Source organism: Amycolatopsis sp. NPDC000009 (genome assembly GCF_055563465.1).
Genome location: NZ_JBVHDI010000001.1, coordinates 434,607 through 489,017 on the forward strand (window position 1 = coordinate 434,607; position 54,411 = coordinate 489,017).

Annotated in this window: 59 protein-coding genes and 1 pseudogene (2 of these 60 running past the window's edge); 35 read left to right on the forward strand and 25 right to left on the reverse strand. The window is 69.3% G+C overall.

Annotated features, from left to right (window positions below; translation table 11 throughout):
* From ACZ3HL_RS02255 to ACZ3HL_RS02300, 10 genes are all read right to left on the reverse strand, one after another.
* Positions 1–208, reverse strand: the 5' portion of a protein-coding gene (locus ACZ3HL_RS02255; protein ID WP_465528266.1) for an enoyl-CoA hydratase family protein. Its footprint begins 566 nt before the window's first position; 208 of the gene's 774 nt are visible here — the first part of the coding sequence; the start codon lies at positions 206–208; its stop codon lies beyond the left edge, outside the window.
* Between the two features lie 79 nt (positions 209–287).
* On the reverse strand, positions 288–911 hold the full coding sequence (locus ACZ3HL_RS02260; RefSeq protein ID WP_465528268.1) for a cyclase: 624 nt from the start codon (positions 909–911) through the stop codon (positions 288–290).
* 194 nt (positions 912–1,105) lie between these two features.
* A complete protein-coding gene (locus tag ACZ3HL_RS02265; RefSeq protein WP_465416330.1) occupies positions 1,106–1,843 on the reverse strand; it encodes a sirohydrochlorin chelatase in 738 nt (245 codons plus the stop codon).
* A complete protein-coding gene (locus ACZ3HL_RS02270) occupies positions 1,840–3,102 on the reverse strand; it encodes a sulfate adenylyltransferase subunit 1 (protein ID WP_465528270.1) in 1,263 nt (420 codons plus the stop codon). Before ACZ3HL_RS02270 ends, ACZ3HL_RS02265 begins: the two co-directional genes overlap by 4 nt.
* Positions 3,102–4,022 carry a sulfate adenylyltransferase subunit CysD gene (cysD, locus tag ACZ3HL_RS02275; protein WP_465528272.1) on the reverse strand — a complete coding sequence of 307 codons (921 nt, stop codon included), beginning with the start codon at positions 4,020–4,022 and terminating at the stop codon, positions 3,102–3,104. The genes ACZ3HL_RS02270 and cysD overlap by 1 nt, the downstream gene beginning before the upstream one ends.
* Positions 4,023–4,033: 11 nt before the next feature.
* The gene (locus tag ACZ3HL_RS02280; RefSeq protein ID WP_465416326.1) at positions 4,034–4,729 is read right to left on the reverse strand and encodes a phosphoadenylyl-sulfate reductase; all 696 of its coding nucleotides are present in this window, start codon (positions 4,727–4,729) and stop codon (positions 4,034–4,036) included.
* On the reverse strand, positions 4,726–4,878 hold the full coding sequence (locus ACZ3HL_RS02285) for an eL43 family ribosomal protein (protein ID WP_007034818.1): 153 nt from the start codon (positions 4,876–4,878) through the stop codon (positions 4,726–4,728). Before ACZ3HL_RS02285 ends, ACZ3HL_RS02280 begins: the two co-directional genes overlap by 4 nt.
* On the reverse strand, positions 4,875–6,569 hold the full coding sequence (locus ACZ3HL_RS02290) for a nitrite/sulfite reductase (RefSeq protein WP_465416322.1): 1,695 nt from the start codon (positions 6,567–6,569) through the stop codon (positions 4,875–4,877). Before ACZ3HL_RS02290 ends, ACZ3HL_RS02285 begins: the two co-directional genes overlap by 4 nt.
* Positions 6,570–6,605: 36 nt before the next feature.
* The gene (locus ACZ3HL_RS02295; RefSeq protein ID WP_360907593.1) at positions 6,606–6,692 is read right to left on the reverse strand and encodes a putative leader peptide; all 87 of its coding nucleotides are present in this window, start codon (positions 6,690–6,692) and stop codon (positions 6,606–6,608) included.
* 153 nt (positions 6,693–6,845) lie between these two features.
* Positions 6,846–7,418, reverse strand: coding sequence for a TetR/AcrR family transcriptional regulator (locus tag ACZ3HL_RS02300; protein WP_465416320.1), 573 nt, complete (start codon positions 7,416–7,418; stop codon positions 6,846–6,848).
* A gap of 83 nt (positions 7,419–7,501) precedes the next feature.
* On the opposite strand from ACZ3HL_RS02300, the gene ACZ3HL_RS02305 reads away from it, so the two are divergent.
* The 3 genes from ACZ3HL_RS02305 (at position 7,502) to hemW (ending at position 9,636) form a co-directional block, all read left to right on the forward strand.
* Positions 7,502–7,915: a VOC family protein gene (locus tag ACZ3HL_RS02305; RefSeq protein WP_126729537.1), complete on the forward strand. Its 414-nt coding sequence runs from the start codon at positions 7,502–7,504 to the stop codon at positions 7,913–7,915.
* Between the two features lie 85 nt (positions 7,916–8,000).
* The gene (locus tag ACZ3HL_RS02310; RefSeq protein ID WP_465416317.1) at positions 8,001–8,357 is read left to right on the forward strand and encodes a hypothetical protein; all 357 of its coding nucleotides are present in this window, start codon (positions 8,001–8,003) and stop codon (positions 8,355–8,357) included.
* Between the two features lie 64 nt (positions 8,358–8,421).
* Complete coding sequence (gene hemW / locus ACZ3HL_RS02315) at positions 8,422–9,636, forward strand: radical SAM family heme chaperone HemW (RefSeq protein WP_465528274.1); 1,215 nt, start codon at positions 8,422–8,424, stop codon at positions 9,634–9,636.
* Here the strand turns inward: hemW and ACZ3HL_RS02320 are convergent.
* The 5 genes and pseudogenes from ACZ3HL_RS02320 to ACZ3HL_RS02340 form a co-directional block, all read right to left on the reverse strand.
* Positions 9,629–10,321, reverse strand: coding sequence for a hypothetical protein (locus tag ACZ3HL_RS02320; RefSeq protein WP_465528276.1), 693 nt, complete (start codon positions 10,319–10,321; stop codon positions 9,629–9,631). The genes hemW and ACZ3HL_RS02320 overlap by 8 nt on opposite strands.
* The gene (locus ACZ3HL_RS02325) at positions 10,318–12,120 is read right to left on the reverse strand and encodes a carbamoyltransferase family protein (protein ID WP_465416311.1); all 1,803 of its coding nucleotides are present in this window, start codon (positions 12,118–12,120) and stop codon (positions 10,318–10,320) included. Before ACZ3HL_RS02325 ends, ACZ3HL_RS02320 begins: the two co-directional genes overlap by 4 nt.
* A gap of 20 nt (positions 12,121–12,140) precedes the next feature.
* The gene (locus tag ACZ3HL_RS02330; RefSeq protein ID WP_465528278.1) at positions 12,141–13,418 is read right to left on the reverse strand and encodes a hypothetical protein; all 1,278 of its coding nucleotides are present in this window, start codon (positions 13,416–13,418) and stop codon (positions 12,141–12,143) included.
* Positions 13,415–14,695, reverse strand: a complete 1,281-nt coding sequence (locus tag ACZ3HL_RS02335; RefSeq protein ID WP_465529087.1) for an ATP-grasp domain-containing protein — start codon at positions 14,693–14,695, stop codon at positions 13,415–13,417. The genes ACZ3HL_RS02330 and ACZ3HL_RS02335 overlap by 4 nt, the downstream gene beginning before the upstream one ends.
* A gap of 3 nt (positions 14,696–14,698) precedes the next feature.
* Positions 14,699–15,649 (reverse strand): annotated as a pseudogene (locus ACZ3HL_RS02340) (glycosyltransferase family 2 protein); the annotation flags it as partial.
* Between the two features lie 320 nt (positions 15,650–15,969).
* Here ACZ3HL_RS02340 and ACZ3HL_RS02345 point away from each other — a divergent pair.
* Genes ACZ3HL_RS02345 through ACZ3HL_RS02360 form a run of 4 tightly spaced genes read left to right on the forward strand, consistent with a single transcriptional unit; the run spans position 15,970 to position 19,854 of the window.
* On the forward strand, positions 15,970–16,695 hold the full coding sequence (locus ACZ3HL_RS02345) for a hypothetical protein (RefSeq protein WP_465529089.1): 726 nt from the start codon (positions 15,970–15,972) through the stop codon (positions 16,693–16,695).
* Positions 16,695–17,798, forward strand: coding sequence for a hypothetical protein (locus ACZ3HL_RS02350; RefSeq protein WP_465528280.1), 1,104 nt, complete (start codon positions 16,695–16,697; stop codon positions 17,796–17,798). Before ACZ3HL_RS02345 ends, ACZ3HL_RS02350 begins: the two co-directional genes overlap by 1 nt.
* Positions 17,795–18,838, forward strand: a complete 1,044-nt coding sequence (locus tag ACZ3HL_RS02355) for a GNAT family N-acetyltransferase (RefSeq protein ID WP_465528282.1) — start codon at positions 17,795–17,797, stop codon at positions 18,836–18,838. Before ACZ3HL_RS02350 ends, ACZ3HL_RS02355 begins: the two co-directional genes overlap by 4 nt.
* Positions 18,832–19,854 (forward strand): GNAT family N-acetyltransferase, encoded by a 1,023-nt coding sequence (locus ACZ3HL_RS02360; protein ID WP_465528284.1) that lies wholly within the window; start codon positions 18,832–18,834, stop codon positions 19,852–19,854. Before ACZ3HL_RS02355 ends, ACZ3HL_RS02360 begins: the two co-directional genes overlap by 7 nt.
* Positions 19,855–19,867: 13 nt before the next feature.
* Here ACZ3HL_RS02360 and ACZ3HL_RS02365 read toward each other — a convergent pair whose 3' ends face one another.
* Positions 19,868–20,563 (reverse strand): TetR/AcrR family transcriptional regulator, encoded by a 696-nt coding sequence (locus ACZ3HL_RS02365; RefSeq protein ID WP_465528286.1) that lies wholly within the window; start codon positions 20,561–20,563, stop codon positions 19,868–19,870.
* Positions 20,564–20,673: 110 nt separating this feature from the next.
* On the opposite strand from ACZ3HL_RS02365, the gene ACZ3HL_RS02370 reads away from it, so the two are divergent.
* Genes ACZ3HL_RS02370 through ACZ3HL_RS02390 form a run of 5 tightly spaced genes read left to right on the forward strand, consistent with a single transcriptional unit; the run spans position 20,674 to position 23,741 of the window.
* On the forward strand, positions 20,674–21,087 hold the full coding sequence (locus ACZ3HL_RS02370; RefSeq protein ID WP_465416298.1) for an SgcJ/EcaC family oxidoreductase: 414 nt from the start codon (positions 20,674–20,676) through the stop codon (positions 21,085–21,087).
* Positions 21,084–21,440 (forward strand): hypothetical protein, encoded by a 357-nt coding sequence (locus tag ACZ3HL_RS02375; protein WP_465528288.1) that lies wholly within the window; start codon positions 21,084–21,086, stop codon positions 21,438–21,440. Before ACZ3HL_RS02370 ends, ACZ3HL_RS02375 begins: the two co-directional genes overlap by 4 nt.
* A 29-nt stretch (positions 21,441–21,469) precedes the next feature.
* Entirely contained in the window at positions 21,470–22,270 is an 801-nt protein-coding gene (locus tag ACZ3HL_RS02380) for a siderophore-interacting protein (RefSeq protein ID WP_465528290.1), read from the forward strand.
* 10 nt (positions 22,271–22,280) lie between these two features.
* Entirely contained in the window at positions 22,281–23,516 is a 1,236-nt protein-coding gene (locus tag ACZ3HL_RS02385; RefSeq protein WP_465528292.1) for a serine hydrolase domain-containing protein, read from the forward strand.
* Positions 23,517–23,537: 21 nt separating this feature from the next.
* Positions 23,538–23,741 (forward strand): hypothetical protein, encoded by a 204-nt coding sequence (locus ACZ3HL_RS02390; protein ID WP_465528294.1) that lies wholly within the window; start codon positions 23,538–23,540, stop codon positions 23,739–23,741.
* Here ACZ3HL_RS02390 and ACZ3HL_RS02395 read toward each other — a convergent pair.
* The gene (locus tag ACZ3HL_RS02395; RefSeq protein WP_465528296.1) at positions 23,717–25,180 is read right to left on the reverse strand and encodes an alpha/beta hydrolase; all 1,464 of its coding nucleotides are present in this window, start codon (positions 25,178–25,180) and stop codon (positions 23,717–23,719) included. The two genes, ACZ3HL_RS02390 and ACZ3HL_RS02395, sit on opposite strands and share 25 nt — an antisense overlap.
* 174 nt (positions 25,181–25,354) lie before the next feature.
* Here ACZ3HL_RS02395 and ACZ3HL_RS02400 point away from each other — a divergent pair, with 174 nt between their 5' ends.
* Positions 25,355–26,845 (forward strand): FAD-dependent monooxygenase, encoded by a 1,491-nt coding sequence (locus ACZ3HL_RS02400; RefSeq protein WP_465528298.1) that lies wholly within the window; start codon positions 25,355–25,357, stop codon positions 26,843–26,845.
* A 61-nt stretch (positions 26,846–26,906) separates the two neighbouring features.
* On the opposite strand, the gene ACZ3HL_RS02405 is transcribed toward ACZ3HL_RS02400, so the two are convergent.
* The 4 genes from ACZ3HL_RS02405 to ACZ3HL_RS02420 are packed head-to-tail and all read right to left on the reverse strand — an operon-like array spanning position 26,907 to position 31,656.
* Positions 26,907–27,896 carry a TIGR03842 family LLM class F420-dependent oxidoreductase gene (locus ACZ3HL_RS02405; protein ID WP_465416288.1) on the reverse strand — a complete coding sequence of 330 codons (990 nt, stop codon included), beginning with the start codon at positions 27,894–27,896 and terminating at the stop codon, positions 26,907–26,909.
* A 10-nt stretch (positions 27,897–27,906) separates the two neighbouring features.
* Positions 27,907–29,292, reverse strand: coding sequence for a dihydropyrimidinase (gene hydA, locus ACZ3HL_RS02410; RefSeq protein WP_465528300.1), 1,386 nt, complete (start codon positions 29,290–29,292; stop codon positions 27,907–27,909).
* The gene (locus tag ACZ3HL_RS02415; protein ID WP_073846488.1) at positions 29,292–30,134 is read right to left on the reverse strand and encodes a nitrilase-related carbon-nitrogen hydrolase; all 843 of its coding nucleotides are present in this window, start codon (positions 30,132–30,134) and stop codon (positions 29,292–29,294) included. The genes hydA and ACZ3HL_RS02415 overlap by 1 nt, the downstream gene beginning before the upstream one ends.
* Complete coding sequence (locus ACZ3HL_RS02420; protein WP_465528301.1) at positions 30,085–31,656, reverse strand: NCS1 family nucleobase:cation symporter-1; 1,572 nt, start codon at positions 31,654–31,656, stop codon at positions 30,085–30,087. Before ACZ3HL_RS02420 ends, ACZ3HL_RS02415 begins: the two co-directional genes overlap by 50 nt.
* A 295-nt stretch (positions 31,657–31,951) precedes the next feature.
* On the opposite strand from ACZ3HL_RS02420, the gene ACZ3HL_RS02425 reads away from it, so the two are divergent.
* From ACZ3HL_RS02425 to ACZ3HL_RS02435, 3 genes are all read left to right on the forward strand, one after another.
* Positions 31,952–32,635, forward strand: a complete 684-nt coding sequence (locus tag ACZ3HL_RS02425; RefSeq protein ID WP_465529091.1) for a response regulator transcription factor — start codon at positions 31,952–31,954, stop codon at positions 32,633–32,635.
* Entirely contained in the window at positions 32,632–33,657 is a 1,026-nt protein-coding gene (locus ACZ3HL_RS02430) for a HAMP domain-containing sensor histidine kinase (protein ID WP_465416281.1), read from the forward strand. Before ACZ3HL_RS02425 ends, ACZ3HL_RS02430 begins: the two co-directional genes overlap by 4 nt.
* A gap of 70 nt (positions 33,658–33,727) precedes the next feature.
* On the forward strand, positions 33,728–35,287 hold the full coding sequence (locus tag ACZ3HL_RS02435) for a DUF4153 domain-containing protein (protein ID WP_465528303.1): 1,560 nt from the start codon (positions 33,728–33,730) through the stop codon (positions 35,285–35,287).
* Positions 35,288–35,384: 97 nt separating this feature from the next.
* On the opposite strand, the gene ACZ3HL_RS02440 is transcribed toward ACZ3HL_RS02435, so the two are convergent.
* Positions 35,385–35,750 carry an SSI family serine proteinase inhibitor gene (locus tag ACZ3HL_RS02440; protein WP_465416277.1) on the reverse strand — a complete coding sequence of 122 codons (366 nt, stop codon included), beginning with the start codon at positions 35,748–35,750 and terminating at the stop codon, positions 35,385–35,387.
* 59 nt (positions 35,751–35,809) lie between these two features.
* Complete coding sequence (locus ACZ3HL_RS02445) at positions 35,810–37,432, reverse strand: PucR family transcriptional regulator (RefSeq protein ID WP_465416275.1); 1,623 nt, start codon at positions 37,430–37,432, stop codon at positions 35,810–35,812.
* A gap of 145 nt (positions 37,433–37,577) precedes the next feature.
* Here ACZ3HL_RS02445 and ACZ3HL_RS02450 point away from each other — a divergent pair, with 145 nt between their 5' ends.
* Entirely contained in the window at positions 37,578–39,074 is a 1,497-nt protein-coding gene (locus tag ACZ3HL_RS02450; RefSeq protein WP_465416273.1) for a CoA-acylating methylmalonate-semialdehyde dehydrogenase, read from the forward strand.
* A 107-nt stretch (positions 39,075–39,181) separates the two neighbouring features.
* On the opposite strand, the gene ACZ3HL_RS02455 is transcribed toward ACZ3HL_RS02450, so the two are convergent.
* A complete protein-coding gene (locus ACZ3HL_RS02455; protein ID WP_465416271.1) occupies positions 39,182–40,414 on the reverse strand; it encodes a lipase family protein in 1,233 nt (410 codons plus the stop codon).
* A gap of 260 nt (positions 40,415–40,674) precedes the next feature.
* On the opposite strand from ACZ3HL_RS02455, the gene ACZ3HL_RS02460 reads away from it, so the two are divergent.
* The 14 genes from ACZ3HL_RS02460 to ACZ3HL_RS02525 all read left to right on the forward strand — a co-directional run bounded on the left by ACZ3HL_RS02460 (position 40,675) and on the right by ACZ3HL_RS02525 (position 51,826).
* Positions 40,675–41,283, forward strand: coding sequence for a DUF1707 SHOCT-like domain-containing protein (locus tag ACZ3HL_RS02460; protein WP_465416269.1), 609 nt, complete (start codon positions 40,675–40,677; stop codon positions 41,281–41,283).
* Positions 41,284–41,405: 122 nt separating this feature from the next.
* Positions 41,406–41,945 (forward strand): hypothetical protein, encoded by a 540-nt coding sequence (locus tag ACZ3HL_RS02465; RefSeq protein WP_465528305.1) that lies wholly within the window; start codon positions 41,406–41,408, stop codon positions 41,943–41,945.
* Positions 41,946–42,089: 144 nt separating this feature from the next.
* Positions 42,090–43,115 carry a heat-inducible transcriptional repressor HrcA gene (gene hrcA, locus ACZ3HL_RS02470; RefSeq protein WP_465416265.1) on the forward strand — a complete coding sequence of 342 codons (1,026 nt, stop codon included), beginning with the start codon at positions 42,090–42,092 and terminating at the stop codon, positions 43,113–43,115.
* A gap of 42 nt (positions 43,116–43,157) precedes the next feature.
* Entirely contained in the window at positions 43,158–44,321 is a 1,164-nt protein-coding gene (gene dnaJ / locus ACZ3HL_RS02475) for a molecular chaperone DnaJ (RefSeq protein ID WP_465416264.1), read from the forward strand.
* A gap of 3 nt (positions 44,322–44,324) precedes the next feature.
* Entirely contained in the window at positions 44,325–45,077 is a 753-nt protein-coding gene (locus ACZ3HL_RS02480; RefSeq protein ID WP_465528306.1) for a 16S rRNA (uracil(1498)-N(3))-methyltransferase, read from the forward strand.
* A gap of 727 nt (positions 45,078–45,804) precedes the next feature.
* A complete protein-coding gene (locus tag ACZ3HL_RS02485) occupies positions 45,805–46,155 on the forward strand; it encodes a histidine triad nucleotide-binding protein (protein WP_465416260.1) in 351 nt (116 codons plus the stop codon).
* A gap of 114 nt (positions 46,156–46,269) precedes the next feature.
* A complete protein-coding gene (locus tag ACZ3HL_RS02490; RefSeq protein ID WP_465528308.1) occupies positions 46,270–47,370 on the forward strand; it encodes a PhoH family protein in 1,101 nt (366 codons plus the stop codon).
* Entirely contained in the window at positions 47,367–47,921 is a 555-nt protein-coding gene (gene ybeY / locus ACZ3HL_RS02495; protein WP_126729494.1) for an rRNA maturation RNase YbeY, read from the forward strand. Before ACZ3HL_RS02490 ends, ybeY begins: the two co-directional genes overlap by 4 nt.
* 11 nt (positions 47,922–47,932) lie before the next feature.
* Positions 47,933–49,285, forward strand: a complete 1,353-nt coding sequence (locus tag ACZ3HL_RS02500; protein WP_465528309.1) for a hemolysin family protein — start codon at positions 47,933–47,935, stop codon at positions 49,283–49,285.
* Positions 49,278–49,604, forward strand: a complete 327-nt coding sequence (locus tag ACZ3HL_RS02505; protein ID WP_192745782.1) for a cytidine deaminase — start codon at positions 49,278–49,280, stop codon at positions 49,602–49,604. Before ACZ3HL_RS02500 ends, ACZ3HL_RS02505 begins: the two co-directional genes overlap by 8 nt.
* The gene (gene era / locus ACZ3HL_RS02510; protein ID WP_016332464.1) at positions 49,604–50,503 is read left to right on the forward strand and encodes a GTPase Era; all 900 of its coding nucleotides are present in this window, start codon (positions 49,604–49,606) and stop codon (positions 50,501–50,503) included. The genes ACZ3HL_RS02505 and era overlap by 1 nt, the downstream gene beginning before the upstream one ends.
* A gap of 156 nt (positions 50,504–50,659) precedes the next feature.
* Entirely contained in the window at positions 50,660–51,001 is a 342-nt protein-coding gene (locus ACZ3HL_RS02515) for a CD225/dispanin family protein (protein WP_465416251.1), read from the forward strand.
* 25 nt (positions 51,002–51,026) lie between these two features.
* Positions 51,027–51,377 carry a CD225/dispanin family protein gene (locus tag ACZ3HL_RS02520; RefSeq protein WP_465416249.1) on the forward strand — a complete coding sequence of 117 codons (351 nt, stop codon included), beginning with the start codon at positions 51,027–51,029 and terminating at the stop codon, positions 51,375–51,377.
* A complete protein-coding gene (locus ACZ3HL_RS02525; protein WP_465416247.1) occupies positions 51,374–51,826 on the forward strand; it encodes a DUF2752 domain-containing protein in 453 nt (150 codons plus the stop codon). The genes ACZ3HL_RS02520 and ACZ3HL_RS02525 overlap by 4 nt, the downstream gene beginning before the upstream one ends.
* A 192-nt stretch (positions 51,827–52,018) precedes the next feature.
* On the opposite strand, the gene ACZ3HL_RS02530 is transcribed toward ACZ3HL_RS02525, so the two are convergent.
* Positions 52,019–52,396: a hypothetical protein gene (locus ACZ3HL_RS02530; protein WP_465528310.1), complete on the reverse strand. Its 378-nt coding sequence runs from the start codon at positions 52,394–52,396 to the stop codon at positions 52,019–52,021.
* A 6-nt stretch (positions 52,397–52,402) separates the two neighbouring features.
* Between ACZ3HL_RS02530 and ACZ3HL_RS02535 the strand changes: the two genes are divergently transcribed.
* The 4 genes in view from ACZ3HL_RS02535 to recO are tightly spaced (at most 54 nt apart) and all read left to right on the forward strand, a layout consistent with a single transcriptional unit that may run on beyond the window.
* Entirely contained in the window at positions 52,403–53,197 is a 795-nt protein-coding gene (locus ACZ3HL_RS02535) for an RDD family protein (protein ID WP_465528312.1), read from the forward strand.
* A gap of 54 nt (positions 53,198–53,251) precedes the next feature.
* The gene (locus ACZ3HL_RS02540) at positions 53,252–53,722 is read left to right on the forward strand and encodes a CD225/dispanin family protein (protein WP_465416241.1); all 471 of its coding nucleotides are present in this window, start codon (positions 53,252–53,254) and stop codon (positions 53,720–53,722) included.
* 38 nt (positions 53,723–53,760) lie between these two features.
* Positions 53,761–54,192: a CD225/dispanin family protein gene (locus ACZ3HL_RS02545; protein WP_465416239.1), complete on the forward strand. Its 432-nt coding sequence runs from the start codon at positions 53,761–53,763 to the stop codon at positions 54,190–54,192.
* A gap of 49 nt (positions 54,193–54,241) precedes the next feature.
* Positions 54,242–54,411: the 5' portion of a DNA repair protein RecO gene (recO, locus tag ACZ3HL_RS02550; RefSeq protein WP_125676128.1), read on the forward strand. It continues 592 nt past the right edge of the window; only the first 170 of its 762 coding nucleotides appear in the window; it begins with the start codon at positions 54,242–54,244; its stop codon lies beyond the right edge, outside the window.

Sequence of the window (54,411 nt, forward strand, 5' to 3'; positions counted from 1 at the left end):
CCTCCTTGAGATCCATGCCCGCGCAGAACACCGGACCGGTGTGGGTGAGCACGATGACCCGCACCGCGTCATCGGCCTGCGCCTTGTCCAGCGACTCGCTCAGTTCACGCCGCAGCTGGGCGGAGAGCGCGTTGCGGTTGTGCGGGGAGTCCAAGGTGATCGTGGCGGTGCCGCCCACCACGTCGTAGTGCACCAGTTCGTCAGCCATGCCTCACCTTCGCATGAGCGAAGTCGGGCCGGGCAGTGGCCTGCGCCACCATCGCCGCCGATGGTGGCGCAGGCACGGGTCAGCCGATCGTCGTCGTGGTGAAGGTCGGGCTCGGGTTCGGGAAACAGGCGGTCGGGGCGGAGACGTCGAAACCGGCGCTGACCACGGCGGTGAACGTCAGGCCCGGGTCGCTGTAACTGGTGCCGCCCAGTTTCGTCTCGATGGTGCCGGACGATCCCGCGGTCAGGTGCGCGGTGACGGTCGGCAGTTCGAACGTCGAGCCGCCCGCGATCGGGCCGGGGAAGCTCAGCGTCGCGACGCTGCCGGAGACGGTGATCTTCGGCGGGGTCGAGCCGATGCCGGAGCCGCCGGCGAGGTCGGCGCTCACCCAGGTCGAGTTCGCCGGGATCGGGATCTTCAGGGAGAAGTCCTTGATCTGCTTGACCTGGTAGCCGCTGACCTCGGCCGGGACGGTGTTCGGCGCCGGGTCGATGACGACGTCGAGCGCGGCGCCGGGTGCGACCGTGGCCGGTGCGCTGACGTCGGCGTCCTGGTTCAGCTTGAGGTACTTGTTGCCGACGAGCGGCGGCTTCGCCTCGCAGTCGAAGACGACGGTGGTCGCCGCGGAAGCCGGTGCGGCGATACCGACGAGCGGGACGAGCACGGCCGAGGCGCAGACCAGGGCACGGATGGCAGCCTTCATGTTCCACCTACCTGGGGGTTCGATGGGGAGAGAGGGAGCTGCGCAGCGTTTAGATAGTTACCGGCAAGTTAAGTAACTCGTCAAGAAATCTCCGTTCCCATACGCGGGGCGTCACGGAACTGGGAATGAGACCCACCGAAGATCGGTATCAAGGGTCCGAACGGGACGAAACGTGCTACTGAGCCGATGAACGATCAGGCGGCGAGCCGGGCGGCGGCGACGTCGTAGCGGTCCAGGACGAGCCCGGCGATCCGCGGATCCGGCCCCAGCGGCCCGGCGACGATCACCGACGGGTCGGCTTCGCGGGCCAGGCGGGCGATCCGGTCCGGCAGCAGCCCCGGCGCGAGGAACCAGCCCGCGACCGCGAGCCGTTGAGCGCCGTTGAGCCGCAACCGCGCGATGGCGGCGGGCACGTCCGGCTGCGCGGCGCTGGCGAAGGCCGGCGTCGCGAGCAATCCGCGACGCAGCTGCCAGCGGGTGGTGATCCCGGCGACCGCGTCGTTCGCCGCGACGTTCGACGAACCGACACCGGCCAGCAGGACACCCAGCCCGGGATCGTCCAGGTCCGCTCCCGCCTCGCTGAGCCGGTCCAGCGCGACCGTCTCGATGAGCGGGTCGATGCCCAGGACCCCGGAAACCCGCACGTCGAGGCCTGGGCAGTCCGCGGTCGCCTCGGCGACGAGCGCGGGCAGGTCGACCCTGGCGTGGTACGCGACGCCGAGCAGCAGGGGCACCACGACGACCTCGCGGTGGCCCTCGGCGTACAAACCGCGCAGGGCGTCGGTGAGCAACGGCTCCGAAAGATCCAAAAAGGACTCGCGGATGTCGACTTCCGGCGCCAGTCCACGGGAGACGTCGAGCAGGGCGCGGATGGTCGCGGCGGACCGCGGATCGCGGCTGCCGTGGGCGACGGCGAGGAGCGGTGGGGTCATGCGAACCTTTCGCCGACGAGTCCGGCCGCCAGTGTATCGCCGTCCTTCGGGTCGATGACCAGGAAAGCGCCCGTCCGCGGGCTGACGCCGTAGTCGTCGACGCCGATCTCCTCGGCCAGCCGGAGCGTGACCCGGCCGATGTCGTTGAGTTCCAACGTGCCCGGATCGTCCACACTGGACAACGTCTGCTCGTCGAAGCGGGCGTGGAGTTCGCCGGCCAGTGCCTGCACCGTCCGCGTCCCGTGCTTCACCAGCACCCGCGCGCCCGGTTTGAGCGCCTTGGCCGAGAGCCAGCACAGCGTCGCGGTGATCTCGTCGGTCACCGTCGGCTGCCGGTCCGCGGCGGAGATCAGGTCGCCCCGCGAGATGTCGACGTCGTCGGTGAGCAACAGGGTCACCGAGGTGCCGGCGCCGGCTTCGGCGAGTGGCCCGTCGGCGGTGTCGATGGCCTCCACCCGGCTGCGGATTCCTTGCGGTAGCACGACGATCTCGTCACCCGGCCGGACGGTGCCCGCCGCGATCTGCCCCGCGTACCCGCGGTAGTCGGGGTGGTCGGCCGTGCGCGGCCGAATCACGTACTGCACCGGGAAGCGGAACGCCGAATCGTGCGGATCCGGCGCCACGGGCACGGTTTCCAGGTGCTCCAGCAGCGTCGGGCCGGAGTACCAAGGGGTCTTGCCCGACTTCTCCGCCACGTTGTCGCCCACCAGCGCCGAAACCGGCACCGCGAGCACGGAACCCCGTTCGTAGCCCAGCGACGCGGCGTGCTCGGCGAACTCCTCGGCGATCACGGTGAACGTCGCTTCGTCGTAGCCGACGAGGTCGATCTTGTTCACCGCCAGCACCAGGTTCGGGACGCCCAGCAGGGCGAGCACCGCGGCGTGACGACGGGTCTGCTCGATGACGCCCTTGCGCGCGTCGACCAGCAGTACGGCCAGCTGCGCGGTGGACGCCCCGGTCACCGTGTTCCGCGTGTACTGCACGTGGCCCGGCGTGTCCGCGAGCACGAAACTGCGCTTCGGCGTCGCGAAGTACCGGTACGCCACGTCGATCGTGATGCCCTGCTCGCGTTCCGAGCGAAGGCCGTCCACGAGCAGGGAGAGGTCCGGAGTGGACAGTCCTTTGTCGACACTGGCGCGGGTGACCGCGTCCAGCTGGTCGGCGAGGACGGATTTGGTGTCGTACAGGAGCCGCCCGACCAGGGTCGACTTCCCGTCGTCCACACTGCCCGCGGTCGCGAGCCTGAGGAGGCTGGACATCAGAAGTACCCTTCCCGCTTGCGGTCTTCCATCGCCGCCTCCGACATCCGGTCGTCGGCGCGGGTGGCGCCGCGTTCGGTGAGCCGGGAGGCCGAGACCTCGGCGATGACCTCGTCCACCGTGGCGGCGGTCGATTCGATGGCGCCCGTGCACGAACCGTCGCCGACGGTCCGGTAGCGCACGGTCAGTTCCTTGACGACCTCGTCCGGCCTCGGCCCGCCCCATGGGCCTTCGGTGAGCCACATGCCGTCGCGCTGGTAGACCTCGCGCCGGTGCGCGTAGTAGATCGACGGCAGCTCGACCTTCTCCCGCGCGATGTAGTTCCAGACGTCCGCCTCGGTCCAGTTGGACAGTGGGAAGACGCGGACCTGTTCGCCGGGGCGGTGACGGCCGTTGTAGAGGTTCCACAGTTCGGGGCGCTGCCGTCGCGGCTCCCACTGGCCGAAAGCGTTGCGCAGACTGAAGATCCGCTCCTTGGCGCGGGCACGCTCCTCGTCGCGGCGCCCGCCGCCGAAGACGGCGTCGAACTTGTTCTCGGCGATCGTGTCGAGCAGCGGCGTGGTCTGCAGCGGGTTGCGCATCCCGTCGGCGCGCTCTTCGAGCCTGCCGTCGTCGATCCAGTCCTGGACCTTCGCCACGACCAGCCGCAGCCCGTGCTGCTCGACGACGCGGTCGCGGAAGTCGATGACCTCGTCGAAGTTGTGCCCGGTGTCCACGTGCAGCAACGGGAACGGCACCGGCGCGGGCCAGAACGCCTTGATCGCCAGGTGCAGCAGCAGTGTCGAGTCCTTGCCGCCGGAGAACAGGATCACCGGCCGGTCGAACTCGCCCGCCACCTCGCGGAAGATGTGGATGGCCTCGGATTCCAAGGCCGCCAGGTTGTCCTGTGCCGCGGCGGCGACTGGTTCGAGCGTGGTCATGTCGTCCCTTCTCACCCGTGCAAACCGCACTCGGTCTTGCCCTGCCCGGCCCACCGGCCGCTGCGCGGGTCCTGACCCGGAGCGACCTTGGCGGTGCACGGCGCGCAGCCGATCGACAGATAACCGATGGACACCAACGGGTTTTCGAGAATCCCGTGCTCGTCGATGTAGTGCCTGAACTCGTCGTCGGACCACGGCGCGATCGGGTTGATCTTCACCAGCCCGTTGCGGTCGTCCCAGGTGACGATGGGGGTGTTCGCGCGGGTCGGCGCGTCGACGCGGCGGACGCCGGTCACCCACGCCGAGTACTTCGCGAGCGTGTTCCGCAGCGGCACGACCTTGCGCAGGTGGCAGCACTGGTTCGGGTCGCGTTCGTGCAGCTTCGGCCCGTACTCGGCGTCCTGTTCGGCGACGCTCTGTGCGGCCTCGGCGTTGACGATCCGCACGCCGGGGTACACGGCCTGCACCGCGTCGCGGGTGCCGATGGTCTCCGGGAAGTGGTAGCCGGTCTGCAGGAACAGCACGTCGACGTCGGGTTTGACCTGGGTGGCCAGATCGATGAGGACGGCGTCCTGCATGTTCGACGCGACGATGAAGTCGTCGCCGAAGGTCTCCGCGGTCCAGCGCAGGGCTTCGGTCGCGGTCGCCTCCGCGAGCTCCTTCGCGGCCCGTTCGGCGAGGGTCTTGTAGTCGGCAGTGGCGGTCATCCTTGCGACACCTCCGGAAAGGACAGTCCGAGGAACTTCACGGTGAAGACCCGGCGGCAGCCCGAGCACAGCCACGAGCCGCCCTCTTCGGGCCGCAGGTCTTCATCGCCACAGAAAGGGCAGTGGTACGGGGTCGCGCGTTCGGTCATTGCAAGACGCTCTCGTCGGCCCGCAGGACCCATTGGGCGAATCGCTCGCCGGGTTCGCGGCCGGCGATGTACGCCCGCACGACCCGTTCGACGTACGCGGTCAGCTCGGAGGCGGTCACCTTGTGGCCGCGCAGTTTGCGGCCGAACCCGGCGTCCAGGCCGAGCCCGCCGCCGAGGTGCACCTGGAAGCCCTCGACCTGCTTGCCGTCCTCGTCGGTGACGATCTGGCCCTTGAGCCCGATGTCGGCGGTCTGCACGCGGGCGCACGAGTTGGGGCAGCCGTTGAGGTGCACGGTCACCGGGTTCTCGATCTCGGCCTGGATGTCGGCGAGCCGCTTCTCGAGTTCGGTGACCAGTTCGATCGCGCGTGCCTTGGTCTCGACGATCGCGAGCTTGCAGAATTCCAGACCGGTGCAGGCCATGACCCCGCGGCGCCAAGGCGAAGGCTCGGTCTCCAGGCCGAGCTCGGACAGCTCGCTCTTCAGACCGTTCACCTCGGCCTCGGGGACGTCGAGGACCACGAGCTTCTGGTGCGGGGTCAGGCGGACCCGGTTCGACCCGGCCCGCTCGGCGGCCTTGGCGACGGCCAGCAGGATGGCGCCGGAGACACGCCCCGCGACCGGCGCGGCACCGACGTAGAACTTCCCGTCGATCTGCGGGTGCACGCCCACGTGGTCGATCTGGGCGGCGGGCACCTCGGGTGCCGGGCCGTCGATCAGCTTGCGCTCGAGGTACTCGTCTTCCAGTACCTGGCGGAACTTCGCGGCACCCCAGTCCTTCACCAGGAACTTGATCCGGGCGCGGGCGCGGAGCCGCCGGTAGCCGTAGTCGCGGAAGACGCTGATCACGCCTTCCCACACGTCGGGGACCTCGTCGAGCGAGACCCAGGCACCGAGGCGCTGCCCGATCATCGGGTTGGTCGACAGGCCACCGCCGACCCAGACGTCGAAACCGGGGCCGTGCTCGGGGTGGTTCACGCCGACGAAGGCGACGTCGTTGATCTCGTGCGCGACGTCCTGCTGCCCGGAGACCGCGGTCTTGAACTTGCGCGGCAGGTTCGAGTAGCGCGGGTCGCCGATGTAGCGGCGTTTGATCTCGTCGATCGCGGGGGTGCCGTCGATGATCTCGTCGGCGGCGATACCCGCGACGGGTGAGCCGAGGATGACGCGCGGGCTGTCCCCGCACGCCTCCAGCGTGGTCATCCCGGCTTTTTCGAGCTTGTCCCAGATCGTCGGGACGTCCTCGATCTGGATCCAGTGGTACTGGATGTTCTGCCGGTCGGTGATGTCGGCGGTGTCGCGCGCGTGGGTCTGCGAGATCTCGGCGAGCACGGCCAGCTGCTCGGTGGTCAGCGCGCCGCCGTCGAGCCGCACCCGCAGCATGAAGTAGCGGTCGTCGAGCTCTTCGGGTTCCAGCGTCGCGGTGCGGCCACCGTCGATCCCCGGCTTGCGCTGGGTGTAGAGACCGAACCAGCGGAACCGGCCGCGGAGGTCACCGGGGTCGATCGAGTCGAAGCCGCCGCGGGCGTAGATGTTCTCGATCCGCGCACGGACGTTGAGCGGGTTGTCGTCCTTTTTGGACCGCTCGTTGGGGTTCAGGGGTTCGCGATACCCCAGCGCCCACTGACCCTCGCCCCGTTTCTGTTTCACCCGGGGCGTGCGGGCAGGGGTCTCGCGCGTGGGCGACGACATGGGAGTCCTCCGGCAGATCGTGGTGGTGGCGGGGAGTCAGCGGTTCGTCGCACAGAGCGCGCTCGCCACACGACGGAGATCCACGTGGCGGCGTGCCACGAGGGTGATTCCGGCGCGGGTCATTGATTCAGCGTGCCACGCGCCCACTATGTGGTCCAGGCCGGTCCGAATGCTGAGAACGCCGCCCGGATTCGACTGTTTCCGCTGGTCAAGGGCCTTACTTGAGGGTCAAGTCCGGGTTCGCGGCCGGGCATTGTGACGCAGAACGCGCGCTGCTCACGAGGGGAGAACGCGGTCCACGATGATCCGGATGACCTCTTCGTCGGTGACGTCCGCGAGCACCTCCGGCAGGGTCAGCCGTTCGACGGTGAGCCCGGTCAGCGCGAGGTACATCAGCAGGACCTCGGGGCGTCCGCCCGGCATCCCCGCCGCGACGTGCCAGTCGACGCTCATGTCGATGCCCTCGCGGACGGTCTTGGTCAACGCGGCCGAGAGATCCGGGCGGCGGGTGGCTTCGAGGCGGAGTTCGAGCAGGGCGAGATAGGGCTCGCGGTGGGCGGTCAGGCGGCCCATGAGCTCGCCGAGCAGGACGCCGACCCGGTCGTGTGACGGCGATTCCGCCTGCGGGTTCGCCATCACCTCGGCCGGGGCCGACAACCGTTCCTGCACGCGGACGCCCACCTCGCCGAGCAGCTGGTCCCGGTTGCGGAAGTAGTTCGACGTCGTTCCCGGCGGGACGTCCGCTTCGACGTCCACGGCGCGGTACGTGAGCCCGCGGGCGCCCTCGCGGGCGAGGACGGTGATGGCGGCGTCGGTGAGCGCGGTCCGTCGCTCCGGGTTCTGTCGCATCGGAACATTCTCCTTGCCTCGTCCAAACCACTATGTCTATAGTACTACGCATCAAGTGGTTTAGAACTGGGAGGAAACACCAGATGCAACTCAGCGGTTTCGGTGCCTGTGTGCTCGTCGACGACATCGCCGAGACCACCGCCTGGTGGAAGCGGCACATGCAGTTGACGGTGACGATCGAGCTCGACTGGTTCTCCAGCCTCAACGTCGGCGTCCCCGGCTACGAGATGAGCTTCGCCAAGCGTGGGCACAAGGCCACGCCGGAGCCATGGCGGGCGCAGGAGGCGGCCGGCTCCATGGTCGGCTTCATGGTCGACGACGCGGCGGCCGAGTACGAGCGGCTGCGCGAGGAGGGGGTCAAGATCGTCACCGAGCTCGTGGACGAGGAGTTCGGTCAGCGGCACTTCTACATCGAGGATCTGAACGGCTTCCTGATCGACATCATCGAGGTGATCCCGCCGTCGCCGGAATGGCTGGCCGCGAACGGGTTGGCCTAGTACCGCTTCGGGTGAGTGAGGCCGCGCGGGGCCGCCTTCGCCGCTAGCTTCGGTCTCCGATCCACAGAGGACGGAGGAGTTGCGCATGCGCCGATGGGTGGTCGCCGCGATGGTGCTGGCGTCCCTGCTGATCCCCGGTACCGCTTCCGGGGCTCAGCAGGGGTGCAGGCTGATCTCGCCCGACGAAGGGGCGGTGCTCCACAAGGGTGACTCGTACCGGTTCGAGGCGGTCGGCTGCTCGCCGGGCGTCCGCGGGCATGTGGCCCATACGGTGCTGGTGGAGGTCGCCATGAGCCGCGACGCCGTCACGGACCGCTACGGCGACTGGTCGGTCGACCACGTGGTCAACGACTACTCGCTGAGCATGGAGACCCTCGTCTGGGTGCGGTTCGAGGACGGCACCCGCTCCACGTCGGTCAGGGTGCGCATCGCCGACCGATGACGCGTTCCGCGAAGGCCTCTTTCCCCCGGGAAGGAGGCCTTCGCGGGGTGGGGGACACTGGGGTGTGCCCGCGTTGCTGCCCGAAACCACCACGCCCGTCGAGTCCGCGCTCCCCGAGAGCGCGCTGGAAGGGCTCGGCACGCGACCGTTCGGTGTCTACGTGCACGTCCCCTTCTGCGCGACCCGCTGCGGCTACTGCGACTTCAACACCTACACCGCCGGCGAGCTGGACAGCGGTTCGTCGCCGCAGTCCTGGCTCGAAGGCCTCAAGCGCGAGTTCGACCTGGCCGCGCGCGTGCTGGGGAAGCCGCCCGCGGTCGACACCGTCTTCGTCGGCGGCGGAACCCCGTCCCTGCTCGGCGCCGACGGGCTTCGAAGCGTTCTCGACGCCGTCCGGGACACATTCGGGCTCGCGCCGGACGCCGAGGTGACGACCGAGTCCAACCCCGAGTCCACCTCGCCCGAGTTCTTCGCGGGGATCCGCGACGCCGGGTTCAACCGGATCTCGCTCGGGATGCAGTCGGCCGCACAGCACGTGCTGAAGATCCTCGACCGCGTGCACACCGCCGGCCGTCCGGTCGCGGCCGCCGAGGAGGCCCGCGCCGCGGGGTTCGAGCACGTCAACCTCGACGTCATCTACGGCACGCCGGGGGAGCGGACCGAAGACCTCCAAGCTTCGCTGGACGCGGTGCTGGCCGCCGGGGTCGACCACGTCTCGGCGTACGCGCTGATCGTGGAAGAGGGCACCGCGCTCGCCCGCCGCATCCGCCGCGGCGAACTGCCCGCGCCCGACGACGACGTGCTGGCCGCCGACTACGAGATGATCGACCGCGTCCTCGCGTCGGCGGGGCTGCGCTGGTACGAGGTGTCCAACTGGGCGACCTCGGAGGAAGCCCGCTGCCGGCACAACATCGGCTACTGGCGCGGCGGCGACTGGTGGGGCGCCGGGCCCGGCGCGCACAGCCACGTCGGCGGGGTCCGGTGGTGGAACGTCAAGCACCCGGCCCGCTACGCCGCGTCCCTGGCGGCCGGGGAGTCACCGGCCGCGGGCCGCGAACTGCTGACCGGTGAAGACCGGCATCTGGAACGCGTGATGCTGGAACTCCGGCTCTCCGAAGGGCTTCCGCTCGACGCCCTCGACGACGACGGCCGGGCCGAAGCCCGCGCCGCCGCCGCCGAGGGGTTGCTGGATCAGTCCGCTTTGGACGGTCAGGGCCGTGCGGTGCTGACCGATCGCGGGCGGTTGCTGGCCGACGGTCTGGTGCGCCGGCTCACCTGAGTCCCAATGCCCGGTCCACCCACCGGCCGACCGGCAGCGCGACCACGATCGCCGCCAGCACCAGGTGCACCAGCATGAACATCACCGCGACCGGAACGCTCGGCGGCCCGCCGAGGAACACGATCATATGCGACGCCCACTTCAGCTCGGTCGGTTTCGTACCCGCCGCCCAGACGTCGTTGAGCGCCCAGAACGTCAGGTCGTTCGCGCCCGAGATCACCACGAGGATCGCCGCGACCCCGGTCTTGAGCACGTTCGCCGTCCGGCCGCCGCCCAGCCGGTACGCCATCAGCCCGAACAGGACGATGAACGTCACGATGAACAGTTCGAACTGGTACACCGGCTGGAAGGCGTTCTCGTCGGTGGCCGCGTTCCTGGCGAACGCCTGGATCCGCATGATCAGCTCGGTGTCCAAATAGGACATGTAGACGAACACCGCGAGCACGATCAGCGCCGGACCCCATTTGGTCCGCGGGAAGAGCGCCACCGTGGCGACCGCGAACACGAACGGGCACAGCTTGAACGCCCAGTCGACGACGTTGTCCAGCGTCTGGTCCGGCGGCAGGATCACCATGATCAGCAGCGTGGTCACCACGGCCGGGACGGCGGGCACCAGCCACAGCCATTTCCGCCGCCGGTAGAGCGCGGGAACCCAGCCGTCGGTGTCGGGCAATGTCGCGGTCACAGGTCGTCCTTCTCTGCCCAGAACGGCCCGAGGGCGAGGGCGTCGACGTCGGTCTTCAGGTAGCAGGCCACCGCGTCGGCCGGGCTGGCGACGATCGGTTCGTTGTTGTCGTTGAACGAGGTGTTGACCACCATCGGCACGCCGGTGAGCTTCTCGAACTCGCTGATCATCCGGTAGTACAGCGGGTTGTCCGCTTCGGTCACCGTCTGCACGCGGGCGGTGCCGTCGACGTGGGTGATGGCCGGGACCTCGTCGCGTTTGTCCGGCAGGACGTCGAACACCAGCAGCATGACCGGTGACGGGTAGTCGCTGACGAACCAGTCGCCCGCGCGTTCCGCCAGGCACGACGGCGCGAACGGCCGGAAGGCCTCGCGGTGCTTGACCTTCTCGTTCATCCGCGTCTTCGAATCGGGGTCGCGCGGGTCGGCCACCAGCGAACGGTTGCCGAGCGCTCGCGGCCCGCACTCCATCCGTCCCTGTACCCAGCCGATGATCTTGCCCTCGGAGATCTTCTTCGCCGTGTGCGCGGCGATGTCGTCGACCTTGGTGTAGCGGACCCCGGCGTCCTGCAGCGCCAGTTCCATCTCCGCCTCGGTGTAGTCGGGGCCGGTGTAGGTGTAGCCGTCGCGGGGACGCGGCTTGCCGTACTTGCCGACCGACACCTCCAGCGCCGAACCGAGTGCGCAGCCGTCGTCGGCGGCGGCGGGCTGGGCGAAGAAGTCCTCGAACGGTGTCTCCAGCAGGATCCGTCCGTTCATCACGCTGTTCAGCGCGACACCGCCCGCGACGCACAGCCGCCGCGATCCGGTCTCCCGCTGCAGCCAGCGCGCGATGTGCAGCCCGGCTTCCTCCAGGGTGACCTGCAACGCGTAGGCGACGTCGCAGTAGTGCTGCGGCACCGGGTTCTCCGCGGTGACGCGGGTCTTGGGCCGCGCCGGGCCGAACAGGTCCGTGAACTTCTTCGACATCACGTGCTTGCCGGTGCGGTGGTGGCCGAAGAAGCTCAGGTCGAGCTCGTAGCCGCCGTCGTCGTCGAGGTGGATCAGCTGCTTGAACGCGTCGACGTAGGTGTCGTTGCCCAGCGGCGCCAGGCCCATGATCTTGCCTTCGTCACGGGTGGGGTAGAAGCCGAGGTAGCCGGTGACGCCGGCGTACATCGCGCCGAGCGAGTGCGGGAACTTGATCCGCCGGATGTCGATGATCCGGTTTCCCTTGCCGTGGCCCAGATAGGTCGCGGTGCCGTCGCTGCCGATCCCGTCGAAGGTGAGCACCGCCGACTCTTCCCACGGCGAGATGAAGTACCCACTGGCGGCGTGCGCCTTGTGGTGGTCGACCAGATGCGTCTTGAACTTCGCCGGGCCGGTCCAGCCGACGGCCTCCTTCACGTCGCGTTCGAGGGTGAAGGATCGCTTGATGTGCGCGAGCACCGCGCCGCCGACGTGGTAGTCGTCGACGCCTTTGCCGCCACCGGTCTTGAACGTCTCGACCATTCCCGCCGAGGAGCCGCCCTCGTCACCGTTCTGGTTGCGGAAGACCTCCAGCGTCGCCGGGAAGTACTTCGCGAACACCTTCGCCGCGTGGATGCCTTCGCGCCAGCGCTGCCAGTAGTAGGCGACATGGTCGACGTCGGCGAGGGTGATCCCGCCGCGCTCCAGGCAGAACTTGATCGCCTCGGCGGGGAAGTCCCCGTCGTGCTTCTTCCGGGTGAAACGTTCTTCTTCGGCGAATGCGATGATCTCGCCGTCGCGCACGAGCGCGGCCGCCGAGTCGTGGACCCTGCTGATTCCCAGTACGTACATTTCCTTCTCCAGTGCGACGTTCAGAGTTCGGGGTGGTGGCGGCGCAGCAGCCGCCGGAGGACGATCGCCCGCGCGCCGATCGCGAAGACGAGGGCGGCGAACCCGCCGACCGGCCCCATCGCCGGGACGAGTGCGACGGCGGCCAGCGGGGTGGCGACCAGACCGGCGATCGACGCCGACGCGGTGAGCGTGAGGACCTTGCTGTTGGTGTTCTCGATCAGGAAACCCGCGTAGAGCTGGACAGCGAACAAGACCGTCTCGACCAGGACGAAGACACCGAGGACCACGTACGTGCCGACGGTGTCTTCAGCGGTCAGCACCGCGCGGGCCGCCGGGATCACGAGGGCGATGCCCACGAGGAGGAGGAACGAGAGCGAGCCTCGCTCGACCACCTTCAGCAGTCCGACCGCGCGAGCCCGGCCCGCCGCCGCCCCGCTTCCGCGCAGCCGCGCCGAAATCGCCGGCTGGTGCACCCGGAGCTGGTAGAACAACAGCGAGCAGAACGCGCTGCCGGCCAGCAAGGCGACGTAGAACGGTCCACTGTCGACGGTCCGGCCCGCCAACGCCAGCACCCCGAACACCGTCGACGTCGCGAGGACGTCCAGCACCTCGGTCATCCCGAGCAGCACGGTGGTCCGGCCGAACGCGGGCAGGAGCCGATGTCCCTCGATCCGGTGGACCCGTAGCCACTTCCTCGGCAGCAGAGCCGCGGAGAAGCCGAGGATGAGCAGGATCCCGCCGAGCAGCAGGCCGAGGTGCGTCAAGGGCGGCCAGCGGACGAACCAGGTGCCCACGGTCACGGCGCCGACCACGAGCGCGCCCGCGGTGAACGCCAGAGCGTCCAAAGTGGACTTCCCGGTGAAGCGGTGCAGGCCGGAGACCGTCATCAGCAGGCCGCCGGAGATCGACCAGCCCGCGGCCGTCAGGTACAGCGCGGCGTCAGAGTCCGGCGCGACGATCAGCGCGACCGCCATCGCCGCCAGGATCATCAGGACCGGGACGACGGCGACGCGGACGGCCAGCGCCGCGACCGCGTCCCGGGTCATCCGCAGCCTGGGCAGGCATTTCAACGCCGACTTCTCCGCCGCGGACGGCACGAAGTTGAGCCAGGTCATCAGCCCGAGCGCGGTGGCGAACCGGCCGTAGTCGTGCGCACCCCACGCGGTGATCAGCACCAGGCCCATCGCCTGGATGGCCAGCCGGAAGACACCGCGCCCGGCGAGCAGCCGGAGCACCATCGACGGCTTCGGCGCCGCGATCGACGCGGTGCCGGCACCGGTGAGCGAGGTTCCGGTCAAGGGAGCGGTACCGCCATCCCCTGCTCGTCGAGCAGGAACTTCAGCGTGCCGCGCAACTCGTCCTCCGCCGCGAGCACGTCGGACACCGTCGACGCCGAAAGCACCGCGTATCCCATCTTGTAGCCGGCCTGCTCGTACGGTTTGACGTAGGAGTCCTGCTCCGCGAACAGTTCCAGGTTGTGGACCGCGGGCATGGCCCGGACCTCGTCGACGCCTTCGATGCGCACGATCCGGCCCCCGCGGTCGGAGGCGAGGATGTGGATGAGCGTCGGCCGCGGGTCGCGCGGCGAGAGCACGACCTCGCCGCCGGTCGCGGCGGCGATCCCCGCGGCGATCAGGTCGACGCCGGTGCTGTGCTCGATCGCCTCGGCGAGGCCGTTCCCGCCCATCCGGGCGCCCATCTCGATCAGGTAGAACTTCCCGTCGCGGCCCAATACCGCGTCGAGCGTGAGCGGTCCGGTGCGGTAACCGAGTTCCCCGCACAGCGCGGCCAGCATCACCGGCAGCGCGCGGTCCACCACCGGCGGCAGCCCGGCGGGCAGAAGATGGGACGCCGTCACGAAGAACGGCGGCGGGGTCAGCGTCCGGCGGGTGACCGCGTGGAACACGATCCGGCCGTCGACCACGAGCGCTTCGATCGTGTAGTGCGAGCCGTCGAGGTGTTCCTCGACGACGAGCTTGCCCGACGGCGAGAACGCGAGCGAGTCGGAAAAAGCGGTGGTCAGGCCGCCGGGGCTCGCGCACGAGACGACACCGCGGCTCCCGGAGGAGTCGACCGGCTTCACCAGCGTGGGAAACCGCAGCTGCTGCGCGGCGAGCGCGAGATCCGGGCCCGGTTTCCCGCCGACACTGCGGTAGGTCGGCAGGCGCAGCCGGTCACAGAGATCCCGGAAGACCGACTTGTCGACGGAAGCGGCGACGGCGGCCTCGGGCAGTGGGTCCGGCAGGCCCCAGTGCCGGGTGAGCCAGGCGAGCGCGGGCAGCCCGACGTCGCTGGCGGGACAGAGCACCCCGGCGATGTCGTCCCGTCCCTCCAGCGCCGCCGCGATCTGCTCCGGCGCGCGGACGCTGACCTGGACGAACTCGTCGGCCAGCGCCACGGCGGGCGCGCTCGCACGGACGTCCACGCAGATGGTGCGGAACCCGAGTTCCCGCGCCCGGTGGTACGTGCTGACCGAACCGTCGGCGCCGCCCAGGATCACCAGGCTTCGTGCGGCCGTCGTGTCTTCGGTTTTCTTCACTCCCGCTTGCCTTTCCCCAGGATGGATCTCGGCCATGGCCGAGGCGTAGAGCCGGTCGTCCTCGTCGACCGGGAAGTTGGCTTCCCTGATGTAGAACTGCCGTGGCCGCGGCTGTCCCGCGCCGACCACGACCAGGTAGCGGACGGTCAGCGCGAGCACCGTGAGCAGCACGGAGAACAGGACGAACGTCAGCGCCGACGCGGCGGTCAAGCCGAGCAGCCCGGTGGCGGCCGCGACCCCGGCGAGTACCGAGATCCCGGCGGTCAGCATCGCCGTGCTCGAAGCCACTGTCGTCAGCCGCCGGGTGAAGCCGACGAACAACTCGATGGCGTGCGAGGAAAGGAAACCGAAGCCCACTTTGGACTCACCGCGTTCACGGGCCCGGTGTGCCACCTGGACCGTGGTGTAGCGGCTGGTCAGCCTCGGCACGGTGGCGAGGAAGTACGGGGTGCCCAGGCGGAGATCGACGATCTTGCGCGCGAGTTCCGTACGCACCAAGCGGAACGCCGTCGCGCCGGGCGGGATCTCGATGCGCAGCACGCGCCGGCCGAGGAAATGGAAGGCGGCGGTTCCCCAGCGTCTTAGTAAGGGATCTTGCCTATTGGTGCGGACACCGAAAACGGCGTCGTGGCCTTCCTCGGCCGCGTTGATCAATTTCCCCGCTTCGGAGGCTGGGAACTGCTGGTCGGCGTCGATGTGCAGAAGCCACGGTTTTCCCGCGTACCGATAGCCGGCGGAAAAGGCCGCCTCGAAGCCGAAGTTCCTGGTGAAGGACACGTACCGCACCCGGGGGTCGGTGTGCGCGAGCGCCCGGACGACGTCCAGCGTCCCGTCGGTGCTCCCATCGTCCACATAGAGCAGTTCCAGGGGAAGATTTCCCAACTCGGCGACGATCTCCCGGTAGGAGGGCTCGACGTTGTCGACTTCGTTGAAGCACGGGACGACTACGGTGAGTCCACTCCGCGTGGGTCCGGGTATCGACCAGCTCATCTGGCGAATCCCCGCGGTGAGTGCGCTATCGTGTTCGTAACGTCACTCGTCGTGATTTCACGGTTCATGAGTCCCCTTGCCCCAGGTGCCGGCAGGTCGTGCCGGTTCGAAAGTTCCCGTGTTATAGGCAGACTCGCTTTGTTCCCGCCAGCACATACCGAAAGTTCGTCCTTTCAGCTCAGTCGAAAAGATGGGAAGTCGGGCGAAAACCGGATGAACCTGGCGCGGGGTATTCCCAAACCGGCATCGATGACGCAAGCTTGCGCGCCATGTGGACAGTGGGGGTGAGTGCCGCCTGGCGTGCCGCCTACCGGCGGTCCGTGCGGTCGGCCTTCGCGACGGTGCCGTTCTACCGGGAGCGCTGGGCGCTCGACGGCAGAACGGATCCCGTGCTGGTGCCGGGTCGCACCGGAACGGATTCCGGCGCGGCGCCGCTGGCCGAGGCGGTGCACAAGATCGTCGACCTGGTACCGCTCGCCGGTGGCACACAACGGATCGACCCGAGTCGAGGGCTGGGTCCCGTGCTGCGCAAGGCACGTTCGGTGACCGGGGACGCACTGGTCGTCGTGCTCGGCGGGGACGAGGTGCGGGCGCCGGTGGACCTGCCGCGCGGAGTTCGCTGCTGCGTGGTGGATCCCGACGTGCCGGCGCCAAGTGTCCTGGCGGAACTGTCGGCCGAGCTACGCCGCGGTCGCCGCGTGCTCGCGATCGGTGACGACAAACAACTCGCCGTGTTCGCGGCGGCGCTGCCCGAGGACCGTGCGTACCGGGTCGAATCCGTACCGCGACGAGAACTGGACACAATGGACTCCGGCCCGTACGGGGTGCTCCACGATCCGGCGCTGGGCTACCTCGGCGCGATCGATGAATGCGGTCGCTGGCATCTCGACTGGACCCGCGTCTACGCCCGGCCGACGACCGGCGGTCTCGCGTTCACGTTGCTGCGTCAGGAGTCCCCGCGCTTCGTGGACGTGCTCCCGGCGGGCGGCGTCCGTGGTGAGATCGCGCCGTGCCCGCGACACGGGACACCGGTCGTGCTCACGTGATGGCGACGACGAAGGTGGCGGCACGGAGCACCATGTTCGAGGTCGAGGTGCTCGATCCGAGAAGCGCGGCCGAACCCGAAGGCTGGCGTGGTTTCCTGCGGCGGGCGCGGATGTGGCCGGTGTGGGAGTACGACGTCCTGCGCCGGGAAGCCTGGATGGCGAAGAACCCCGCGGTGCTCGCGGTGCTCCGCCGGAACGGGACGATCGTCGGCGCGTTCACCGTGATGGTGTGCCGGAGCTGGCGGGCTGGTGACTTCGCGCCGCTGACCGTCCGGGGTGGACGGTTCCGGCCGCGCTGGGCGGAGGCCTACCTCTGGCAGCTCAGCGGGTATCCCGCCGGGGTGCTCGACGAGCGGCTGGACGAGACCGAACGGCGGGAAGTGGTCCGCCGGTTCGAACGGGCACTGTGCGCCCACCTCGGGCCGGGACTGCTGGGCTTGATCTATCGCGCCATGAATCCGGAACTCCTTCCGGCGCTGGACGGCCGCGGCCGGATGTCCCGCGAGATCGACCCGGCCGCCGTGCTGACCAACGAGTACTCCACTGTGGACGAATGGGAACGGTCGCTCGACGACGAGATCCGGAAGACGCTGCACGACCTGCGTGAAGACGGGGACCTGCGCACCGAGGCGGCGACGGCCCGCCGGGACCTGGACTGCCACGAACTCGCCGTGCTGCTGAACGCCCACCGGTCCAGGCAGGACGACCGCGCCTGGGCAGGTGGCCAGCGGTCGCGGTTCGGCGGGTTGCACATGGACACCCGAAGCCCGATCGCACCGTCCTATCTGGACGCGCTCGTCCGCCGTCCGGACGTCGTCACCCGTACTTACCGCGACGGATCCGGGCGCCTGCTGGGATTCGGCACGGTGTTCGACGCCGACGACGGCTGCGCGCTGCACCAGTGGGCCGCGCTGCCGAGCGCGGGCGGCGGGCGGAAAGGACTCTATGTCGACTTCTACGCCAGGGGAGTGGAGCACATGATCACGCACCGGCGCCCCGAACTGACCGCCGGCCGGGCGATGCTGGAGAACAAGACCGCGCTCGGCTTCGGTACCAGGTCCCTGGTGTCGGTCGCCGTGCCGAGACCGGTGCTGGGCCGATGACCTGGGAAGTGCGGGTGCTCGACCCGCGGACCGATCCGGAACCCGAGGGCTGGGCGGGATTCCTCGTCGCGCAGCAGGCGCCGGTTCCGTGGGATTACCAGTTGCTGCGGGTGGAGTCGCGGTTTTCCCGCAGCCCGAACGTGCTCACCGTGATCACCGACGGAGGCGAGATCGTCGCCGCGGTACTGGCGATGCTGTGTGCCCCGGTCTCGCCGGACCGTCCCGGTGCCGTGCGCGGCGTGGCGCGGCTCGGCCCGCGCTGGGTCGAGGTGCAGCACGCGTGGCTTTCCGGATACCCGCCGTGGCTGTTCGCCGACGGTGCCGACGCCGCCGACCGGCGGGAGATCATGCGCCGGTTCGAGCGCGCCGTGTGCCGCTTCACCGGGCCGGGGTGCCTGGGCGTCCTCTACCGGACCGTCGAGCCGGAGTCGCTCGACATGCTGACCGGGCGGGGCAGGCCCGTGCGCGACACGATGCCGACGTCGGTGCTGGAGAACCGGTTCGTCGACGTCGACGGATGGCTGGCGTCCCTGCGCCGGAGCAGGCGGCTGAGTTTGCGCAGCCAGTCGAAGAAAATCTCCGCCGACCCGGACGTGATCGTCCGCACCGAGGCCGGCCGCACCGACCTCGACGCGCTGGAGCTGGCCACCATGCTGCGGGAGCACCGCGAGCGGATGGGACCGGTGAAGTTCGACCGGCGCGGTCCGGTCACCGCCGAGTACCTCGGCGAACTCGTGCGCAGGCCGGACGTGATCACCTCGACCTACCACGACGGCGAGGGCAGGCTGCTCGCGTTCACCAACGTGCTCGACCATCCCGTCGCGCCGCTGCACCAGCATTGGGCCGCGCTGGCTCCGGAAGAGGGACGGCCGAAGCACCTCTACTTCGAGGCCGTCGTCCGGAATGTGCACCACATGATCGAAGGCAACCGCAAGTCCCTGTCGATGGGCCGGGGGCTGACCGAGCTCAAGGCGACGCTCGGCTTCCAGCCGGTGCCGCTGCTCGGGGTCATCGTGCCGAGACCGGTGACGCGATGGTGATCGAAGTGCTGGACCCCCGCCGCGATCCGGAGCCCCCGTACTGGAAAGCGTTGCGGACCAAGGCGGGCCTGCGCGCGGACTGGAGCTGGGAGGTGCTCACCACCCAGGCGTGGGCGGCGCGCACCGAGCAACCGGTCACGGTCCTGCTCGAAGACGGGGAACCGCGGGGCGTGGTCAGCTCCGCCTGGGTCACCGGGCTCACGCGGCGGCACCGGTTCGCCCGCCCGGTGGGGCGAGGGCGGCTCGGCGGGCTCGACGTCCGCTCGCCCGGGTCGGGAGCTATGCCGGGCTGGTGGTTCGACGGCGCGGACGAGGACGGCGGCGTCGGCATGCTGCTGGACGCGTTCGTCCCGGCCATGCGCGCGGAACTCGGTTTCGGCCTGCGGGCCCTGCTGGTCCGGCAGGTCGGCGAGTCCGGAGTGGACAGTGTCCGCGGCAGGCTGAAGATGGTGCGCCGGACCGAGGACGTCGCCGTCCTCGACGTCACGCCGTTCTCGGGCCGGGACGACTGGATGCACTCGCTGGCCAGGAAACGCAAGCAGAACCTGCGCAAGATCTTCCGGACCTTCGATGCCGACCCGTCGATCGGCGTGCGCGTGCGGCCCGGCACCGAGGCCGATCCGGTCGAGATCGCGGAACTGTTGCGGCACAACGAATCCAAACATCACGATGTACCGATCGTGCCGCTTCCGGCGTTCGTGGGCTACGTGGGCGCGCTGCTGCGGCAACCGGACGTGCACGTCATCGAGTACCGCGAGACGGCCACGGGCCGGGCGATCGCCGTCGCGACCCTGCTCGACCACCCGGCACTGCCGATCGCCCGGCACTGGGCGGCGCTGCCACCGGAACTCGGCGGGCGGCCCGATCTGTACTTCCACTTCTACGGCGAAACGGTGCGCTGGGCGGTGGAAACCGGGCGGTCGCGGGTGGTGTTCGGGAAGAAGATGTCGGAGATGAAGGCTTCCCTGGGGGCGCATCTGGTGCCGCAGTACGCCGCCGCGGTGGCGCTGCTCTGAGGTGACCCGGCCGTCACGCGTGATCAGACGGACGACACGCCGGGGCCGAGGCCAGGCCGCGTAAGAAGAGATCGATGGCGAACTCGAAGCGTTCCCGCGCGGTCTCCGCGGTGAAGTACTCGCCCGAAGCCAGCAGGTTCGGGAAGGCGCCGGGCGGGAACGACGTCATGTACTCGACCATCCGCTTGCCGCGTTCCTCCTGTTCGGCCGGATCGATGTCGCCGTGTTGCCAGCCGGCGCCTTCGTAGGCGAAAGCCTTGGCGTAGAGCCATAACGCGTCGGCGGCGAACAAGGCCCGCTTGAGGTCGAGACCGCCCGCGCGCAGCACCGCGAGCATCGCTTCGGCCTGCTGCAGGGCGTTCGCGCCGACCGGGACGGGGATGGCCCACGCGATCTTGGCGATCCCGGGGACCGACGTCAGCGCGCGCACGTTGTCGCGCAGCAGGTCCTTCGCCTGCTCGACCCAGCGTTCCGGATCGGGCTCCGGGAACGGGCCGAAGGCGAGGACGTGGTCGACCATCAGCTCGTGGAGCTCTTCCTTGTTCGCGACGTGGGCGTAGAGCGACGCCGGGCCGGTCTCCAGCGCCTGGGCCACGCGCCGCATGCTCACCGCCTCCAGCCCCTCGGCGGCGAGGAGGTCCAGTGCCGTCTTGACCACGAGCTCCTGGGACAGCACGGGTTTCTCGGCGCGACGCCGGGGCCTGCTCACTTCGTTCGCCTCCTGGTCCGGGGTTCGCCGGGAACTCTACTTGACGCGAACACCGTTCGCCTGTAGAACGGTGTTCGTCAAACGAACAGTGTTCGTCCACTGGAGGAATCATGACCGAACGGCAGACCGAAGTACTCGCCGTGCTGGGCAAACTGGCCGACGCGTGGAACGACGGCGACGCGGCCGCGTACGCGTCGCTCTTCACCGAAGACGCCGACTACGTGACCTTCTTCGGGATGAACATGCCAGGGCGCGCGATGATCGAAAGCGCGCATCGGTCGCTGTTCGAGGGACCGCTCAAGGGATCGAAGCTGGTGGCGGGCGGCGGCGAGCCCAAGGTGCGGTTCGTCCGGCCGGACGTCGCGATCGTCGTGTCCGGCGGCGGATCGTCCCTGTCGGGCGGGAAGCCCGAGCCGGGCCGCGAGTCGACGCTGACGTATGTGCTCGTGGAGGAGCCCGGCGGCTGGCGCGTCGCGTCGTTCCAGAACACCCGGGTGAGCGATCCGGCCGCGAGGGCTTCGTGAAGCTCCTGGTCGAGGTGTCCGGCGTGGTCCGCGCGCCGGCCGCCGAGGTCTTCGCCCGGATCGCGGAGACTTTGCGGGCACGGCCGGACAACCCCGGCTTCGAGCTGGATGCCGAGCGCCATTTCCTCGCCCAGCAGGGTGGCTGGTGGTATCGCGGTGAGTACCTCGTGGAGGAGGATCCGGCCGGTGCCCGGGTGACCTATCGGGTGTACAACGTCGCTACCTGGAGCCGGTGGGCGGTTCCCCTGGCGAACCGATTCTTCATCGGATTCGCCGACCGGGTCGGGGAGGGCTTCGATCGGATCCTGGGAGACCTGGCCCGGCTGGGCGGCGAGAGGCGTACGCTCGGTTAGGTTCACCTAACCAAGGAAAGGGAGTGTGCATGGCCGAGGCGCGGAGAGCGGTGTCGGCGACCAGGCTGCGGGTGCTGCGCACCGAGCGGATCACCCCGCATATGGTCCGGATCGTCGCCGGGGGCGAAGAGATCGCCTCGTTCCGGCCAAACGAATTCACCGACGCCTACGTCAAGGTGCACTTCCCGGTGCCCGGCGTCACCTATCCCGAACCGTTCGACCTGGCCCGCGTCCGCGAAGAGCTGCCGCGCGAGCAGTGGCCGCGGATGCGCTCGTACACCGTCCGGGCCTTCGACGCGAACCTCGGCGAGCTGGTGCTCGACTTCGTCCACCACGGTGACGAGGGCGTCGCCGGGCCGTGGGCCGCCGCCGCGAAACCCGGCGACGAACTGCTCATTTCCGGCCCCGGCGGAGCGTACGCACCGGGCGAGGAGGCCGACTGGCATCTGCTCGCCGGTGACGAGAGCGCCCTGCCGGCGATCGCCGCGTCGCTCGAGGCGATGCCGGCGGGTGTTCCCGTGCACGCGTTCATCCTGGTGGAGGACGCGGCCGAAGAGCAGTCGCTGACCACCAAGGGCGACGCGCGGATCACCTGGCTGCACCGGAGCCGGGGCGACGACCTCGCGGCCGCCGTCCGCGCGCTCGACTGGCGCGAAGGTGTCGTGCAGGCGTTCGTCCACGGTGAGGCAGGCTTCGTCCGGGACCTGCGGCGTCATCTGCTGGACGACCGGGGCATGCGGCGCGACCTGCTGTCGATCTCCGGATACTGGCGGATCGGGAAGACCGACGAGGCGTGGCGACTGGAGAAACAGGCCGAGCGGAACGCGTAGCCTCGGTCGCATGATCGAGCTGAAAGTGGACGTCGACCCGGCCGAGGTGGGTTTCGACGCGGAGCGGCTGCGCCGGATCGACAAGCACTTCGACGGGTACCTGGAGCGCAACCGGCTCCCCGGGTATCTGGCCGTGGTGACCAGGAACGGGAAGGTCGCGCATCTCGCGTCGAACGGGCTGCGCGACATCGAAGCCGAGCAGCCGGTCGAGACCGACACGATCTGGCGCGTCTACTCGATGACCAAGCCGGTCACCTCCGTCGCCGCGATGATGCTCGTCGAAGACGGCCTCATCGACCTCAAGGACCCGATCTCCCGCTGGCTGCCGGAGTTCGCGGAACCGCGGGTCTTCGCCGGCGGCTCCTCGGTGAAGCAGGCGACCGTGCCCGCCACCGAACCGATCCGCCTCTGGCATCTGCTCACCCACACCGCCGGGCTCACCTACGGATTCCACCGCACGCATCCGGTCGACGCGGCCTACCGCGACGCCGGCTTCGACTTCGGCACCGCGCCGGGGCTCGATCTGGCGGGCGTGTCCGAGGCGATCGCGCGGCTGCCGTTGCTGTTCGAGCCGGGTTCGGAATGGAACTACTCGGTCGCGACGGACATCCTCGGCAGGCTGATCGAGGTCGTCTCCGGTCAGTCGCTCGACGTCTTCTTCGCCGAGCGGATCTTCACCCCGCTCGGCATGCACGAGACGGGATTCCAGGTCGCCGACGGCGATCTCGACCGGCTGGCCGCGCTCTACGTGCCGCATCCCGCCACCAAGGAGCCGTTCCGCCACGACGAGCTGGGCAACGTCGGCCGCGTGAAGCCTTCGTGCTTCTCGGGTGGCGGAGGGCTGGTCTCCACGGCGGGTGACTTCCACCGTTTCGCGCAGATGCTGGTGCGCGGCGGCGAACTCGACGGCGTCCGGCTGCTCGGCCCGCGCACGGTGCGGCTCATGGCGACCAATCACCTGCCCGGTGGCGTCGACCTGGAGACCTGCGGGCGGACCGGGTTCTCCGAGGCACCGTACGACGGTTTCGGCTTCGGGCTGGGCTTCTCCGTGCTCGACGACCCGGTGAAGGCCAAGACCCTCGCCAGCGCAGGGGAATTCGCCTGGGGCGGCGCGGCGAGCACCGCGTTCTGGGTCGACCCGGACGAGGACGTCACGGTCCTGTTCTTCACCCAGTTGCTGCCCTCTTCCACCTACCCGATCCGCGTCGAATTGAGGAACCTGGTGTACCAAGCCTTGGTCGACTGAGGGGGAGCCACACGCCGGATCGTGGTGGCACAGCACGCGACCCGGCTGAGCAACGATCTGCTCGCTTCGCCGCCGGATCACGTGCCGGCCACCCTGGAAGCCGCGCGGACGGCGCCCGAGGTGGCGCGCCGGTTCGCGAACATCTTCTCCGACCCCGTCGGCTACGCCGGTTGGCTCACCGGCGAGGGCACCGCGCGGGCCTACCTGGCATCGAACGGCGCGTGATCTGGGGCACAGACGGTGCCGCGCGCCGGAAGGCGTCCGTGGGACAGATAGGCGTCGAGAGCCGCGTCGACACAGGCGCTGCGGTTCGCGGCGCCGTGTCCCCAGGCGTCCAGCGTCAGGAGCCGCGCGTTGCCGAGGATGCGTTCGGTGCGCTTCGCCCCCGCGTACGGCGTTTCGGGATCGCCCTTGCCGTTGGCCAGCAACAGGATCGGCGCGGTCGGCCGGTTCCACGGTCCCGTGTACCGCGCCGGGTCGGAGGCGGGCCAGAAGGCGCACGGCAGGGAGAGATACGCGTCGTAGGAACCGAAACCACGGCTCTCCCGGTCGGATACGCGGGCCGCGCGGGGCCAGGCGGCCGGGTCACGCGGGTTCGTGGTGTCCGCGCAGATCGTCCCGCCCCCACCCATCGCGGAGTCGAAAGGCGTCGCGATGGCCTTAGCCGCGACGGGTTTCGTCGCGGATTGAAGGAATTCCGCCAGCGCGGGGGAGCGGGCCTCGTCGGTCAGCGCGCTGTGGGTACGCCGGATGACCTCCTGATAGGTGACCGGCCCCGGTGAAGCCGCCAGCCGGTCGAGGAGCGCGTTGTACTTGGCTCGCAAATCCGTCCCCGGCTCGCGGAACGCGCATCGGACGTCGGCCGCGCACGCGTCGAGGAACGCCTGGAGCGCGCGGTCCGCGTCCCGGAAACCGCCGAGCCTGGTGCTGAACGGGACGTTCGCGTCCTCCGGGCGGTGTCCGGTCGACCAGGCGATCGGATCGTTGACCGCGTCCAGCGCCAACGCCCCGACGCGATGCGGGAACAGGTTGGCGTACACCTCGCCGAGGTAGGTGCCGTAGGAAAGCCCGTAGTAGCGCAGGCGGGGTTCGCCGACGGCTTCGCGCAGTCTGTCGAGGTCCCTGGCGACGTTCGCGGTCGACAGGTGACCCAGCAGCGGCCCGGCGTTGCGGCCGCACGACGCGGCGACCTCGCGGACGTCGGCGAAGTGCCGGGTCTCCTGTTCCGCGGTGATCGGGAAGTTGCCCAGGATTCTCTTGAGCGGCTCGGTTTCCGCCTCGCCGGTGAAGCAGCGCACCGGTGTGCTGGCGCCGATGCCGCGCGGGTCGAAGCCGACGATGTCGAACTGCCGGTGCAGGGACGGGGTCTGGAACTTGCTGAAGCGGCCGGGGTTCCCGGGGCCGCCGGGGTTGGTGAAGAGGGTGCCGCGTTTGTGCTTCCGGTCCGTCGCCGGCAGACGGCCGAGCGCGATCGTGATCCGAGGTCCACCCGGGTCCTGATAGGACAGCGGGACCTCGATCTCGGCGCAGTCGTACCCCGGTGGAGAGCCGGACGGGCAGGGACCCCAGGCGAGCCCCTTCGGCGCGGCCGAGACCGCGGGCGCGATCGTGACGGCGGCGAGGGCGGTGAGAGTGAACACAGTGAGGACGCGGATTCTGGTCACCCGGCCAGCGTCTCGCCTCGCGGGCGCGCGATCCCTGGTGCTCGTACCCGGAAAAATGGTGGGGTACGCCCCTCCATGTTCAACATATAGCGCACCGGGGGGCTTGCGGCAAGACCCCGGTCGTGCCGCAGAATCCTCGGCCGTAGCAAGAACAGGCCGAACAGGAGTGAAGATTTGACGGACGTCGACGTGATCATCGTGGGTGCCGGCCCGACCGGTCTGATGCTGGCCGCCGAACTGCGGCTGGCCGGTGCGCGCCCGCTGGTCCTGGAGCGGCGGCCGGAACAGGGGAAGACTCCGAAGGCCCATGGCCTCAGCGGGCAGATCCTGGACCTGCTGCATTATCGCGGCCTGCTGGACCGGGTGCGGGGGCTCGTCACCGACCCCGTCCCGCCGCATCGCTTCCCGTTCGGTGGGGTGCACGTGGACCTCACCCGGTTCGAGGAGCCGCCGCTGAAGGCGCTTTCGGTTCGTCAGCAGTCGCTGGAGCGGCTGCTGGAGGAGCACGCCATCGAGCTCGGCGCGGAAGTGCGTCGCGGGCACGAAGTCCTCGGGCTGCGCCAGGACGACGACACGGTGACCGCCGAGGTGCGCGGCCCGGACGGGGCGTACGAGGTCACCGCCCCGTACCTGGTGGGCTGTGACGGCGGGCGCAGCCCCGTCCGGTCGATGGCCGGGATCGGTTTCCCCGGCACCACCTATCCCGAGGTCAACCGGATCGGGCAGGTCGAGATCCCCGACGGGCTGACCGTCCACGAGAACGGTGACATCGAGACGCCGGAACTCGGCCGGATCAAGGCGGGCTTCACCCGTACCGACGCGGGTGTGTTCGCGCTCGGCTCGCTGACGCCGGGGATCCTGTTCATCCAGACCACGGAGGACGATCCCGGCGAGGTCGACGACGACGTGCCGATGACGCTCGCCGAACTCGGGGACAGCATCCGCCGCGTGCTCGGCGGCGACATCCCGCTGGGCGATCCGGTCCGGCTCTCGCGCTACCAGTTCTCCGCCCGCCAGGCGGAGCGCTACCGCGAAGGGCGGATCCTGCTGGCGGGCGACGCGGCCCACCTGCTGCCTTCGACCGGCACGGCGATCAACGTCGGCATGTCCGACTCGGTCAACCTGGCCTGGAAACTGGCCGCGGAGCTTCAGGGCCGGGCGCCGGAAGGACTGCTGGACACCTATCACGCGGAACGGCACGCCGCCGGTGCGCGTGCGCTCCTGCAGTCCCGGGCTCAGGTCGCGTTGCGGCGCGGGCACGACGAAGCCGCCGAAGCGCTACGCGCGGTCTTCCAGGAACTGCTGGACGACGAGCAGGCGGCGCGACGGCTGGCCTCCCACGTCGCCGGGACCGACACGCGTTACCCGACACCGGGTTCCGGGCACGCGCTCGCCGGCAGGTTCGTCCCGGATCTCGCGCTGGAGACCGACGAGGGCACGACCAGCGTCGCCGAGTTGCTGCGTCCGGCGCGGCCGGTCCTGCTCGACCTCGCCGGACGACCGGAACTCCGCGAACTCGCACAGGGGTTCGCGGACGTCCGCATCGCGAAGGCCGAGGATCGGCCCGCCGACGTCCTCCTGATCCGCCCGGACGGCTACGTCGCCTGGGCGGGGGACGACGCCGAAGGCCTGCGTGAGGCCGTCGCCACCTGGTTCACCGGCTGATCCCCCACGCATTTCGTCCTCTGAATGCGGTAAAACGCATTCAGAGGACGAAATGCGGGCGTCAGCGGTTGATGACCTCCGAGCCGTAGCGTTTGAGGGTTTCTTCGCGCTGGTCGTGCATCAGGTACAGCGAAAACTGGTCGACACCGAGCGAAGCCAGCTCATCCAGCCGTTCGACGTGCGCCGAAGACGGCCCGAGCAGGCAGAACCGGTCCACGATCTCGTCCGGGACGAAATCGGTCGACGGATTGCCCGCCCGCCCGTGGTGCGAGTAGTCGTAGCCCTGCCGCTCACGGATGTAGTCGGTCAGTTCGTGCGGCACCGGCCCGGAATCGCCGTACCGCGCCACGAGATCCGCGACGTGGTTGCCGACCATCCCGCCGAACCAGCGCAACTGCTCCCGCTGATGCGCCAGATCGTCGCCGACGTACGCCGGGGCCGCGAGACAGATCGTGATCCCAGCCGGATCCCGCCCCGCCGCGCGCGCCGCCTCACGGACCGAACCGATGGTCCACCGGGCGATCGCGGGATCGGCGCACTGGAGGATGAAGCCGTCGGCGTGCTCGCCGACCGTCTTCAGCGCCTTCGGCCCGTATCCCGCCATCCACATCTCGAGCCTGCCGTTGCGGATCCAGGGGATCTGCACCGGCTTGTCCCGCAACAGGACTTCGCGTCCCTCGGCCAGCTCCTTGACCACGTGCATGCAGTCGCGCACGGTGGCCAAAGTGGACGGTGGCATGCCGACCACGCGGTGCGCCGAGTCGCCGCGGCCGATGCCGCAGACGGTCCGGTTGCCGTACATGTCGTTGAGCGTGGCGAAGGTCGACGCCATCACCGACCAGTCCCGGGTGGCCGGGCTGGTCACCATCGGGCCCACGATCATCGACGACGTCGCCGCGAGGATCTGCGAGTAGATGACGAACGGTTCCTGCCACAGCACGCACGAGTCGAACGTCCAGCCGTAGCGGAACCCCTGGTCCTCGGCGGCCTTCATCAGCCGCACCAGGTCGCGTGCGGGCGGATCGGTCTGGAGAACAATTCCGAAGTCCACGGCCACCGCCTCAGTTCAGGTACTGGTTCAGAGCGCGCGAGAGGAATTTCCCGTGCGTCGTACTGCCCGAGAAACCGGACGGAGACACGACCACGCGGCCGCGGGACAGCACCGTCTCGACCTTGCCGGTGATCTCCATCCCTTCGTAGGCCGAGTAGTCCACGTTCATGTGGTGTGTCTCGACCGAGAGGGTCTGCTTCGCCGCCGGGTCGTAGACGACGATGTCCGCGTCCGAACCCGCCGCGATGACGCCCTTGCGCGGGTACAGCCCGAACATCCGCGCCGGGGTGGTCGAGCAGGTCTCGACCCAGCGGCCGAGGGTGAGCTCGCCCGCCACGACACCTTGGTGCAGCAGGTCCATCCGGTGTTCGACGCCGGGGATCCCGTTGGGGATCGCGCGGAAGTCGCCGCGGCCGAGTTCCTTCTGGTCCTTGAAACAGAAGGGACAATGATCCGTGGACACCACCGAGAGGTCGTTGGTGCGCAGGCCCCGCCACAGATCCGCTTGATGCGACTTCTCACGCAGCGGGGGAGAGGCGACGTACTTCGAACCCTCGAAATCCGGTTTCGCCAGGTCCTCAATGGACAGATAGAGATACTGCGGACACGTCTCCGCGAAGACGTTCTGCCCGTCGTTACGCGCTTCCGCGACCGCCGCCAGCGCCTGCGACGCCGAGAGATGCACGATGTACAGCGGCGCCCCGGTCACCTCGGCCAGCCGGATCGCGCGCGAGGTCGCCTCGCCCTCCAGCTCCGGCGGCCGGGTGAGCCCGTGCTGCACCGGGTCGATCCTCCCGGCGGCGAACGCCTGCGCCGCCAGCTGGTCGATCGCGATGCCGTTCTCCGCGTGCATCATGATCGTCGCGCCGATCTCGCGCGCCTTCTGCATGGCCAGCAGGATCTCGCCGTCCGTGGAGTAGAAGACGCCGGGATACGCCATGAACATCTTGAAACTGCCGACCCCGCCGTCGACGCAGGCCCGCATCTCCTTCAACGACGAATCGTTGACGTCGGAGACGATCATGTGGAAGCCGTAGTCGATGGCGCAGTTGCCGTCGGCCTTCTCGTGCCATTTGTCCATAGTGGACAGCAGGGAGGTGCCCTTGGCCTGGACGGCGAAGTCGATGATCGTGGTCGTCCCGCCCCACGCCGCCGCCGTCGTCCCGGTGCCGAAGGTGTCGACGGAATGCGTCCCGCCGAACGGCATCTCCATATGGGTGTGCGCGTCGATCCCGCCGGGCAGCACGTACTTCCCGGTGGCGTCGATGGTCTCGTCGGCGGGTCCGAGCGTGCCGGGGGCGCCGACGGCCGAGATCGTCTCGCCGTCGACGAGCACGTCCGCCGCCGAAGCGCCCATCGTGGACAGCACCTGCCCGCCGCTGATGAGGGTGGTCATCACGCCTCCGCGAGGGGTCCGTAGCTGTCGGGACGGCGGTCTCGGTAGAAGGCCCACAGATCCCGTACCTCGGCGAGCTTGCCCATGTCGAGGTCGCGGACGACGATCTCCTCCTCGGTGTCGGACGCGGCTTCGCCGACGAGCTGGCCGCGCGGGTCCGCGAAATACGACTGGCCGTAGAAGTCGTTGTCGCCCAAGGGTTCCACGCCGACGCGGTTGATCGTGCCGACGTAGTACTCGTTCGCGACGGCGGCCGCCGGCTGCTCCAGCCGCCACAGGTACTCCGAGAGCCCGCGGCTGGTCGCCGACGGGTTGAACACGATCTTCGCGCCCGCCAGGCCCAGCGCGCGCCAGCCCTCCGGGAAGTGCCGCTCGTAACAGATGTAGACGCCGATGCGGCCGACGGCGGTGTCGAACACCGGGTAGCCCATGTTCCCGGGACGGAAGTAGAACTTCTCCCAGAAGCCCTTCACCTGAGGGATGTGGTTCTTGCGGTGCTTGCCGAGGTAGGTGCCGTCGGCGTCGATCACCGCGGCGGTGTTGTAGTACACGCCGGGTTGCTCGACCTCGTACATCGGGACGACCAGCACGACGCCGTGGCGTTCGGCGACCTCCTGCATGAGCTTCGTCGTCGGCCCGTCGGGGATGCCTTCGGTGTAGGAGTAGTAGTCGGTGTCCTGCACCTGGCAGAAGTACGGGCCGTAGAACAACTCCTGCAGGCAGACGACCTGCGCGCCCTGCGAAGCGGCCTTGCCGATGGCATCGACCGCGTTCGCGATCATGGACTCCTTGTCACCTGTCCACCGCTGCTGGATCAATCCGGCTCGGACCACGTCGCTCACTTGCATCCTCCTCTGTTTGGGTGGTGCGGTTGCGTTCGGGCAGGGACAGCAGCAGGTAGACGACGAATGCGCCCGCCAGGCCGACGACCCAGTTGTAGTCGTAGAGCGGTTTCAGGAGCGGGATCAGCCCGTCGGCGGGGAACGGCCCGCCGTACGCGCCGCCGACCGCCAGCACGGCGCCGACCAGCGTCGCGACGAGCGCCCGCCAGTTCCAGCCGCCGTTGAACCAGTAGACGCCGCGTTCGGTGTAGAGATCCCGCAGGTGCAGCTTGGTGCGGTTGACCACCCAGTAGCCGGCGACCAGCACCCCGGCGACCGCACCGAGCAGGCCGCCGTAGAAACCGAGCCACGCGAAGATGTAGATGTTCGGATCGGAGTAGAGCCGCCACGGCTGGATGAGGATGCCGATGACGCCGGTGATCAACCCGCCGACGGCGAAGGTGATCTTCTTCGGGAACGCGTTGGAGAAGTCGTAGGACGGGCTGACCACGTTCGCCGCGAGGTTCGCCGACACGGTCGCCAGCACCAGCGCGATCAGCGCGACCACCACGACGACCGGGGAGTCGAACCGGTCGGCCAGTTTCGCCGGGTCCCAGATCTGCTCGCCGTAGAGGACGCTGCCGCCGGACGTGGTCAGGATGGCGACGATCGCGATGAACGTCATCGTCGTCGGCAGGCCGAGGATCTGGCCGCGGACCTGTTTGCCCTGGCTGCCGCCGAACCGGGTGAAGTCCGGCATGTTCAGCGACAGCGTCGACCAGAACGCGATCATCGCCATCAGCGCCGGGGCGAACACCTTCCAGAAGTCCGGCCCCCAGCCGAGTTTCCCGGGCTCGGCCAGGATCGGCCCGAGCCCGCCCGCCTTGACGAGCACGTAGGCCAGGAGGATCAGGAAGCCGACCGAGACCAGCGGCGCCGTCCAGTTCTCGAATTTCCGGACCGCCTCCATCCCGCGCCAGATGATGAGCATCTGGATCACCCAGAACACCCCGAACGAAAGCCACAGCGTCCAGTGCTGGCCGAGGACGACGGTGGAGTCCTTCCAGCCGGATCCGGCCAGCCGCCCGACGATGATGTAGATCGCCTCGCCGCCGACCCAGGTCTGGATGCCGAACCAGCCGCACGCGATGAACGCCCGCAGCAACGCCGCCAGATTCGCGCCGCGCATCCCGAAGAAGGCGCGGGCGAACACCGGGAACGGGATGCCGTACTTCGTCCCGGCGTGGCTGTTGAGCAGCATCGGGATCAGCACGATCAGGTTGCCGATGGTGATCGTGAGCAGTGCCTGTACCCAGTTCATCCCGAGCGCGATCAGCGACGCCGCGAGCGCGTAGGACGGGATGTTGTGCGCCATGCCCATCCACAGCGCGAAGTAGGTGTAGGTGGTCCAGGTCCGCTTTTCGACCGGGACCGGGGCGAGTTCTTCGTTGTAGAAGCGGCTGTCCTTCAAGGACTCGACCTCGCCGAGTTCCACCCGGCCATCAGGATGCACGTGCTGCGTACCGCGTGCCGTCGGCTCCATTGCGGAATCGTGCTCGCCCGCGCCGCGCGGGTGGGACTGGCAGACTGTTCACTGTTGAGGGCGTCGGAGCGCAGACTGTCGATTGCATTCGAAGGCTCCTGGTGCATGACCTGCGTCACACACGCGGACGTAGCTGTGTACCCGCGGCCTCCGTCCCGCCAAGTCCTGTGCCGCGCGTGTCGTTCGCGATCCCGGCAAACCGGCCGAAACATCTCCACAGGATCTCCACAGCTCACCCGGATGGTCTCCACGGCCGGTGCTTACAGTCATCCCCATGGAACTGGGAGGACGCCGGGTGCTGGTCGTCGAGGACGACGTGACCATCGCGGAGAGCATCGCCGCGCGGCTGCGGGCCGAGGGATTCACCGTGGACCTGGCGCACGACGGCCCGTCCGGCGTCGAGACCGACGCCGAACGCGAGCCGGACCTGGTGGTGCTCGACGTGATGCTGCCGGGGTTCGACGGGCTGGAGGTCTGCCGCCGGATCCAGGCCCGCCGCCCGGTCCCCGTGCTGATGCTGACCGCCCGGTCGGACGAGACGGACATGCTGATCGGCCTCGGCGTCGGCGCCGACGACTACCTCACCAAACCGTTCTCCATGCGGGTGCTCTCGGCGCGAGTGCACGCGCTGCTGCGCCGGGTCGAACGGTCGACCAGGACCGACGTGAGCGACACCGGCACGAAGATCGTGCTCGGTGACCTCGAAATCGACGTCGACCAGCGGCGGGTCACGCGCGCGGGCAAGCAGGCCCAGCTGACGCCGATCGAGTTCGACCTCCTCGTCCACTTCGCGAAACGCCCGAGGGCGGTGCAGCCGAGGGAACGCCTGCTCAGCGAGGTCTGGGACTGGGACGTCGCGGGCACCGGGTCGGGCACCCGCGCGGTCGACAGTCACATCAAGGCGCTGCGCCGCAAACTGGGCGCGGACCTGATCCGCACCGTGCACGGCGTCGGCTACGCCCTGGAGGTGGGATCGTGAAGCTGCGCCCGTTGCTCGGCCGCGTCGTCGACGCGCTCCCGAGACCGCTCGACCCGGTCCGGTCCATCAAGCTCAAGCTCGCGATCCTGCTGGTGTCCTCGGGCGGTATCGCGTTCGCCTTCTTCAACTGGCAGATCGGCTGGCTGCCGCCGCGGACCACGATCGCCGCGATGGTGCTCGCCGTGGTGACCTCGCAGATCCTGGCGCACGGGATGACCAGGCCGCTGCGCGAGATGACCGCCGCCGCCCGCGCGATGGCCAAGGGCGACTACACCCGGCGGGTCCGGGCGACCGCCCGCGACGAGGTCGGGGAGCTGTCGCACGCCTTCAACCAGATGGCCGCCGACCTCGACGCCTCGGATCAGCGCCGCCGCGAGCTGATCGCGAACGTCTCCCACGAACTCCGCACGCCGATCACCGCGCTGAACGGAGTGCTGGAGAACCTCGTCGACGGCGTCGCCAAACCCGATCCGGCGACGTTGAAGACCGCGTTGCAGCAGACCGAGCGACTCGGCAGGCTGGTCTCGGAACTCCTGGATCTCTCACGAATCGACGCGGGTGCTTTCCCCCTGCAACTGGAGGAGTTCGATCTCGAACTGCTGCTGGAGGAGGTCGCCGCCGAAGCGGGGACCACGGGTCGCGGAGCGCGGTTCACCGTCGACGTCCAGCCGCCGGGCGCGACGGCCGTCGCCGATCGAGGCCGGCTCTACCAGGTCGTGGTCAACCTGCTCGACAACGCCGTCCGGCACGGCCCGGCCGGGGGAGAGGTCCGGGTGCGGGCGGAGGCCCGCGAGGCCGACGTCGTCATCGAGGTCGAGGACGAAGGCCCCGGCATCCCGCCGGGGGAGCGGGACAGCGTGTTCGAGCGATTCACCCGCGGTGAGCGGGCGGGCGGCGGCGGCACCGGCCTCGGGCTCGCGATCGCGCGCTGGGTGGTCGACCTCCACGACGGCAGCATCGCCGTCGTCACGCCCGAGCACCGGCCGGGCTGTGTCATCCGCGTCGTGATCCCCGTTCCTTAGCCGCTTGCCGCGTGCTTCCGGCGGCCCCACACGATCTGCGAGATGTGCTTTCGCAAACTGGAGGTTCGAGATGAGCGAAAACCAAGAAGACCGGCAGGCGCACGCGTCGCCCCCGACGGAGACCGCCACGTTGCCGCCCGCGCCGCCGGCCCCGGTGCCGGTGCTGATGCGGCCCCGCGTGCCGCCCAAATCGGCGATCGTCCCGTTGCCCGGCTCCGTCCTGCCCGCGGCGGTCGCGGCCGGGCTGATCGCCGCCGTCGCCATGCCGGACGAGCCCGGAGCCGGCTGGTTCGTGGCCGGGCTCGCCTTCGCGGTGGCCGTCTACTTCGCCGACAAACGTGCCCGCGGCGACGCCGAACCGCATTTCCGCCTGGCCAACGCCGTCTGGGCGGCGGCCGCGCTCGGATTGCTCGCCGTCGGCATGTTCCGTGCGTCGGTGTGGCTGAACGTGTTGTGCGTGCCGGCCGCCCTCGTGGCCGGATCCCTCGCCGTGGTCGGGAAGCGCACGGTGAACACGATCATCTACGACGTCTTCGCGGTCCCGATCGAAGCGCTGCTCTCGATCCCGTGGATCGGGCGCGGGCTCGCGAAGCTCGGCAAGAATCAGGAAGGCCGTGCCAGGCCGAGGTTCGTGGTACCGGTGCTGACCAGCGTGTTGCTGCTGCTGGTGTTCGTGCCGCTCCTGCGTGGCGCGGACGCCGCGTTCGCGAACGTCGTCGACGCGGTGATCCCCGAACTGAACCCGGGAACGTTCGTGCGCTGGGGATTCTTCTTCGTCGTGGCCGCGTTCGCCGTGACCGGCGCGTGCTACCTGCTGGCGGCGCCTCCGCTGCCCGCTGCCGACGACGCGCCACGCAAACGGCTCAAGCACCGGCTCGAATGGACGTTGCCGCTCGGTGTGCTGGTGGCGCTGTTCACGAGCTTCGTCGTGGTCCGCCTGGTCGTGTTGTTCGGCGGCACCGAATACGTCCTGGCCACGAGCGGGCTGACCGCGGCCGAATACGCCAGGAGCGGGTTCTGGCAGCTGTCCGCGATCACCGTGCTGACCCTGCTGCTCGTCGCCGCCGCGTTGCGCTGGGCGCCGAAGTCCACGATGGCCGACCGCGCCTGGCAACGCGGGCTGCTCGGCGCGTTGAGCGTGCTCAGCCTGGTACTGGTCGCCTCGGCGTTGAGTCGCATGTGGACATACCAGCAGGCGTACGGGTTCACCGTGCTGCGGTTGCTGGTCGAGGTCTGCGAACTCTGGATCGGCCTGACCTTCGTGCTGGTGCTCGTATCCCTGATCCCGCTGCGGTCGGCCTGGCTGCCCCGCGCGGCCATCGGAGCCGCCGTCGCGGCGCTGCTCGGACTGGCCGTCCTCGATCCGGAACGGTTCATCGCCGACCGCAACATCGACCGGCTGGCGCACGGGAAGCCGCTCGATACCCGTTATCTGTCCGGGTTTTCCGCCGATGTCGTGCCGTCGGCGGACCGGCTTCCCGAGCCACTGCGGTCCTGCGTGCTCAGGCCGGTCGTGCGGGAAATTTCGGAAGATGATTGGCGCGATTGGAACCTGAGCCGGTCCCTCGCGCGTCAGACCCCTGTCGCCGCGGAGGGCGGGGCCGGGTGCCGGTACCCGGCCCGTCCTTGAGTCGTGACACCACGGCCTTGATCGCCCTCGTGGGGGTGAGGGCGATCAAGGCCGCGGTGAATGGTGCCGCCGGGTCACCGAGGGGGAGACCCGGTGGTCAGAAGGTGAAGACGCCCGCCGACTCGGCGTCGGCTACGCAACGGTTCGCGTAGGAGGTGCGGTAGGTGACCGGTTCGCCGCGCCATTTGCCGACCGCGGAGACGTCCACCGGGGCGTACTCGAGGGTGCAGGCCCGCGGTTCCGGGCGGAGCCTGTCGAACTCCCCGTCCACTTCGGACAGTTTGGCGCAGGCGTTCCCGCGCGCGGGGTGGGAACCCCCGGTGGGACCGCAGGTGAGCGAGACGGTGCCGACCCGGCCCCTGGTGTCGTGGCTGGTCAGCTGGAACGTGGATTCGGCGGGGTGCGCCGGGGCCATACAGGCCAGCGCGAGCACGCAGGCGCCGATCGGTTCGAAGAAAGCCATATCAACCCTATCGGCTGACGTGACCCGGTCACTGTGTTCCACTCTCGGGTGAGATTTGCTCACTCGGACGTGTGGTCGTCGGCTTTTCGAATGTCGTGCGCGAGCAAAGCGACATAAAGCGAGAGCATCGACTCCGGATCTTCGAGCCGCACCCCGAGGACCTGCTCGATCCTGGCCAGTTGCTGGTAGTAGGCGGTGCGGGAGGTGTGCGCGGCGGCGGCCGCCGCCGACTTGTTGCCGCCGTGCTCGCAGTAATGCCTCAACGCCTGGACGAGTCTGCTGCCCTGTGCGGCGTCCCGGCTCAGCAGCGGGCCGAGCTCCCGCGCGGCGAACGCGGTGATCCGTTCGTCGCCTGCCAGCAGATGCAGCAGCCCACGCAAGCGGACGTCGTCGAGCCGGTGGACCACCCGTTCGACGTTCTCGGCGAGCGCCGCTGCGGCCACCTGCGCGGCTTCGACGAGCGTCCGGCGCGCGTCGGCGGGCCCGGCGCCTGTGGTCCCGACCGCGACCACGGCGGGTGCGCCGGCGCGGGCCTCGTGGACGTCGTTCGCCAGCCGCCTCAGCACCGCGTCGACCCCCGCCTCCGGCGACAGCGCGATCAGCGCGCGCACCTGGGTGTCGTCGGTGGCCACCAGCGCGGACACCTTGGCGTGCCGCGCGGCGAGCACGGTCGCCTCGGCGAGTTCCCGCAGCAGCACCGGCGTGGACTGCGCGGTCTTGGCGGTCACGGTGATCCGTGGCCGCACGGCGACCCCGACCAGCAGCCGTCCCGTCAGCGGGACACCCAGCGCCGAGGCCCGCGCGGTCAGTTCGGCGGGCGGCACCGGGTTCGCCAGCAGTTCGGTCAGGATCGCGCGGTGCGCCTGCCGTTCGAGACTGTCGGTGTCCTTGGCGACCAGCCGGTGCACCGCGAGCGCGGACGCGGCCCGTTCGGCGACCACCACGTGCCGGTGCGGCGGCGGATCCCCGCAGACGACGACCAGCCGCCCCCAGTCGTGCCCGCGCGCGCCGACCACGGTGATCAGCCAGCCCGCTCCCGGGTGGTAACCGGTCCGCTCGCCGACCTGCACCGGCCGCGACCGGGACGGCCAGCCGGGCAGCAGTTCGCCCGGGTCGGTCCCGGCCGTGTCGTAGGCGAGGACCTCGTGCGAGAGCGTCTCCAGCACGACCGGATGTTCGGTGAGCCTCGCGACCTCGCGCAGGATGTCGCCCGGTTCGGCGCCGGCGACGGTCAGCGCGGTGAAGGTCTCGTGGACCCGTTCCGCCGCGCGGAGCTCGTCGACCTGGGCGTCGACGATCAGCCCGTTCACCGCCTCGGTGACCGACACGAACCGCGTCTCGCGGGAAAGGGTGATCAGCGGGACACCGTGCCGGTCCGCGGCGTCGACCAGCGCGGGCGGCAGCTTCTCGCTCCAATGGCGGACCAGTTCGACCACGATCCCGGCGACGCCGACGCCCGCCAGGTCCGCGACGTACCTGGCCAGCGCGGTGCCGTCGTCGGGCAGCGCGACCCCGGTGGTGAGCACGAGTTCCCCGCCGCGCAGCAACGGGGCGATGTCCGCGACCTCGGCGACGTGCGCCCAGCGGACCGGCGCGTCCAGCCCCGCCGCCCCCGCCACCACATGAGGCCTGCCCTGGCGCAGCACCGGCAGCGCGAGCACCTCGGCGACGGTCGGGTACATCGGCCTCCCACTCGGATCGGCAACGCTGGAGACAGACTGTACGGCCGGGACCGGGAGTCCGTACACGTTGCCGATGGCGTCGGTGTGGCGCGCGCGCCCAGACTCGACCGGGAGCAGGCATCCGGCGATCAGGAGGGCGGAACCCGTGACCGACCGCATCACCCATTGGATAGACGGCAAACCGTGCGAAGGCGTGAGCGAACGATCCGGGGACGTGTTCGATCCGGCCACCGGCCAGGTGCGGGCGAAGGTGGCCTTCGCGGCGCAGGACGACGTCGACGCAGCCGTCGCGGCCGCGTCCCGGGCGCTGCCGGGCTGGCGCGGGACTTCGCTGGCCGGGCGGACGCGGGTGCTGTTCGCCTTCCGCGAGCTGCTTTCCGCGCGGCGTCACGAGCTGGCGAAGATCGTCACGAGCGAACACGGCAAGGTCGAATCCGACGCGGCGGGCGAAGTCGCGCGCGCGATCGAGAACGTCGAGTACGCCTGCGGTGCCGCGCAGCTGCTCAAGGGCGGGTTCAGCGAGAACGCCTCCACCGGTGTCGACGTCTACTCGATCTCGCAACCGCTGGGCGTGGTCGGCGTGATCTCGCCGTTCAACTTCCCGGCGATGGTCCCGCTGTGGTTCGTGCCGAACGCGCTCGCCTGCGGCAACACCGTCGTGCTCAAGCCGAGTGAGAAGGACCCGTCCGCGGCCGTGTTCATCGCGGAACTGTTCGCCGAGGCAGGCCTGCCCGACGGCGTCCTCAACGTGCTGCACGGCGACAAGGTGGCCGTCGACGGGCTGCTGGAACACCGCGACGTCAAGGCGATCTCGTTCGTCGGCTCGACGCCGATCGCGAAGTACGTCTACGAAACCGGGACCAGGCACGGCAAACGTGTGCAGGCGCTCGGCGGCGCGAAGAACCACATGGTCGTGCTCCCGGACGCGGACCTCGACCTCGCCGCCGACGCGGCCGTCTCGGCGGGCTTCGGCTCGGCGGGGGAGCGGTGCATGGCGGTGTCGGTCGTGGTCGCGGTCGACCCGGTCGGCGACGAACTGGTCGCGAAGATCGCCGAGCGGATCACGCGGCTGCGCGTCGGCGACGGCATGCGGCCCACCTCGGAGATGGGGCCGCTCGTCACCGCCGCCCACCACGAACGCGTCGAGTCCTATGTCGGGGCTGGGGTCGACGCGGGCGCCCGGCTCGTCGTCGACGGCCGCGGCGTCGAGGTCGACGGCGAGGACGGCGGGTTCTGGCTCGGCCCGACGCTGTTCGACCACGTCACACCGGAGATGTCGATCTACACCGACGAGATCTTCGGGCCGGTGCTGGCGGTCGCGCGGGCCGAGGGGTACGACGCGGCGCTGGAGCTGATCAACGGCAACCCCTACGGCAACGGCACCGCGATCTTCACCAACGACGGGCGGGCCGCGCGGCGGTTCCAGAACGAGGTCGAGGTCGGGATGGTCGGCGTGAACGTGCCGATCCCGGTGCCGGTCGGCTACTACTCGTTCGGCGGGTGGAAGGACTCGCTGTTCGGGGACAGCCACGCCTACGGGCCGGAAGGGTTCCATTTCTTCACGCGGACGAAGGTCGTCACCTCGCGGTGGCCGGACCCCTCGCAGGGCGGCGTGAACCTCGGGTTCCCGCGCAACAGCTGACGCTCCAGCCCCGCTCGAGTCCGTGAAGGCCTCCTTGAGGGACTCTGGGTCCCTCAAGGAGGCCTTCACGGACCGGGGCCATCGCGAGGCCGTCGGGGTGGGGGACGTCAGAACCGGCCGCAGTTGCCGGAGCCCGCTTGCCCGGCGAACGCGCCCTTCAGCCACGCGGTGGCGTCGTTGGGCGCTGCCAGCATGCCCATCGCGTGGGACAGGAACGGCGTGAAGGTCGTCAGGTCCTTCCACTGGACGTTGGCGCCCTTGGCGCACCAGTCCTTCGCCATCTGCTTGCCGACGGCGGCCGGGATCACGTCGTCCATCGGGCTCTGCTGGACCATGACCGGCATGGCGGGCTTGAGGGTGCCGATGCGGTTTTCCGCCACGATCGCGTCGAACGGCGGCTGGGACAGGTAGGCGGAAACCGGCTTGCCGTCCTTCGTCAGCGATCCGGACTGCTTGTACATGAACTGGAGGACCGCGTTCATGGTGCAGGTCTGCCGGGCCTTCAAGAACAGGTCGGCCCCGGTCGGGTTGGCCAGGTTCATCAGCTTGGCCTCGGGGTAGGCCTGGTTGATGCCGATCAGGGCATAGCCGAGGAACCCGAAGTACATGCCGCCGTCCAGCGACTTCGACAGCGCGGCCTTGTCCGCGGGCGGTGCGCCGGAGTAGACGCCTTTGACGTCCAGTTCGGGTGCGTAGGTGGCGGCCAGTTCGGCGGCCGCCGCGGCGGCACTGCCACCCTCGGAATAACCGGCGATGCCCACCGGGCCATGGGCGGGCAGCCCGGTTCCGGGCAGCCGCTGCGCGGCGCGGACGACATCGAGCACGGTGTGCGCTTCGGACAGCCGGACGACGTACGGGTGATCGCCGCTGCCTTCGACCCACGGTCCGATGTAGTCGGTCTGCGCCACGGCGAACCCGGCACCCAGCAACGCGTCGACGAAACCGCCTTGGAACCCGGAGACCAGGTCCGAGGCCCCTTCGCCCGCGAGGGTCTTCGACGGGGCGCAGTCAGGTCCCATGCCGAAGGTGAAGGGCGCGTAGGCCACGATCGGCCGCTCGCCGGGACCGTTCCACGGTGTGTCCGGTACCAGAACGGTGCCGCTCACCGCGACTTGCTTGTCCTTGTTGTCCCGGGACAGATATTGGATCCGGGTCGCCTTCGCCCCTTTGTAGGTCGAGGGCTGCGACTTGACCACGTCACCGTTCTCGCCGGCGGGAAGTGGTGAAGAGGAGGTGTACACCGAATTCGTGTCCGCGTTCGCGGCCGGAGCGCCGAGCGCCGCCGCGACCAGGGTCGCGGTCATGATGGCGATCAGGACACGGCGAAAGGAAGAAGTCATTACTGTGCTCCACGCTGAGTCGGAAAGTGGGCCGGTGGAAGAAACTCCCGCACGTGACCTAGATGGAAGCCCTTCCGGGCCCGGGCGGTCAATGGCCGATCGTCGAATTGTCACGGCGGACCGGCCGGTCGTGTCCGGAATTGTCAATGGCGTTGGTTTTGTCATTCCGGTCAGTGTGGAGCAACTGATTTCACTCATGGTGGTCAGTTCGGCCGACGCGCAATTTCCGGGATTCGCCGATTCCGGTTAGCATCGCCGTCATGTCGGAACCGAAGCGATCGGCGATGCGGGTGGCCGATTCCGATCGCGAAAGCGTCGCGCAACTGCTGTACGAAGCCATGGGTGCGGGACGGATCACCGCCGGTGAACTGGAAACGAGGCTGGACGCCGTCTACGCGGCCAAGACCTTCGCGGAATTCGAGCCCGTGGTCGCCGATCTGGCCTCCGGCGGCACATTCGCCCTGCCTCACCCCGGAGACGGCGAGCAAGGCGGACGGCGTTCGTTCGCCGTCATGTCCGCCACCACGCGGCGGTTCGACGGGCCGCTGCCGCCGCGCCACGTCACCCGCGCCTTCTGGGGCAGCGTGCGCCTCGATCTGCGGCATGCCCGGATCGCCGCCGGGCCCTGCACGATCAGGGCGGTGGCGGTCATGGGCGGCGTCAAGATCGTGGTCCCCGAGGACTTCGCCGTCGACGTCCGCGGAATCGGCCTGATGGGCGGATTCGGCACCGGGCGCAGGACGGGCCGGCGGCGGCCTGCGGCGGGCGCGCCGGTTCTGCGCGTCACGGGTTTCGCCTGGTGGGGGTCGGTGAAAGTGATCCGGAAGCCGCTGGAGTCGCGGCGACGATCCGTTCGCGGACGTGGCTGACGTATCCGCGCCGACCCGGCCGAAAGGCCCGGGCAAACAGGGCCTTGGTCTCCAAACGCGACCGTCGCGTTCGCGACTCACCGGGTAAGGAATCAGTCCCTGCTCCCGGAGGTCGTCCCACCATGAAGATCAACCACAAGATCGCCGTCGTCACCGGGGTCGCGGCGAGCGCCGCGCTCCTGCTCGGCGGGGTCGCCCAGGCCTACACGCTGGACCCGGCCGACGGCACCGGTTTCGTCGGCAAGGGCGAGGTCCAGACACCCTTCGGCTGGAACAACGCCAAGCTGCAGGCCAACGCCGCCGGGGTGAGCTTCACCTACGAGGTGTCCGACAGCTACACGGCGGTGTGCACCTGGATCACCGGCGAGGGCACGCGTGGCCAGAAGACCCACAATGTCGATCACCGCACTTCGACGTCCGTCGCCAGCAGCGTGGCCTATGACGCCAGAGTGAAGAGCCAGATCACCGGCTTCACGCTCAAGGGTTTCGGCGCCACCACCACGACGGGTGCGGTGCCCGAGGTCGGCGGGACCTGCCCGGGGAACCCGGGCACCGACGGCACCTGGACGAGTGTCACGCAGACAGGTTCCACCGGCGGCCTGTACGTCCACCACGACATCGCGGTCGCGCTGCTGGTGCCCACCGTGCCGTCGGCCGTCTGAGCAGGAACGCCCACGGTAGAGGGGCCTCGTGAGTGGCCGGTTCCCACCGTCCCGGCCACTCGCGAGGCCGAAAGAAGTCCGGTGGCCCCCGGGGCACTTCGCCTTCCGTAAACTCGTTGTGAGGACGAGCCGAGGGAGGTGCGGGTGGCCAACGCGGAAGAACGCCGATTCGAAGTGCTGCGCGCGATCGTCGCCGATTACGTCTCCAACCAGGAGCCGGTCGGGTCCAAGGCGATCGTCGACAGACACAACCTCGGGGTGTCCAGCGCCACGGTGCGCAACGACATGGCGGCCCTGGAAGAAGAGGGCTACATCACACAGCCCCACACCAGCGCGGGCCGGATCCCCACCGACAAGGGATACCGCCTGTTCGTCGACCGGATCGCCGAGGTCAAACCGCTCAGCGCGGCCGAACGCCGGGCCATCACCGCGTTCCTCGACAGCGGCACCGACGTCGACGACGTCCTGCGCCGCTCCGTCCGGCTGCTCGCGCAGCTGACCAGGCAGGTCGCGGTCATCCAGTACCCGATGATGACCAACTCCGCCGTCCGCCACCTCGAAGTGGTGCCGCTCACCCCCGCGCGGCTGATGCTGGTGCTGATCACCGATTCCGGCCGCGTCGACCAGCGCACCGTCGACCTCGGGGACGTCATCACCGAGGAGAACGTCGCCAGGCTGCGCATGGTGCTCAACGGGGCGCTGGCGGGCCGCCGGCTCTCCGACGCCGCGGCGGCGGTCGCCGAACTGCCCGAGAAGTCGCCGGGCGAGCTGCGCGACAGCCTCACCCGCGTCTGTACCGTGCTGGTGGAATCGCTGGTCGAACACCCCGAAGAGCGGCTGGTGCTCGGCGGCACGGCCAACCTGACCCGCAACGTCTCGGACTTCCCCGGATCGCTGCGGCAGGTGCTGGAGGCGCTCGAGGAGCAGGTCATCGTGCTCAAGCTGCTGGCGGCCGCCCGCAACCCCGGTGCGATCAGCGTGCGCATCGGTGAGGAAAATGAGGACGAGCAGATGCGCAGCACCTCGGTGGTGTCCATCGGCTACGGGATGGACGACATGCTGCTGGGCGGCATGGGCGTCGTCGGGCCGACCAGGATGGACTACCCGAACACCATCGCCGCGGTGCGCGCGGTGGCGAACTACGTGGGGCAGATCCTCTCCGGCCGCTGAACGCGGCGTTGAGGTCGAAGTCAGAAGGAGAAGGCGAAGACGGTGGCGAGGGACTATTACGGCATTCTCGGGGTTGCGAAGAACGCGACGGATCAGGAGATCAAGCGCGCGTACCGCAAACTGGCCCGTGAACTGCACCCCGACGTCAACCCGTCGGAAGACGCCCAGCACCGCTTCGGCGAGGTGACCACCGCGTACGAGGTGCTGTCCGACCCGCAGAAGCGCAAGGTCGTCGACCTCGGCGGCGACCCGATGGACGGCGGCGCCCGCGGTGGCGGCGGAGACCCGTTCTCGGGCTTCGGCGGCCTCGGCGACATCATGGACGCCTTCTTCGGCGCCGCCGGGGGTGGCGGCGGCCGCGGTCGTGGCCCGCGCAGCCGCGTGCAGCCCGGCTCCGACGCGCTCATCCGCCTCGGCCTCACCCTCGAGGAATGCGCCACCGGCGTCGACCGCGAGATCACCGTCGACACCGCCATCGTCTGCGACCTGTGCCGCGGTGCCGGCGCGGCCGAAGGCACCGGCACCAAGACCTGCGACACCTGCGGCGGCGCGGGCGAGGTCCAGTCCGTGCAGCGGTCCTTCCTCGGCCAGGTGGTCACGGCCCGTCCCTGCCCGGTCTGCCGCGGCTTCGGCGAGGTCATCCCCGACCCCTGCCGCCAGTGCGGCGGCGACGGCCGCGTGCGTGCCCGCCGCAACGTCACCGCCAAGATCCCGCCGGGCGTCGGCGACGGCATGCGCATCCGCCTCTCCGGCCAGGGCGAGGTCGGCCCCGGTGGCGGCCCCGCGGGCGACCTGTACGTCGAGATCGACGAAGCCCCCCACGAGGTGTTCGTCCGGCAGGGCAACGACCTGCATTGCAACTTCCGCATCCCGATGACCACCGCCGCCCTCGGCGCCACGGTGCCCATCGAGACGCTCGTCGACGGCGACTACGAACTCGACATCGAACCGGGCACCCAGCCCGCCACCGAACTCGTGCTCACCGCCAAGGGCATGCCGCGGCTGCGGTCCTCCGGCCGCGTCGACGGCCGCGGCGACCTGCACGTCCACATCGACGTCGTCGTCCCGACCAAACTCGACGACGCCCAGCGCGACCTCCTCGTCGAACTCGCCCAGCAGCGCGGCGAAGACGTCCCTTCGCTCGCCTCGAACGGCTCCAAGCCCGGCGGGCTGTTCTCCAAGCTGCGCACCAAGAACCACCGGTAACCCGTGCCCGAGACGACACTGCCGGTCTTCCTCACCGCCGCGCTGCCCGGCTCCGGGCGCACCACGCTCGACGGTGAGGAAGCCCGGCACGCCGCCACCGTCCGCCGTCTGCGCGTCGGCGAACGTCTCGTGCTTTCGGACGGCGAAGGCGGCATGGCGCGCTGCGTCGTCGAAGCCGTCCAGGCGGGCCGCGACGCTGCGCTCACCCTCGCGATCGAAGAACACTGGACCGAGGAACCGCCCGCACTGCGCGTCATCGTCGCCCAGGCGCTCGCGAAAGGCGACCGCGGCGAACTCGCCGTCGAACTCGCCACCGAAGCCGGCGCCGACGCCATCGTCCCCTGGCGCGCCGCGCGCAGCGTCGCCCGCTGGGAAGAAGGAACCCGCGGCGACAAGGCCCTTACCCGCTGGCGCACCACCGCCCGCGCCGCCGCCAAACAGGCCCGCCGCGCCCACGTCCCCGAAGTCGGCGAACCCGTCACCACCCGGGAACTCGCCGAACTCGCCCTGACCGTTTCCCGCGCACTCGTCCTCGAGTCCGGCATCACCACCCGCCTCACCGAGATCGAACTCCCGGCACAGGGCGACATCCTCCTCGTCGTCGGCCCCGAAGGCGGCATCACCGACGAAGAACTGAGCACCCTCGGCGACGCCGGCGCGACCGCCATTCGGTTGGGCCCCACCGTTTTGCGCACCTCCACCGCCGCCGCCGTGGCCCTCGGGGCGCTAGGGGTTCTCACAGAACGCTGGAAGTGAAAAAACACCCCACCAATTTGCGGCGAGTTATGGCGCGATCACGCAAACAGCCGTTACTCTCGTTAACTGACGCGCAACACACGGTTTCGGCGCGCCACTGGGGATGAAACCCGGTCGCGCGCGTGAATCCCCGCCGGGCACCTCCCCCCTCGGTCCGGCGGAGCCGCGGCGGCGGTGGGCCGACCCCCAGGGCCCACCGCGCCGCGGCATCTTCATTTCCGACCTTCGCTCCTTGCTGCATCCCGAAATTCGCGCCGCGGCGCGGTTCCGCGTGGTGACCGTGGGGCCGAGCCTCGGCCCCACGGTGAGGTCGGCGGTGGTCCTCGGTATCGGCGTGACTCGCGTGATCAGGGGCGGAACTCGCGTGAGTGCGGTCTCGCGACCACCCCGACCGAACGGTCGGCTTCAAGTACTGGGGAAGGTGTGAAGGCCCCCTTCCCTCGGCTGACCCGAGGGAAGGGGGCCTTCACGCGCAGCCGTTGTGGCTGCTGGTGCTTCCGGGGTGAAAGTGGTGATCACGAGATCCGTGAAGGCCTCCTTCACTACCCTCAGGGTAGGCAAGGAGGCCTTCACGGACCGGGCTTGCGTTCAGCCCCAGCCTGAACGACCACCTCGACCACCCCGACCGAGATGCGTGGACGCGAAGGGGACGTTCCTCGCATGCGACGCGACGAAAGCTCCCTTCGCCCCGTCCGCGTGGGGCTCTCGCGGGCGATAGGGTGGGGGGATGAGTGACGCGGAGACGTTGTTCGAGCGGATCATCGCGGGGGAGATCCCGTCCGAGAAGGTGTACGAGGACGAGACGACGTATGCGTTTCGGGACATAGCGCCGCAGGCTCGGGTGCATGTGCTCGTGGTGCCGAAGAAGCGGTACAGGAACGTGGCCGAGCTGGCCGCGGGTGACCCGCAACTCCTCGCCGATGTGGCGCTTACGGCCCGTAAGGTCGCGGAGATCGAGGGGATCGCCGAGTCCGGGTACCGGGTGGTGTTCAACACCGACGGTGACGCCGGGCAGACCGTCTTCCACGTGCACGCGCACGTGCTCGGCGGCGAGCAGCTGGGGCATTTCGGCCGCTGAGGCGCGCGCCCCGCGGAAACCGGACTGCGTGCCGACACCCGCAACCAGTAACATCGAACTTGTCACTGTCGTTGAAAATCGCAGCGTAAGCGCAGGAAGTAGGCCCGAGGCCACGTGGCCGGAACCGTACCGGGTGAAGCCGCCCGACCCGACGTTCCCGCGGACGTCATCCCGACGAAGACCGACGAGGCCGCGATCACCGAGGCGGCCCAGTCCCGATTCCCCATCCCCGACGCCGCCGCGCTCAGCCTGCTCGGCTCGAGGGACGAAAACCTCCGCGTCGCCGAGGAACTCCTCGCCGCCGACGTCCACGTCCGGGGCAACGAGGTCACCCTGACCGGCGCCCCCGCCGACGTCGCCTTCGCGGAGCGCGTCTTCGCCGAACTCGTGACGCTCGCCGGCCGCGGCCAGCAGGTCGACCCGGCCACCGTCCGCCGCACCGTGGGCATGCTCTCCACCGGTGACCACGAGTCACCGGCCGAAGTGCTGAGCATGAACATCATCTCCCGGCGCGGCAAGACGATCCGGCCCAAGACGCTCAACCAGAAACGCTACGTCGACGCCATCGACAAGCACACGATCGTCTTCGGCATCGGCCCCGCCGGTACCGGCAAGACGTATCTCGCCATGGCGAAGGCCGTCCAGGCACTGCAGGCGAAGCAGGTCACGCGCATCGTGCTGACCCGCCCGGCGGTCGAAGCCGGTGAGCGCCTCGGCTACCTGCCGGGCACGCTCAACGAGAAGATCGACCCGTACCTGCGCCCGCTCTACGACGCGCTGCACGACATGGTCGAGCCCGAGTCGATCCCGCGGCTGATGCAGGCGGGCACCATCGAGATCGCGCCGCTGGCGTACATGCGCGGCCGCACCCTCAACGACGCCTTCATCATCCTCGACGAAGCGCAGAACACCACGCCGGAACAGATGAAGATGTTCCTCACCCGGCTCGGGTTCGGCGCCAAGATCGTCGTCACCGGCGACGTCACGCAGGTCGACCTCCCCAACGGCCAGAAGAGCGGCCTGCGGGTGGTCCGCGACATCCTCGAAGGTGTCGAGGACCTGCACTTCGCCCAGCTCACCAGCCAGGACGTGGTGCGGCACAAGCTGGTCGGCGACATCGTCGACGCGTACGAGAAGTGGCAGGCGCTGCAGGACAGCCAGGACCAGGGCCGTCAGAACCAGGGCAACGGCTGGAAAGGGCAGCGCCGGTCATGAGCATCGAGATCGCCAATGAATCGGGCGTGAACGTCGACGAGACCTCCATCGTGTCGGCCGCCCGCTTCGCGCTCGACAAGATGGAGGTCAGCCCGCTCGCCGAGCTGTCCATCCTGCTCGTCACCCTCGAGGTGATGGAGGACCTGCACGAGCGGTGGATGGACCTGCCCGGTCCCACCGACGTGATGGCCTTCCCGATGGACGAGCTCGACTCGTCACGCCGCCCCGACGCACCGGACGCCTCGCCCGCGCTGCTCGGCGACATCGTGCTGTGCCCGGCGTTCGCGAAGGACCAGGCCAAGACGGCGGGTCACTCGCTGATGGACGAGCTGCACCTGCTCACCACGCACGGCGTGCTGCACCTGCTCGGCTACGACCACGCCGAACCGGCCGAGGAACGCGAGATGTTCGGCCTGCAGAAGCGGATCCTCGGCGAGTTCCAGGCGGCCGTGGCCGCGCTCAACAAGCGTGACGCGCAGCGCTCCGCGGACGACAGGCTCCTCGGCACCGCGGGCCTCGACGCCGTGCCCGCCGACGAACCCCCGGCCTAGGCGGCGCCGGAATGGGTAGTCCCGCGGCCCTGCTGATCATCGCCATCGCGCTGATCCTGCTCGCCGGGGTGTTCGCGGCCGCCGACGCGGCGGTCAGCACGGTCTCCAAGGCCCGCGCCGACGGGCTCGTGCGGCTCGGCAGGCCCGGCGCGCGCCAGCTTTCGCTGGTCATCGCCGAACGCCGCCGCCACATCAACCTGATCCTGTTGCTGCGGATGACCTGCGAGCTGACCGCCACCGTGCTGGTCACCGTCGACGTCCTCCGCTGGGTCCAGCCGCTGTGGCTCGCCGTCGTCGTCGCCGCGGGCGTGATGGTCGTGGTGAGCTACGTGCTCATCGGGGTCGGCCCGCGCACCCTCGGCCGCCAGCACCCGTACCGGATCGGCCTGGTCGTCGCGGGCCCCGTCCGCGTCCTCGGGTCGATCCTCGGCCCGCTCAGCAGGCTGCTGATCGTCCTCGGTAACGCCATCACCCCCGGCCGCGGCTTCCGCGAAGGCCCGTTCACCTCCGAAGTCGAGCTGCGGGAGCTGGTCGACCTCGCGCAGGAACGCGGCGTCGTCGAGGAATCCGAACGCGAGATGATCCACTCGGTGTTCGAGCTCGGTGACACCGTCGCGCGCGAGGTCATGGTGCCGCGGACGGAGATCGTCTGGATCGAGCACGACAAGACCGTGCGCCAGGCGCTCGCGCTGGCCCTGCGGACCGGGTTCACCCGGCTGCCGGTGATCGGCGACTCCGTCGACGACGTGGTGGGCGTGGTCAACATCAAGGACCTCATGCCCGCGTACATGGCCGAGGGCGGCTCGCAGCGCCAGGTCCAGGAGCTGATGAACCAGGCGAGCTTCGTGCCGGATTCCAAGCGGCTCGACGATCTGCTCAAGGAGATGCAGGTCTCCCACAACCACATGGCGATCGCCGTCGACGAGTACGGCGGCACCGCCGGCCTGCTCACCATCGAGGACATCCTCGAAGAGATCGTCGGCGAGATCACCGACGAATCCGACACCGACGAACGTCCCGAGGTCGAAGAACTCGAAAACGGCGCGGTCCGCGTCTCGTCCCGGCTCTCGATCGACGACCTGGGCGAACTGTTCGGGATCGACCTCGAAGACCACGACGTGGAGACCGTGGGCGGGCTGCTCGCCGAGCGACTGGGTAGGGTCCCGCTGCCGGGGGCCGAAGCCGAGGTCGCCGGACTTCGGCTGTTCGCCGAAGGCGGTAAGGACCGGCGCGGGCGGATGCGGATCACCACGGTGGTCGTCCACCCCGCCGACGCGGACGCGGTGACCGACCCTGCCCAGGGCAGGCGCCGGACCCGGATCCCGCAGCCCGAGGAAAGTGACAGGAGTGTCGAACATGCCTGAGCTGGACGCCGAAGACCAGAAGCTGGTGACCCTGGCCAGGTCCGCGCGAGCCCGCACCCAGGCCGCCGAAGGCGCCGCGCTCCGCGACACCGACGGCCGCACCTACGCGGCGAGCACGGTCGACCAGCCGTCGTTCAAGCTCACCGCGTTGCAGGCCGCCGTCGCCGCCGCCGTTTCGAGTGGAGCCGAAGGAATCGAGGCCGCCGTCGTCGTCAGCGGTGACGCCCTCCTGAACGGCGCCTCCCTCCAGGCGGTGCGGGACATCGCCGAAGACGCCCCCGTCTATCTCGCGGATCCCAGTGGCAAGGTGCTGAGCTGATGGCCGAGCCGCATCGTTCCGGATTCGCCTGCTTCGTCGGACGGCCCAACGCGGGCAAGTCGACGCTGACCAACGCGCTCGTCGGCAGCAAGGTGGCGATCACCTCCAGCAAACCGCAGACCACCCGCCACGCCATCCGCGGCATCGTCCACCGCGACGACGCCCAGCTGGTGATCATCGACACGCCGGGGCTGCACCGGCCGAGAACGCTGCTCGGCGAGCGGCTGAACGACATCGTCCACTCGACCTGGTCCGAAGTGGACGTTGTCGGGCTTTGTGTGCCCGCCAACGAAAAAGTCGGTCCCGGTGACCGGTTCATCGCCGCCGAACTCAAGAAGATCGCCAAGCGAACACCCGTCATCGGCGTCGTCACCAAAACGGATCTCGTGAAACCCGAGCAGGTCGCCGAGCAGTTGCTCGCCCTGCAGGAGGTCATGGAGTTCGCCGAGCTGATCCCGGTGTCCGCTGTGGACGGTTTCCAGGTCGGTGCGCTCTCGGACCTGCTGGTGCGGCACCTTCCCGAAGGGCCGCAGCTGTACCCGGGCGGCGAACTCACCGACGAACCCGAGCAGACCCTCGTCGCCGAGCTGATCCGCGAGGCCGCACTGGAGGGCGTCCGGGACGAACTCCCGCATTCGATCGCCGTCACCGTCGAGGAAATGCTGCCCCACGAGGGCAGGGACGACATGATCGACGTGCACGCGTTCCTTTATGTGGAACGACCGAGTCAGAAGGGCATCATCCTCGGGCACAAGGGTGAGCGGCTCAAGGACGTCGGCGCCCGCGCCCGGCAGCAGATCGAGGGGCTTCTCGGCTCGAAGGTCTACCTCGACCTGCACATCAAGGTCGCCAAAGAGTGGCAGCGCGACCCTCGTCAGTTGCGTCGGCTGGGCTTCTGACTGAACGGAATGTCTCGATTCGGTCGCGGAGACCGGTTGATGGTGTGGAACCGGACGGGTGACCTTAGAGTCTCAACCCTTGACTCCGGTGATCGCTGATCGGGCGGCGCGCCCGGGTCGTAGTTCCACATCTCATTCGTGAAGGGAAAGCGGTAAATGACCGACAACCAGGGCCTGCCCAACTACTCCGGCGACCCTCAGGGCGGTGGCGGCTTCAACAACCCCGGCCCGCCGCCCAACAACAACCTGGTGTGGGCGATCCTCACCACGATCCTGTGCTGCCTGCCGTTCGGTATCGTCGCCATCGTCAAGGCGAACCAGGTGAACACCCTCTGGGCGCAGGGCCAGCCCGCCGCGGCGCAGGAAGCGGCCGAAGCGGCCAAGAAGTGGTCGATCATCGCGGCGATCGTCGGTGTCGTGCTCGCCATCCTGTACGTCATCCTCGTCTTCGTGCTGGGTGTCTTCGCGACCTCCGTCGACATGAACACCTACCGCTGATCGAGGCGATCGAGGGGGAGACCTCATGACCGACCAGTACCCGAACTACCCGCCTCCGGGCGGGCCACCGCCGCAGCAGCCGTACTACGGTGGCATGCCGGGCTACGGCCCGCCGCCGGACAACAACCTGGTCTGGGCCATTCTCTGCACGGTGTTGTGCTGCTTGCCGCTGGGTATCGTGGCGATCGTGAAGTCGAGCCAGGTACAGACGTTGTGGTCGCAGGGCTTCCACGCCGAAGCCCAGAAGGCCGCCGACGACGCGAAGAAGTGGTCCATGTGGGGAGCGATCTCCACGGGCGTGCTCTTCCTGCTGTACATCATCTTCATCGTGGTGATGGTCATCATCGGCGCGTCGGCGGGAAGCTTCACGCCGTGACGACGTCCGTCTACACGGGATTCCCGGCGCGCGGGTTCAAGGCGAAGGCCCGCGCGCTGGGGCCACCCCTGGCCATCGCCGCCGGCGCGGGGCTCGGCTGCGTCGTCCTCTGGCTGGGTGATCCCACCACTCCGGGCGGACCGCTTCCGGTCTGTCCCACCAAGACCTTGCTGGGCATCGCCTGTCCGGGCTGTGGCGGCATGCGCATGGTCTACAGCGCGCTGCACGGGGACATCCCCGCCGCGCTGCACTACAACGCGGTGTCCTTTGTGGTCCTTCTGCTGCTCGTCTGGAGCACCGTCGCCTGGGCGGTCGGCAGGCTCCGTGGCCGTGCGGTGAACAGCTGGCTGCACTGGCGCTGGACGCCGCTCGCGTTCGGTGTCGTGTTCGTCGTCTGGTTCGTCATCCGTAACCTGCCCTTCGCCCCGTTCACCTCGCTCTACGTGTGAGTGCCGGGCCGAGGCCCGGATCGTCGGTGGTACCGAGTACGCTCCCGCGCACCGGTCTGCTCGGTGTGTACCCATGCCGTACATTCAGCCCGGGTCGCCGCAACCAGCGAGGGGATTTCGATGACCACTCCCTACGGCCAGCAGCCGCCGGGACAGCAGCCGCCGCCCGGATCCGGGGACGGGCAGCAGCAGTCACCGCAGCCGCACCAGCCGTTCGGACAGCCGTCGGGAGAACAGCCCTCGCCGTTCGGCCAGCAGCAGCCGGGCGAGCAGGCTTCGCCCTTCGGGCAGCAGCCGCAGCTGGGTGGCCAGCCTTCGCCGTTCGGTCAGCAGGCGCCCGGCGAACAGGCTTCGCCCTTCGGGCAGCAGCCGCAGCAGGGTGACCAGTCTTCGCCGTTCGGGCAACAGCCGCAGTCCCCGTTCGGCCAGCAGCCGGGCCAGCCGTTCGGCGCGCAGCCGCAGTCGCCGTTCGGCCAGCAGCCGGGCCAGCCGTCCCCGTTCGGGCAGCAGGGTCAGCCCTCGCCGTTCGGTCAGCCCACCCAGTTCGGCCCGCAGACCGACTACGCCCACTGGGGCGTGCGCGCGGGCGCGACGCTCATCGACTTCGGCCCGATCGTCGTGCTCCCGATCATCGGCATGATCATCTCGGCGATCGGGCCTGACACGCTCGGCCTGTTCATCGCCGGTCTCGGTTATCTCGCGGGCTTCGCTTGGACCGTCTACAACCGGTGGATCAAGATGGGCACCACCGGCCAATCGCTCGGCAAGAAGATCCTGAAGATCAAGCTCGTCCGCGAGAGCGACGGGCAGCCGATCGGCCCGCTGATGGCTTTCGTCCGGGATCTGTGCCACAACCTCGACGGCTGGGTCTGCGGTCTCGGTTATCTCTGGCCGCTGTGGGACGAGAAGAACCAGACGTTCGCCGACAAGATCCTCAGCACCGTCGTCGTGCCGGGTGAGGCCGACGCCGTGCCCGCGTCGGCGCCGTTCGGCCAGACGCCGGGATTCCCCGCGCCGCCGCAGCCGGCTTCGTCGTCGTTCCCCGCGCCGCCCTCGCCGTTCGGCCAGCAACCGCAGCAGCCGTTCGGCGCGCCCCAGCAGTCCCAGCAGCCACACGCGTTCGGGCAGCAACCGTCCCAGCCGTTCGGTCAGCAGCCGCAGGGAACCGCGGCGCCGTCCGCGGAGTCCCAGCCTGGACCGGCCCTGGGCGAGGCCGAGCCGACGCAGGTCCTCCGCCCGGGACAGCAACCTCAGCAGGCGCCGTCCGGGTTCGACGAAGCCGAGCCGACGCAGAAGATCACCCCGGAGCAGCTGAGGCAGCAGTTGCCCGGAGCGGATGGGCCCAACGGGCCCGGCACACCGCAGCAGTAAGGAACGACCGGCGGGATCCACCCGCCGGGAAGCACGACACAAGTGGGGAACCCGATGACGAACCCGTACGGCCAGCAGCCCGGCCCCGGCCAGCAGCCCTATGGCCAGCAGCCTCAGCCCGGATACGGACCCCCGTCCGGCGCCACGCCCGCGCCGTACGGCCAGCCTTCCGGCCCGAACCCGATGCCGTACGGCCAGCCGGCGCCGTATGGCCAGCCCGCGCCGTACGGTCAGCCCGCCCCCTACGGTGCTCCGGGCGGGATGCCCGGTGGTGGCGGTGACATCAACTCGATCCCGGACTACAAGGGCTGGGCGATCGGCTGCATCTTCCTCTGCTGGATCATCGCGATCTTCGCGATCATGAAGTCCAACGAGGTCAACACCTACAAGATGCAGGGCAACTACGCCGCCGCCATGGACGCGTCGAAGTCGACGAAGACCATGTGCATGATCGCCTCGATCATCGGCGGGGTCGGCTGCCTGTTCTCCATTCTCTGGATCGTCCTGGTCGCCGTGAGCATCTAGCCCGACCCGTAGCCGAAAGAACGACGAGGACCACTTTCATGACCAACCCCTACGGCCAGCAGCAGCCCTACGGACAGCAGCCTGGCTATGGGCCGCCCTCCGGTGGCATGCCCGCTCCCTACGGTCAGCCCGCTCCGTACGGCCAGCCTTCCCCTTACGGCGCTCCGGGCGGTATGCCGGGCGGTGGTGGCGACATCAACGCCATCAAGGACTACAAGGGCTGGGCGATCGGCTGCATCTTCCTCTGCTGGATCATCGCGATCTTCGCGATCATGAAGTCCAACGAGGTCAACACCTACAAGATGCAGGGCAACTACGCCGCCGCCGCGGACGCGTCACGGTCGACGCGGACCATGTGCATGATCGCGTCGATCATCGGCGGCCTCGGCTGCGTGTTCGCCATCGTGATGATCATCATCTCGATCGTCGCGGCCGCGTCCGTGCCGAGCTGCTACGGCCGCTACTGCTGATTCCGGGGCGCACCACCCCGATGTCGGTCCCGGGTGGGACGATGTCGGGGTGGTGAACCTCTATCGCGACACCGGAGTGGTGTTGCGGACGCACAAGCTGGGTGAGGCCGACCGGATCGTCACCCTCCTCACGCGGCGGCACGGCAAGGTCCGTGCGGTCGCGAAAGGCGTGCGTCGGACGTCATCGCGTTTCGGGGCCCGGCTGGAGCCGTTCGGCCA

Bases quoted from the DNA above. Each gene is read 5' to 3' on its own strand.
- ACZ3HL_RS02260 (WP_465528268.1), bottom strand. From the start codon at position 911: ATGAAGGCTGCCATCCGTGCCCTGGTCTGCGCCTCGGCCGTGCTCGTC.
- ACZ3HL_RS02265 (WP_465416330.1), bottom strand. From the start codon at position 1,843: ATGACCCCACCGCTCCTCGCCGTCGCCCACGGCAGCCGCGATCCGCGG.
- ACZ3HL_RS02270 (WP_465528270.1), bottom strand. From the start codon at position 3,102: ATGTCCAGCCTCCTCAGGCTCGCGACCGCGGGCAGTGTGGACGACGGG.
- cysD (WP_465528272.1), bottom strand. From the start codon at position 4,022: ATGACCACGCTCGAACCAGTCGCCGCCGCGGCACAGGACAACCTGGCG.
- ACZ3HL_RS02280 (WP_465416326.1), bottom strand. From the start codon at position 4,729: ATGACCGCCACTGCCGACTACAAGACCCTCGCCGAACGGGCCGCGAAG.
- ACZ3HL_RS02285 (WP_007034818.1), bottom strand. From the start codon at position 4,878: ATGACCGAACGCGCGACCCCGTACCACTGCCCTTTCTGTGGCGATGAA.
- ACZ3HL_RS02290 (WP_465416322.1), bottom strand. From the start codon at position 6,569: ATGTCGTCGCCCACGCGCGAGACCCCTGCCCGCACGCCCCGGGTGAAA.
- ACZ3HL_RS02295 (WP_360907593.1), bottom strand. From the start codon at position 6,692: ATGACCCGCGCCGGAATCACCCTCGTGGCACGCCGCCACGTGGATCTC.
- ACZ3HL_RS02300 (WP_465416320.1), bottom strand. From the start codon at position 7,418: ATGCGACAGAACCCGGAGCGACGGACCGCGCTCACCGACGCCGCCATC.
- ACZ3HL_RS02305 (WP_126729537.1), top strand. From the start codon at position 7,502: ATGCAACTCAGCGGTTTCGGTGCCTGTGTGCTCGTCGACGACATCGCC.
- ACZ3HL_RS02310 (WP_465416317.1), top strand. From the start codon at position 8,001: ATGCGCCGATGGGTGGTCGCCGCGATGGTGCTGGCGTCCCTGCTGATC.
- ACZ3HL_RS02325 (WP_465416311.1), bottom strand. From the start codon at position 12,120: ATGTACGTACTGGGAATCAGCAGGGTCCACGACTCGGCGGCCGCGCTC.
- ACZ3HL_RS02335 (WP_465529087.1), bottom strand. From the start codon at position 14,695: ATGGCCGAGATCCATCCTGGGGAAAGGCAAGCGGGAGTGAAGAAAACC.
- ACZ3HL_RS02350 (WP_465528280.1), top strand. From the start codon at position 16,695: ATGGCGACGACGAAGGTGGCGGCACGGAGCACCATGTTCGAGGTCGAG.
- ACZ3HL_RS02355 (WP_465528282.1), top strand. From the start codon at position 17,795: ATGACCTGGGAAGTGCGGGTGCTCGACCCGCGGACCGATCCGGAACCC.
- ACZ3HL_RS02360 (WP_465528284.1), top strand. From the start codon at position 18,832: ATGGTGATCGAAGTGCTGGACCCCCGCCGCGATCCGGAGCCCCCGTAC.
- ACZ3HL_RS02370 (WP_465416298.1), top strand. From the start codon at position 20,674: ATGACCGAACGGCAGACCGAAGTACTCGCCGTGCTGGGCAAACTGGCC.
- ACZ3HL_RS02380 (WP_465528290.1), top strand. From the start codon at position 21,470: ATGGCCGAGGCGCGGAGAGCGGTGTCGGCGACCAGGCTGCGGGTGCTG.
- ACZ3HL_RS02385 (WP_465528292.1), top strand. From the start codon at position 22,281: ATGATCGAGCTGAAAGTGGACGTCGACCCGGCCGAGGTGGGTTTCGAC.
- hydA (WP_465528300.1), bottom strand. From the start codon at position 29,292: ATGACCACCCTCATCAGCGGCGGGCAGGTGCTGTCCACGATGGGCGCT.
- ACZ3HL_RS02420 (WP_465528301.1), bottom strand. From the start codon at position 31,656: ATGGAGCCGACGGCACGCGGTACGCAGCACGTGCATCCTGATGGCCGG.
- ACZ3HL_RS02435 (WP_465528303.1), top strand. From the start codon at position 33,728: ATGAGCGAAAACCAAGAAGACCGGCAGGCGCACGCGTCGCCCCCGACG.
- ACZ3HL_RS02440 (WP_465416277.1), bottom strand. From the start codon at position 35,750: ATGGCTTTCTTCGAACCGATCGGCGCCTGCGTGCTCGCGCTGGCCTGT.
- ACZ3HL_RS02445 (WP_465416275.1), bottom strand. From the start codon at position 37,432: ATGTACCCGACCGTCGCCGAGGTGCTCGCGCTGCCGGTGCTGCGCCAG.
- ACZ3HL_RS02455 (WP_465416271.1), bottom strand. From the start codon at position 40,414: ATGACTTCTTCCTTTCGCCGTGTCCTGATCGCCATCATGACCGCGACC.
- ACZ3HL_RS02460 (WP_465416269.1), top strand. From the start codon at position 40,675: ATGTCGGAACCGAAGCGATCGGCGATGCGGGTGGCCGATTCCGATCGC.
- ACZ3HL_RS02465 (WP_465528305.1), top strand. From the start codon at position 41,406: ATGAAGATCAACCACAAGATCGCCGTCGTCACCGGGGTCGCGGCGAGC.
- ACZ3HL_RS02485 (WP_465416260.1), top strand. From the start codon at position 45,805: ATGAGTGACGCGGAGACGTTGTTCGAGCGGATCATCGCGGGGGAGATC.
- ybeY (WP_126729494.1), top strand. From the start codon at position 47,367: ATGAGCATCGAGATCGCCAATGAATCGGGCGTGAACGTCGACGAGACC.
- ACZ3HL_RS02500 (WP_465528309.1), top strand. From the start codon at position 47,933: ATGGGTAGTCCCGCGGCCCTGCTGATCATCGCCATCGCGCTGATCCTG.
- ACZ3HL_RS02505 (WP_192745782.1), top strand. From the start codon at position 49,278: ATGCCTGAGCTGGACGCCGAAGACCAGAAGCTGGTGACCCTGGCCAGG.
- era (WP_016332464.1), top strand. From the start codon at position 49,604: ATGGCCGAGCCGCATCGTTCCGGATTCGCCTGCTTCGTCGGACGGCCC.
- ACZ3HL_RS02515 (WP_465416251.1), top strand. From the start codon at position 50,660: ATGACCGACAACCAGGGCCTGCCCAACTACTCCGGCGACCCTCAGGGC.
- ACZ3HL_RS02520 (WP_465416249.1), top strand. From the start codon at position 51,027: ATGACCGACCAGTACCCGAACTACCCGCCTCCGGGCGGGCCACCGCCG.
- ACZ3HL_RS02540 (WP_465416241.1), top strand. From the start codon at position 53,252: ATGACGAACCCGTACGGCCAGCAGCCCGGCCCCGGCCAGCAGCCCTAT.
- ACZ3HL_RS02545 (WP_465416239.1), top strand. From the start codon at position 53,761: ATGACCAACCCCTACGGCCAGCAGCAGCCCTACGGACAGCAGCCTGGC.